This window comes from Rheinheimera muenzenbergensis (genome assembly GCF_036984005.1).
GTDB classification, from domain to species: domain Bacteria; phylum Pseudomonadota; class Gammaproteobacteria; order Enterobacterales; family Alteromonadaceae; genus Alishewanella; species Alishewanella muenzenbergensis.
Genome location: NZ_JALAAR010000007.1, coordinates 57,672 through 114,487, shown reverse-complemented (window position 1 = coordinate 114,487; position 56,816 = coordinate 57,672). Strand labels below are relative to the sequence as shown.

General features: G+C 50.8%; 59 protein-coding genes and 1 riboswitch (2 of these 60 cut by a window edge). Of the genes, 23 read left to right on the top strand and 36 right to left on the bottom strand.

Going from position 1 to position 56,816, the window contains the following annotated elements:
• The 3 genes from MN202_RS10025 to MN202_RS10015 form a co-directional block, all read right to left on the bottom strand.
• On the bottom strand, window positions 1–1,134 hold the 5' portion of the coding sequence (locus MN202_RS10025; RefSeq protein WP_335735980.1) for an insulinase family protein. 1,746 nt of this gene lie to the left of the window's left edge; 1,134 of the gene's 2,880 nt are visible here — the first part of the coding sequence; its start codon is at window positions 1,132–1,134; its stop codon lies off the left edge, out of view.
• 130 nt (window positions 1,135–1,264) lie between these two features.
• Window positions 1,265–2,158, bottom strand: a complete 894-nt coding sequence (locus MN202_RS10020) for a ZIP family metal transporter (RefSeq protein WP_335735979.1) — start codon at window positions 2,156–2,158, stop codon at window positions 1,265–1,267.
• Window positions 2,155–2,763 (bottom strand): superoxide dismutase, encoded by a 609-nt coding sequence (locus tag MN202_RS10015; protein ID WP_335735978.1) that lies wholly within the window; start codon window positions 2,761–2,763, stop codon window positions 2,155–2,157. Before MN202_RS10015 ends, MN202_RS10020 begins: the two co-directional genes overlap by 4 nt.
• A gap of 106 nt (window positions 2,764–2,869) precedes the next feature.
• Between MN202_RS10015 and MN202_RS10010 the strand changes: the two genes are divergently transcribed.
• Window positions 2,870–3,337: a hypothetical protein gene (locus tag MN202_RS10010; RefSeq protein WP_335735977.1), complete on the top strand. Its 468-nt coding sequence runs from the start codon at window positions 2,870–2,872 to the stop codon at window positions 3,335–3,337.
• Between the two features lie 201 nt (window positions 3,338–3,538).
• Here the strand turns inward: MN202_RS10010 and bfr (MN202_RS10005) are convergent, their stop codons facing one another.
• Window positions 3,539–4,006, bottom strand: coding sequence for a bacterioferritin (bfr, locus tag MN202_RS10005; protein WP_335735976.1), 468 nt, complete (start codon window positions 4,004–4,006; stop codon window positions 3,539–3,541).
• Window positions 4,007–4,480, bottom strand: coding sequence for a bacterioferritin (gene bfr, locus MN202_RS10000; RefSeq protein ID WP_335735975.1), 474 nt, complete (start codon window positions 4,478–4,480; stop codon window positions 4,007–4,009). It lies immediately after the preceding gene.
• 255 nt (window positions 4,481–4,735) lie between these two features.
• Between bfr (MN202_RS10000) and MN202_RS09995 the strand changes: the two genes are divergently transcribed.
• From MN202_RS09995 to MN202_RS09980, 4 genes are all read left to right on the top strand, one after another.
• Window positions 4,736–6,238 carry a S10 family peptidase gene (locus MN202_RS09995; protein WP_335735974.1) on the top strand — a complete coding sequence of 501 codons (1,503 nt, stop codon included), beginning with the start codon at window positions 4,736–4,738 and terminating at the stop codon, window positions 6,236–6,238.
• Window positions 6,239–6,337: 99 nt separating this feature from the next.
• Window positions 6,338–6,967, top strand: a complete 630-nt coding sequence (locus tag MN202_RS09990; protein ID WP_335735973.1) for a hypothetical protein — start codon at window positions 6,338–6,340, stop codon at window positions 6,965–6,967.
• Between the two features lie 181 nt (window positions 6,968–7,148).
• On the top strand, window positions 7,149–8,492 hold the full coding sequence (locus MN202_RS09985; protein ID WP_335735972.1) for a sphingomyelin phosphodiesterase: 1,344 nt from the start codon (window positions 7,149–7,151) through the stop codon (window positions 8,490–8,492).
• A gap of 51 nt (window positions 8,493–8,543) precedes the next feature.
• Window positions 8,544–9,548: a hypothetical protein gene (locus MN202_RS09980; RefSeq protein ID WP_335735971.1), complete on the top strand. Its 1,005-nt coding sequence runs from the start codon at window positions 8,544–8,546 to the stop codon at window positions 9,546–9,548.
• On the opposite strand, the gene MN202_RS09975 is transcribed toward MN202_RS09980, so the two are convergent.
• The 7 genes from MN202_RS09975 to MN202_RS09945 all read right to left on the bottom strand — a co-directional run bounded on the left by MN202_RS09975 (window position 9,545) and on the right by MN202_RS09945 (window position 17,499).
• Window positions 9,545–9,973 carry an ExbD/TolR family protein gene (locus tag MN202_RS09975; protein ID WP_335735970.1) on the bottom strand — a complete coding sequence of 143 codons (429 nt, stop codon included), beginning with the start codon at window positions 9,971–9,973 and terminating at the stop codon, window positions 9,545–9,547. The two genes, MN202_RS09980 and MN202_RS09975, sit on opposite strands and share 4 nt — an antisense overlap.
• The gene (locus tag MN202_RS09970; protein WP_335735969.1) at window positions 9,974–10,702 is read right to left on the bottom strand and encodes a MotA/TolQ/ExbB proton channel family protein; all 729 of its coding nucleotides are present in this window, start codon (window positions 10,700–10,702) and stop codon (window positions 9,974–9,976) included.
• On the bottom strand, window positions 10,699–11,400 hold the full coding sequence (locus MN202_RS09965; protein WP_335735968.1) for an energy transducer TonB: 702 nt from the start codon (window positions 11,398–11,400) through the stop codon (window positions 10,699–10,701). Before MN202_RS09965 ends, MN202_RS09970 begins: the two co-directional genes overlap by 4 nt.
• 68 nt (window positions 11,401–11,468) lie before the next feature.
• Window positions 11,469–13,775 carry a TonB-dependent hemoglobin/transferrin/lactoferrin family receptor gene (locus MN202_RS09960; RefSeq protein ID WP_335735967.1) on the bottom strand — a complete coding sequence of 769 codons (2,307 nt, stop codon included), beginning with the start codon at window positions 13,773–13,775 and terminating at the stop codon, window positions 11,469–11,471.
• Window positions 13,776–13,794: 19 nt separating this feature from the next.
• Window positions 13,795–14,406: an EF-hand domain-containing protein gene (locus MN202_RS09955; RefSeq protein ID WP_335735966.1), complete on the bottom strand. Its 612-nt coding sequence runs from the start codon at window positions 14,404–14,406 to the stop codon at window positions 13,795–13,797.
• A gap of 22 nt (window positions 14,407–14,428) precedes the next feature.
• A complete protein-coding gene (locus MN202_RS09950) occupies window positions 14,429–15,226 on the bottom strand; it encodes a DUF4198 domain-containing protein (RefSeq protein ID WP_335735965.1) in 798 nt (265 codons plus the stop codon).
• A 152-nt stretch (window positions 15,227–15,378) separates the two neighbouring features.
• Entirely contained in the window at window positions 15,379–17,499 is a 2,121-nt protein-coding gene (locus MN202_RS09945; protein ID WP_335735964.1) for a S9 family peptidase, read from the bottom strand.
• A gap of 210 nt (window positions 17,500–17,709) precedes the next feature.
• Here MN202_RS09945 and MN202_RS09940 point away from each other — a divergent pair, with 210 nt between their 5' ends.
• A complete protein-coding gene (locus MN202_RS09940; protein ID WP_335735963.1) occupies window positions 17,710–17,892 on the top strand; it encodes a MerR family transcriptional regulator in 183 nt (60 codons plus the stop codon).
• Here MN202_RS09940 and MN202_RS09935 read toward each other — a convergent pair.
• Genes MN202_RS09935 through MN202_RS09920 form a run of 4 tightly spaced genes read right to left on the bottom strand, consistent with a single transcriptional unit; the run spans window position 17,887 to window position 21,680 of the window.
• A complete protein-coding gene (locus MN202_RS09935; RefSeq protein WP_335735962.1) occupies window positions 17,887–18,756 on the bottom strand; it encodes a phosphotransferase in 870 nt (289 codons plus the stop codon). The genes MN202_RS09940 and MN202_RS09935 overlap by 6 nt on opposite strands.
• Entirely contained in the window at window positions 18,708–19,337 is a 630-nt protein-coding gene (gene pnuC, locus MN202_RS09930) for a nicotinamide riboside transporter PnuC (RefSeq protein ID WP_335735961.1), read from the bottom strand. Before pnuC ends, MN202_RS09935 begins: the two co-directional genes overlap by 49 nt.
• Window positions 19,334–19,582 carry a YkoF family thiamine/hydroxymethylpyrimidine-binding protein gene (locus MN202_RS09925; protein WP_335735960.1) on the bottom strand — a complete coding sequence of 83 codons (249 nt, stop codon included), beginning with the start codon at window positions 19,580–19,582 and terminating at the stop codon, window positions 19,334–19,336. The genes pnuC and MN202_RS09925 overlap by 4 nt, the downstream gene beginning before the upstream one ends.
• Window positions 19,583–19,592: 10 nt before the next feature.
• Window positions 19,593–21,680 (bottom strand): TonB-dependent receptor, encoded by a 2,088-nt coding sequence (locus MN202_RS09920; RefSeq protein ID WP_335735959.1) that lies wholly within the window; start codon window positions 21,678–21,680, stop codon window positions 19,593–19,595.
• Window positions 21,681–21,720: 40 nt separating this feature from the next.
• Window positions 21,721–21,817: riboswitch (TPP riboswitch) on the bottom strand.
• A gap of 112 nt (window positions 21,818–21,929) precedes the next feature.
• On the opposite strand from MN202_RS09920, the gene MN202_RS09915 reads away from it, so the two are divergent.
• Window positions 21,930–22,778, top strand: coding sequence for a hypothetical protein (locus MN202_RS09915; RefSeq protein WP_335735958.1), 849 nt, complete (start codon window positions 21,930–21,932; stop codon window positions 22,776–22,778).
• Here MN202_RS09915 and MN202_RS09910 read toward each other — a convergent pair.
• Window positions 22,775–24,421, bottom strand: coding sequence for a methyl-accepting chemotaxis protein (locus MN202_RS09910; protein WP_335735957.1), 1,647 nt, complete (start codon window positions 24,419–24,421; stop codon window positions 22,775–22,777). The two genes, MN202_RS09915 and MN202_RS09910, sit on opposite strands and share 4 nt — an antisense overlap.
• Window positions 24,422–24,587: 166 nt before the next feature.
• Between MN202_RS09910 and MN202_RS09905 the strand changes: the two genes are divergently transcribed.
• The 3 genes from MN202_RS09905 (at window position 24,588) to MN202_RS09895 (ending at window position 28,265) form a co-directional block, all read left to right on the top strand.
• The gene (locus tag MN202_RS09905; RefSeq protein ID WP_335735956.1) at window positions 24,588–25,451 is read left to right on the top strand and encodes a cation diffusion facilitator family transporter; all 864 of its coding nucleotides are present in this window, start codon (window positions 24,588–24,590) and stop codon (window positions 25,449–25,451) included.
• Window positions 25,452–25,519: 68 nt separating this feature from the next.
• On the top strand, window positions 25,520–27,406 hold the full coding sequence (locus tag MN202_RS09900; protein ID WP_335735955.1) for a putative bifunctional diguanylate cyclase/phosphodiesterase: 1,887 nt from the start codon (window positions 25,520–25,522) through the stop codon (window positions 27,404–27,406).
• 88 nt (window positions 27,407–27,494) lie between these two features.
• Window positions 27,495–28,265, top strand: coding sequence for a M15 family metallopeptidase (locus MN202_RS09895; RefSeq protein WP_335735954.1), 771 nt, complete (start codon window positions 27,495–27,497; stop codon window positions 28,263–28,265).
• Between the two features lie 16 nt (window positions 28,266–28,281).
• On the opposite strand, the gene MN202_RS09890 is transcribed toward MN202_RS09895, so the two are convergent.
• The 3 genes from MN202_RS09890 to mgtE all read right to left on the bottom strand — a co-directional run bounded on the left by MN202_RS09890 (window position 28,282) and on the right by mgtE (window position 33,002).
• A complete protein-coding gene (locus tag MN202_RS09890; protein WP_335735953.1) occupies window positions 28,282–30,318 on the bottom strand; it encodes a DUF3857 domain-containing transglutaminase family protein in 2,037 nt (678 codons plus the stop codon).
• Window positions 30,319–31,491, bottom strand: coding sequence for a hypothetical protein (locus MN202_RS09885; RefSeq protein ID WP_335735952.1), 1,173 nt, complete (start codon window positions 31,489–31,491; stop codon window positions 30,319–30,321).
• 167 nt (window positions 31,492–31,658) lie between these two features.
• Entirely contained in the window at window positions 31,659–33,002 is a 1,344-nt protein-coding gene (mgtE, locus tag MN202_RS09880) for a magnesium transporter (protein WP_335735951.1), read from the bottom strand.
• Window positions 33,003–33,302: 300 nt separating this feature from the next.
• Between mgtE and MN202_RS09875 the strand changes: the two genes are divergently transcribed.
• Window positions 33,303–34,916: a BamA/TamA family outer membrane protein gene (locus MN202_RS09875; RefSeq protein WP_335735950.1), complete on the top strand. Its 1,614-nt coding sequence runs from the start codon at window positions 33,303–33,305 to the stop codon at window positions 34,914–34,916.
• Here MN202_RS09875 and mutM read toward each other — a convergent pair whose 3' ends face one another.
• The 5 genes from mutM to radC all read right to left on the bottom strand — a co-directional run bounded on the left by mutM (window position 34,917) and on the right by radC (window position 37,558).
• Complete coding sequence (gene mutM, locus MN202_RS09870) at window positions 34,917–35,726, bottom strand: bifunctional DNA-formamidopyrimidine glycosylase/DNA-(apurinic or apyrimidinic site) lyase (protein WP_335735949.1); 810 nt, start codon at window positions 35,724–35,726, stop codon at window positions 34,917–34,919. It lies immediately after the preceding gene.
• Between the two features lie 2 nt (window positions 35,727–35,728).
• On the bottom strand, window positions 35,729–36,223 hold the full coding sequence (locus tag MN202_RS09865; protein ID WP_335735948.1) for a hypothetical protein: 495 nt from the start codon (window positions 36,221–36,223) through the stop codon (window positions 35,729–35,731).
• Between the two features lie 92 nt (window positions 36,224–36,315).
• Window positions 36,316–36,471, bottom strand: a complete 156-nt coding sequence (rpmG, locus tag MN202_RS09860; protein ID WP_008219722.1) for a 50S ribosomal protein L33 — start codon at window positions 36,469–36,471, stop codon at window positions 36,316–36,318.
• Window positions 36,472–36,482: 11 nt separating this feature from the next.
• A complete protein-coding gene (rpmB, locus tag MN202_RS09855; RefSeq protein WP_027672232.1) occupies window positions 36,483–36,719 on the bottom strand; it encodes a 50S ribosomal protein L28 in 237 nt (78 codons plus the stop codon).
• 164 nt (window positions 36,720–36,883) lie between these two features.
• Window positions 36,884–37,558, bottom strand: a complete 675-nt coding sequence (radC, locus tag MN202_RS09850) for a RadC family protein (protein ID WP_335735947.1) — start codon at window positions 37,556–37,558, stop codon at window positions 36,884–36,886.
• Between the two features lie 82 nt (window positions 37,559–37,640).
• Between radC and coaBC the strand changes: the two genes are divergently transcribed.
• From coaBC to slmA, 3 genes are all read left to right on the top strand, one after another.
• A complete protein-coding gene (gene coaBC / locus MN202_RS09845) occupies window positions 37,641–38,852 on the top strand; it encodes a bifunctional phosphopantothenoylcysteine decarboxylase/phosphopantothenate--cysteine ligase CoaBC (RefSeq protein WP_335735946.1) in 1,212 nt (403 codons plus the stop codon).
• Window positions 38,853–38,900: 48 nt separating this feature from the next.
• Window positions 38,901–39,359, top strand: coding sequence for a dUTP diphosphatase (gene dut, locus MN202_RS09840; protein WP_335735945.1), 459 nt, complete (start codon window positions 38,901–38,903; stop codon window positions 39,357–39,359).
• A gap of 177 nt (window positions 39,360–39,536) precedes the next feature.
• Window positions 39,537–40,127, top strand: a complete 591-nt coding sequence (gene slmA / locus MN202_RS09835; protein ID WP_335735944.1) for a nucleoid occlusion factor SlmA — start codon at window positions 39,537–39,539, stop codon at window positions 40,125–40,127.
• 217 nt (window positions 40,128–40,344) lie between these two features.
• On the opposite strand, the gene MN202_RS09830 is transcribed toward slmA, so the two are convergent.
• The 3 genes from MN202_RS09830 to rph are packed head-to-tail and all read right to left on the bottom strand — an operon-like array spanning window position 40,345 to window position 42,126.
• A complete protein-coding gene (locus tag MN202_RS09830; RefSeq protein WP_335735943.1) occupies window positions 40,345–40,716 on the bottom strand; it encodes a diacylglycerol kinase in 372 nt (123 codons plus the stop codon).
• A gap of 1 nt (window position 40,717) precedes the next feature.
• A complete protein-coding gene (pyrE, locus tag MN202_RS09825; protein WP_335735942.1) occupies window positions 40,718–41,362 on the bottom strand; it encodes an orotate phosphoribosyltransferase in 645 nt (214 codons plus the stop codon).
• Between the two features lie 50 nt (window positions 41,363–41,412).
• Window positions 41,413–42,126 (bottom strand): ribonuclease PH, encoded by a 714-nt coding sequence (rph, locus tag MN202_RS09820; protein WP_166836478.1) that lies wholly within the window; start codon window positions 42,124–42,126, stop codon window positions 41,413–41,415.
• Between the two features lie 125 nt (window positions 42,127–42,251).
• Here rph and MN202_RS09815 point away from each other — a divergent pair, with 125 nt between their 5' ends.
• Complete coding sequence (locus tag MN202_RS09815) at window positions 42,252–43,112, top strand: YicC/YloC family endoribonuclease (RefSeq protein WP_335735941.1); 861 nt, start codon at window positions 42,252–42,254, stop codon at window positions 43,110–43,112.
• A 161-nt stretch (window positions 43,113–43,273) separates the two neighbouring features.
• On the opposite strand, the gene MN202_RS09810 is transcribed toward MN202_RS09815, so the two are convergent.
• On the bottom strand, window positions 43,274–44,206 hold the full coding sequence (locus tag MN202_RS09810) for a nucleotidyl transferase AbiEii/AbiGii toxin family protein (RefSeq protein ID WP_335735940.1): 933 nt from the start codon (window positions 44,204–44,206) through the stop codon (window positions 43,274–43,276).
• A complete protein-coding gene (locus MN202_RS09805) occupies window positions 44,206–44,622 on the bottom strand; it encodes an S-adenosylhomocysteine hydrolase (protein ID WP_335735939.1) in 417 nt (138 codons plus the stop codon). Before MN202_RS09805 ends, MN202_RS09810 begins: the two co-directional genes overlap by 1 nt.
• 177 nt (window positions 44,623–44,799) lie before the next feature.
• On the opposite strand from MN202_RS09805, the gene MN202_RS09800 reads away from it, so the two are divergent.
• Window positions 44,800–44,976, top strand: coding sequence for an acetyltransferase (locus tag MN202_RS09800; protein ID WP_335735938.1), 177 nt, complete (start codon window positions 44,800–44,802; stop codon window positions 44,974–44,976).
• Between the two features lie 43 nt (window positions 44,977–45,019).
• Here the strand turns inward: MN202_RS09800 and MN202_RS09795 are convergent, their stop codons facing one another.
• The 3 genes from MN202_RS09795 to MN202_RS09785 are packed head-to-tail and all read right to left on the bottom strand — an operon-like array spanning window position 45,020 to window position 46,709.
• Complete coding sequence (locus MN202_RS09795; RefSeq protein ID WP_335735937.1) at window positions 45,020–45,196, bottom strand: hypothetical protein; 177 nt, start codon at window positions 45,194–45,196, stop codon at window positions 45,020–45,022.
• The gene (locus tag MN202_RS09790) at window positions 45,196–45,768 is read right to left on the bottom strand and encodes a hypothetical protein (RefSeq protein WP_335735936.1); all 573 of its coding nucleotides are present in this window, start codon (window positions 45,766–45,768) and stop codon (window positions 45,196–45,198) included. The genes MN202_RS09795 and MN202_RS09790 overlap by 1 nt, the downstream gene beginning before the upstream one ends.
• On the bottom strand, window positions 45,768–46,709 hold the full coding sequence (locus MN202_RS09785) for a hypothetical protein (RefSeq protein ID WP_335735935.1): 942 nt from the start codon (window positions 46,707–46,709) through the stop codon (window positions 45,768–45,770). The genes MN202_RS09790 and MN202_RS09785 overlap by 1 nt, the downstream gene beginning before the upstream one ends.
• Window positions 46,710–46,850: 141 nt before the next feature.
• Here MN202_RS09785 and MN202_RS09780 point away from each other — a divergent pair, with 141 nt between their 5' ends.
• Window positions 46,851–47,447, top strand: coding sequence for a class I SAM-dependent methyltransferase (locus tag MN202_RS09780; RefSeq protein WP_335735934.1), 597 nt, complete (start codon window positions 46,851–46,853; stop codon window positions 47,445–47,447).
• Window positions 47,448–47,449: 2 nt separating this feature from the next.
• Window positions 47,450–48,985, top strand: coding sequence for a S24 family peptidase (locus tag MN202_RS09775; protein ID WP_335735933.1), 1,536 nt, complete (start codon window positions 47,450–47,452; stop codon window positions 48,983–48,985).
• Between the two features lie 144 nt (window positions 48,986–49,129).
• On the opposite strand, the gene MN202_RS09770 is transcribed toward MN202_RS09775, so the two are convergent.
• Complete coding sequence (locus MN202_RS09770; RefSeq protein ID WP_335735932.1) at window positions 49,130–49,282, bottom strand: hypothetical protein; 153 nt, start codon at window positions 49,280–49,282, stop codon at window positions 49,130–49,132.
• A 266-nt stretch (window positions 49,283–49,548) separates the two neighbouring features.
• Between MN202_RS09770 and MN202_RS09765 the strand changes: the two genes are divergently transcribed.
• Together MN202_RS09765 and MN202_RS09760 are read left to right on the top strand one after the other, a co-directional pair.
• Window positions 49,549–49,863 carry a helix-turn-helix domain-containing protein gene (locus tag MN202_RS09765; protein ID WP_335735931.1) on the top strand — a complete coding sequence of 105 codons (315 nt, stop codon included), beginning with the start codon at window positions 49,549–49,551 and terminating at the stop codon, window positions 49,861–49,863.
• An 11-nt stretch (window positions 49,864–49,874) separates the two neighbouring features.
• The gene (locus MN202_RS09760; RefSeq protein WP_335735930.1) at window positions 49,875–51,113 is read left to right on the top strand and encodes a type II toxin-antitoxin system HipA family toxin; all 1,239 of its coding nucleotides are present in this window, start codon (window positions 49,875–49,877) and stop codon (window positions 51,111–51,113) included.
• An 80-nt stretch (window positions 51,114–51,193) separates the two neighbouring features.
• Here the strand turns inward: MN202_RS09760 and MN202_RS09755 are convergent, their stop codons facing one another.
• Window positions 51,194–51,541, bottom strand: a complete 348-nt coding sequence (locus MN202_RS09755; protein ID WP_335735929.1) for a hypothetical protein — start codon at window positions 51,539–51,541, stop codon at window positions 51,194–51,196.
• A 134-nt stretch (window positions 51,542–51,675) separates the two neighbouring features.
• Entirely contained in the window at window positions 51,676–52,098 is a 423-nt protein-coding gene (locus tag MN202_RS09750) for a BLUF domain-containing protein (protein WP_335735928.1), read from the bottom strand.
• Between the two features lie 205 nt (window positions 52,099–52,303).
• On the opposite strand from MN202_RS09750, the gene MN202_RS09745 reads away from it, so the two are divergent.
• The 3 genes from MN202_RS09745 to pdxR all read left to right on the top strand — a co-directional run.
• Complete coding sequence (locus tag MN202_RS09745) at window positions 52,304–54,499, top strand: serine hydrolase domain-containing protein (protein ID WP_335735927.1); 2,196 nt, start codon at window positions 52,304–52,306, stop codon at window positions 54,497–54,499.
• Window positions 54,500–54,626: 127 nt separating this feature from the next.
• Window positions 54,627–55,820 carry an MFS transporter gene (locus tag MN202_RS09740; protein WP_335735926.1) on the top strand — a complete coding sequence of 398 codons (1,194 nt, stop codon included), beginning with the start codon at window positions 54,627–54,629 and terminating at the stop codon, window positions 55,818–55,820.
• Window positions 55,821–55,900: 80 nt separating this feature from the next.
• Window positions 55,901–56,816 carry the 5' portion of a MocR-like pyridoxine biosynthesis transcription factor PdxR gene (pdxR, locus tag MN202_RS09735; protein WP_335735925.1) on the top strand. It continues 893 nt past the right edge of the window, so the window shows 916 of its 1,809 coding nt (coding positions 1–916); it begins with the start codon at window positions 55,901–55,903; its stop codon lies off the right edge, out of view.

Here is a 56,816-nt window from a genome sequence, read left to right as displayed (position 1 = left end):
CTGCATCACCGTGGCTACTATGCCTTCGCGGTTTTGCATGCCAGCGTCGGTCAGGTCAATATCAATGCTGAGCGAACCATAGTTACCGTATAAATCCGGCGAGGCGCTGGCATTTAATTTTGAGATCAAGCCCATAGCTTTTAACTGGTGGGCCGGTGTGCCGGGCATTTCTGATCCAAGCAAATAAGTAATAAATTCGTTTGGTTTAACAGCAAACTGCTCACTGTTGTTGCTGATAGTAAAATCCAGTTTTAGCTGTTTAACGTCATTGTTCGGTACGTAATGAATGCGCTTACCGGCCAACTGGCTAAAATCTACGTTGTCGGTAACGGCTGGCTTAGCAATGTTTTTATTTTCAATGCTGGCAAAATGTTTAACCGCCAGTTGCTCCATTTCGGCCAAAGGCAGGTTACTAAGCAGCACAGCCTTCATAATATTGGCCGAGTAGTATTTATTATAAAACGCCACGGTTTCACTGTGCAGCTGGCTGCCTGCTTTGTCACCTAAGGTTTCCAGGTTGCCAATTAAAAAGCGGTTGGCCGGGTGGCTGCCCATCATATTACGCGCTAGCTTGTACTGGCCAAAAAAGTCCATTTCACGGCGCATTGACCACTCGGCGTTTACCGCATTTTTTTCTTTGTCGGTGTATTCCGGGTATAACTTGGGCGCTTTAAAAAAGTCAGAAAAACGATCCAGACCTTCATCATAAGCGTCGTTGTTTACCTTAAACATATAGTTGGTGATATCCAACCAGGTATAGGCGTTTTGCGCACCGCCATGGGCTGTCATAAAAGCACTGTATTCGTTAGTGTCAGGATAGCGCTCGGTGCCCAAAAACAGCATATGCTCTAAATAATGCGCCATACCTTGCTGGCTCATTGGATCTTGCAATAAACCTACCCCGACACTTAGCGCTGCGGCAGATTTCTCTGCAGCAGGGTCTGACACCAGCATCACTTCCAGTTTGTTTGGCAGTACTATCGTTTTATAAGCACGGTTGTCATTCGGGCTGGCCAAGACCTGGCCCTGCAGTTGTTGTTGGCTTACTTGCGCATCAGCCGATACGCTACGCTCAGCGGCACAGCCGGTAAGTACCGCCAGCGCTACCGCGCTGATTACAAATATTTTTTTCATTGGTTCACCAAAGTTAGACGGGTTGTTACTTTATATATCAGCCAATGTAATAAAAACGGTGACAGCCCGCCAGCCCGGCGGCTAACTGGATTGTAATAAAATGTGTCGGCCACTCATTAACGCCGTGCTTTTAGCTTAGCGCCGTATCTAATAACAGCATCAGTACAAAGCCCAGCATTAGTCCGTTGGTGGCGGCCAGCTCATGACCCTGACGGTGTGACTCCGGGATCATTTCATGGCTGATAACAAACAACATCGCGCCGGCAGCCAACGCCAGCCCCCAGGGCAATAACAGGCTGGACTCACCCAGCACAGCCGCACCCACAATGGCCATCACCGGCTCAGTTAAACCAGACAGTATGGCTATGCTAACCGCCAGCGCGCGGCTGTAACCTACCGCCAGCAACGCCATGGCGACAACCAGCCCCTCAGGAATATCCTGCACCGAGATGCCGGTTGCCAAAGCCGTCGCGGTGCCGGCATCACCACCGGCAAAAGAAGCACCTATTGCCAGACCTTCCGGAATATTGTGCAGTGCTATGGCAAACACAAACAGCCAGCTGCGGCGTAAGGTTTGGCCACGTAACCGGTCTTCATCTTTTATAAAATGCTGGTGTGGTACCAGACGTTCCAGCAGCAACATAAAGGCCGCCCCCAGCAATATCGCCAGCGCTACACTGCCCGAACTGTGCCAGGCTGAAGCCCCACTGGCGGTTATTAGTGCCAGCGCCGGCACTATTAACGAAAACATACAGGCAGCCAGCATGACACCGGCGCCAAAACCCAGCATAACATCATGCAGTTTTTGCGATAAGCGCCGCATAAACAGTGCCGGCAGCGCACCAGCCGCCGTTGCGACAGCTGCTACCATGCCAGCATAAAAAGCATGCCGTATCAGGCTGTTTTGTTGCAGCATAAACAGCAGTTGCAACAAACCGTAAGCGGCTCCGGCTAACACCATCAACAGCCCCACCAGTTGACGGCCGCTTAAGGCTGGTAAGGTTAAAGATGCAGCGGGTTTCACGGTTGCTCCAGATAGAGTTGCGCCACATAGGGCCAGTTAATCAGGTTAAAAAACGCCGCGACGTATTCCGGCCGCTTGTTTTGATATTGCAGGTAATAAGCATGCTCCCATACATCCAATCCCAGAATAGGCGTAAAACCATCCATCAGCGGACTGTCCTGGTTCGCACTGCTGGTTACCAGCAAACTGCCATCAGCCCGTTTAACCAACCAGGCCCAGCCACTACCGAAGCGGCTTAATGCCGCAGCAATAAAGCGCTGCTTGAATTCAGCAAAGCTGCCAAAGCTTTGCGCTATTGCTGCTGCCAGCTCACCGCTGGGCTCACCACCGCCCTGTGGCGTCATGACTTGCCAAAACAAGCTGTGGTTAGCATGGCCACCGCCATGATTACGCACTGCCTGCTGCAGCGTTTCTGGTAACTGTGCAATCTGCTGTAACAAGCGTTTTAACGGCCAGTTGGCATAAACGCTATCAGCGACAGCGGCATTTAGGCCATTCACATAGGCTTGATGATGCCGGCTATGGTGAATTTCCATCGTTAACGCATCCAGATGTGGCTCCAGGGCAGCATAACTATAAGGCAAGGCAGGCAAACTAAATGGCATGACAGACTCCGGCAACGAATAAATCATTTATTGATAATCATTATCATTTGCATTAATTTAAAAAACAAGCCATATTTTGCGCAATATCGTTAAACAGGAGCCTGAGATGGACCCCATAACGCACTGGAAGCAGATTATTACCCAGGCCAATAAAGCCTTTGCCCATGATCACTTTGCGCTGGCAGCAGGGCTATATCAGCACGCTGCCGGCGTAATGACCGATGCCTGGCCGGATTACGTGGAAAACCAACAGCAATTGTCACAACAGCAGTGGCAGGATAGCGTAGTACAGCTGGTGCTGTGCTACTCGATTAGTGTGCAAAACCTGGCCGAAACCTATGCCAGGCAACAACGTTGGCGCCGCTGTCTTAGTGTACTGCGCCAGACATTAAGCCAGTTACAGCGTTTGTTGCAGCAACTGCCCGGTAGCCACCCGGCCAGCATAGCCGTACTGCGCGAAAGCTGTCACATCCGCCGCGAGTTTTGCCGTTTTAGTCAGCAGCATCAGGCCGCACACCAGCATAGCCTGAGCGTAGCGCCCTACCCCGCTGCAGCGCATGGCTGGTTACATTAAGCCGGGTAAAGGGGTAACTATGTTATCAATACAATGTAGTAGTTGGCAGGACTTCAGCCGGTTAAGCCGGTTGGTAAAACAGCAGGCAGCCTTAGATGCAAAATTACGTTATTGCCTGGCCCTGATTTAGCCAGTGGCAGCGGTACAGCGCTACGATGGGCAAACTGATGCTGCCCATCTTTTGCAGCAACAAAGCGGTTATTACATCTGCGATTGCAGGTAGTTTTGCAGACCCAGCAGTTTAATCAGATTCAGCTGTTGCTCCAGCCAGTGGGCGTGATCTACTTCAGTGTCATCGAGCAATTGCTGCAACATAGCGCGGGTTACATAGTCCTGCTGTTGCTCACACAAAGCCATGGTCTGTTTCAGCAGTTTTTGCACGCTGTATTCTACATTTAAATCATTTTGCAGCATGCTGGGTACATCGTGGCCAACGTGAATGGCATCGCGTTGGCTCATTTGCGGCACACCTTGCAAAAAGATAATGCGTTCTATCAGTTTTGAGGCATGGCCTTTTTCGTCATCAAATTCATGGTCAATACGTTCAAACAGCTTCTGCAAGCCCCAGTCGTGGTACATACGCGAATGAATAAAATACTGGTCCATCGCTGCCAGTTCATTGGCCAGCAACACGTTAAGCGCATCGATTACGGTTTTATTGCCTTGCATTTATTCGCCTCCCAGCTGCGCTTGCAGATAATTAGCCAGCCCCATAGCGCTGATTTGATGCTGTTGCGTTTCCAGCCAGTCTAAATGTTCTTCTTCGTATTCCAGTATTTCGGTCAGCATGTCGCGGCTGACATAATCCTGCTCGGCCTCACACAGCGCAATAGTTGCGCGCAGTAAAGGTAATTGTTCAATTTGAAAGTCCATATCGCATTGCAGCATTTCCGGCGTATCTTCACCGATGCGTAACTTGCCCAGCGCCTGTAAATTTGGCAGACCGTCCAGCATTAAAATACGCTCGATCAGTTCATCCGCCTGTTTCATATCTTTAATCGATTTTTTGTAACAGACATCATTCAGCGCCTTTAAGCCCCAGTTTTTGTAGATGCGGGCATGTAAAAAGTACTGATTAATCGAGGTTAATTCGGCGGTTAGCACCTCATTAAGTTTTGACAATACCTGCGGATTACCTTTCATTGTGCCAGCCTTTTATGCAACAGAAAATATGCCGACAAGTGTAGCCCAAAAAGCGAAGCAAGGCAAAATTATGTTTATTATCAATAACATACTATTAGAAATAATTCGTATTATTAACTTGTTTCGCTTCCCGTTTTCGCCAACGTATATGACGGCGTTTTTATGGTTACTGGCCGCATGTCTTTTGTATTTGCTAAGGTTTTACGGTAAACAGGTAAGCATAAACAATAACAGCACCGACAACCCGGGGGAGTAATGAAACTAACCACACCTTTAGCCCTGTTGCTATTTGTCTGTAGCACGCTAGTGCAGGCAACAGAGCGGCAGATTGACATTGATAATAAAGTGACGACTGAGCATAAAACCGAAGTAAACGGTAAGCGTTTTAGCTACAGTGCTACCAGCGGCACCCAGCCGGTGTGGGATGACGAAGGCAACCCGACGGCCACCTTGTTTTATACCTACTATCAACGAAGTGACATTAAAGATCGCAGTAAGCGGCCGTTGCTAATTTCCTTTAACGGCGGTCCGGGCTCGGCGTCAGTATGGATGCACGTGGCCTACACCGGCCCTAAAGTGCTGAATGTCGACGACGAAGGCTATCCGCTACAACCTTATGGCGTAAAAACCAACCCTTACTCGGTACTGGATGTCGCCGACATCGTGTTTGTTAATCCGGTCAATACCGGTTACTCGCGCGTTTTGCCGGGTAAAGATGGCAAAATGCCAAGCAAAGATCAGCAGCAGAAGCTGTTTTTTGGCGTCAATGCCGATGTGAAGTATCTGGCCGAGTGGGTTAATACCTTTGTCAGTCGCAATGAACGTTGGCAGTCGCCAAAGTTTTTAATCGGTGAAAGCTATGGCACCACCCGCGTATCGGGTTTGGCATTGGCACTGCAAAACCAGCAGTGGATGTACTTAAACGGTGTGGTACTGGTATCGCCAACTGACTTAGGCATAGATCGCGCCGGTCCGGTAAAAGCCGCTAACCGCCTGCCTTATTTTGCAGCTACCGCCTGGTACCATAAAAAACTCAGTAACGATCTGCAGCAAAAAGACTTATACGACATCCTGCCAGAGGTTGAGCAGTTCACGTTAAACCAGTATTTACCGGCGCTGGCCAAGGGTAATGCAATAAGTAACGAAGAGAAGCAGCGCGTAGCCCAGCAAGTGGCCCGCTACTCCGGTTTATCACTTCAGACGGTATTGCAGAACAACCTGGATATTCCTACCAATTATTATTGGAAAGAACTGTTGCGCGACCGCGGTCAAACTGTCGGCCGCTTAGACTCACGCTATTTAGGCATAGATAAGCGTGACGCTGGTGACACGCCGGATTACAACGCTGAACTCACCTCCTGGCTACACTCGTTTACACCGGCGATTAACTACTACCTGCGTAACGAGCTGAACTATAAAACCGACGTCAAATACAATATGTTTGGTCCGGTGCACCCGTGGGATAGAAGTGACGACAACACCGGCGAAAACCTGCGCCAAGCCATGGCACAAAACCCTTATTTAAAAGTGTTAACCCAGTCAGGCTACTATGATGGCGCCACCAACTACTTCGATGGCAAGTACAATATGTGGCAGCTGGACCCAAGCGGCAAAATGAAACACCGCTTAAGCTTCAAGGGGTACCGCAGCGGCCATATGATGTACCTGCGCGCTGAAGATTTGCAGAAATCTAACGACGATTTGCGCCAGTTTATCTTAGATGCCATCCCGGCAGAGGGTGTCGCGGCTAAGTATTGAGATTAGGTTATTCGATAAAGATCCCCGGCCAGACCGGGGATTTTTAATTAAGTATCCGCATTAGCTATACTGTACTGGTCTTAATAAAGAGAGCTACGTTTGAAAATCTCTACTTTGTTGTTCAGTTTGGTACTTTTCAACGCCATGGCCGGCCAACCGGTGCGTATTGGTATGCCGCTGGGCGACTCTGAGCTACGGGATAAGCTGCAGCAACATGTCAGCCAGGCTTATAGTGCATTAGGTTTTACTCCCGAGTTTATTGGCCTGCCGTCTGAGCGGCGCTTACGGCTGTTAATAGATGGCGAGATAGATGCCGATTTATTTCGCATCTGCCAGTTAGACGAAGCCAATGACGAGCTACTGGTGGTGCCGGTAGTGCTGGATAGATTGCAGCTAAATGCTTACAGCCTGAACAGTGGCAAACTGATGAACTGGCAACAACGCAACGATTTACTGATAAGCCATATCCGCGGTTTTAAAATGGCCGAACAACAAGAGTTTGCTGGTGTAAGAGTACTGGTAAACAGTGACGCCCAGGCTTTTGGTTTAATGCTGCAAGGCCGGGTAGACCTGGTACTGGAAGACAGCCGCACAGCGGAAAAATTTCTGGCTGCGCAGCAGGACATGCAAAGCATTATCTGGCAAAGCGTGGCCGACTTTACTATGTGCCATGTGATCAATCGTAGCCTGCAGCCGCATTTACCAGCCCTGACACTGCGACTGCAGTAAATTACCTATTGGCGGTGTGCCCGTGATATAGCCGGGCTGGCGAACACCTTAAGCTGGCTCCCTCAAAATAAAATTCATCAAAAATTCACCATTTGGCTACATTGAATAAATTTAACTACTCTATGGTTAGTTGCAAGGCGCTTTAGCCGAACGTCTTAACACCACAACCAGAGAGAACCCTATGCGTTTATTATCTTACTTCCGGCCGCAGCGCTGGCTAAAATTCATCCTGTGTTACAGCCTGTGCTTGTCTGGTATCGCTTACGCCGATAGCTATGTTTTTATTACTAACTCTACCGCCGAATCGTTGCAGATAAATGTGACACAAAGTGGCAGCAGCCAGTTAACCGAAGGCAGCCAGTGGCGGCAGGAAGCCACAGTCATTGCCCCGTACGCCACAGCAAGAGTGCTGGCATTTAACCGCAATGTTGGGGTTAAAAACGGCAAAACCTATCAATTTGATACGTATATTACCGCCGGTAGTTCCAGTGTTATTGCCCGTCAGCAAATGACAGGTAACTGGGTTGGCAGCAGTATCAAACATAGTATTACTACCACCAGCAACCAGGCGCCCTGGTTTACCGATCGCAACATACATCGCTATCAGGCGCCGTATCAGAACCTGCTCAGCACTCAGGCTGTGGCTGCGCACTATACCGGCGGTTATGACGACTTTCATTACACCATTAGTAATCTGCCACCACAGGAACCATTGGCCGATGCCGACAGCCTGAAAGTACTAACGTACAACATTTATGCCCTGCCATTGGTTGCCAGTGACATAGGTACGCGCCTGACCGAGCTGCCAGCGGCGCTAAAAGGTTATGACGTGCTGTTTTTACAAGAAGCCTTTTCATCTGACAGCCCGGCGCTGTTACGTGCTTTGGCGGCCGAATACCCTTATCAGACCGAAATCCTGCGCGCACCGTTGTCGGGCATTAATGTGTATAACGGCGGTGTAGTTATTGCCAGCCGCTACCCGCTTGGCGAGATAAATTATCTGGTGTACCCGGACTGTACCGGCACCGATTGCTTTGCCGACAAAGGCTTTATCTACGCCGAAGTGATTAAACACGGCAAAGGCTATCATTTGGTAAACACCCACGCCGCCTCTTTTGATAGCGACGCCGCCAGGCAGATGCGTCAGGCGCAGTTTAAGCTGATGCAACAGCATATTGCGGCCAAACCAATACCGCTGACAGATGCGGTCATCTATGGCGGCGATTTTAATGTGAATAAGCTGCGCTTTGCCGACGACTATAGCCAGATGCAAGCTAACCTGGCAGCTGTCGTACCGGCTATCAGCGGTTACAGCGCCTCAACCTTTGACCCGCGGGTTAACCACTACGCCGCCAGCTACGACACCGTAGAGTATCTGGATTACCTGGTGTACAGCACTGCGCACAAACAACCGCGGTACTCGGTTAACGATGTACGGGTATTTCGCAGTACCAGCGATGCATTGTGGCGCAAGTGGGATCTGTCCGATCATTTTGCCGTGCTGGCTGAGTTCCGCTTTGACTAAGCGTTAAACCAGGCACTCGCTCAAATCAGGATTGGCAACCAGGACCAGACGATGAAAAAACGCTTTGCGCTCGTTACCATAACTCTGCTTAGTGCAGCACTGCTGTGGCAATACGCTTTTGCCCCGCCACAGCTTAGTGCAGCTGTGGTGCCGTCTTCAATACCAGCTGCAACGGTAATCAGCGCCACGGATACAGTGGCGACACGCCAAAACCCTTCGCTACAGCGGGCAACCAGGCCGACTGACGAACGTGTTACTGGCAGGCAACAGCGTCAGCAAGCGGAAATCGAGGCGGCGTTGCAACAAATGCACAAGCAAATTAAGGGACAAAATCTGCAGCAGTGGCTACACCAATTTTGGGCTAATTGCCAAAAAGCCGGGCCGCAGCAATGTTTGCAAACACTGGATCTGTATCAACAGCAACTGAGTACAGCAGAGGCGGCCTGGCTACAACAGTTGCTGGCGCAATATCATGACTATCAGCAGTTGCTTGCTGAGCTGGTGCTGGATAACAATTTGGATAAACCAACACAGTACAATGAAGTAAGAAAATTACGACAGCGGTTATTTGCAGAAGACTACAGCAAGTTGTTTGGCCAGGAGCAGCAGTTTGCCGAACAGCAATTTGCCTTTGGCCAGTTATTGGCGCAGCGTGAGCAGTTAGATGCTGCACAACGGCTGGATGCGTTGTTTGCTCAGCAACAACAGCTGGCACCGCAACTGCAGCCATTGTTAAGCGCCGATCTGTTGTATCAGCAAGCGCTGGATATGCTGGCTGACTTACCCGACAGCGAACGTCAGGCTTTTATACCGAGGCTACAGCAACGCTATTTCGGCGCAGACGCTGAGCAAGTAGCACAGCACGAAGCCCGCCAGGCCGGGCAACAACAACAGCGTGAGCTCTACCTGCAACAGCGTGCGCTGTTGCAACAACAATACGCCAACCTGAAGCAGCAATTACTGGCCGAAAACGCCAGCGCCAGCCAGCTACAGCAGTGGCAACAAGAATACGCCGCTGCGCTGGCGCAGCTCAGGCAGCTACACTTTGGCTCTTAGTGCTGCGATGCGACAACGCTTGCGGGTTCAGTCACAAACCCCAGCTGGCCAATGCCTAATTGCTGCGCCAGCGCCATAACCGTTAGCACATGCTGATACTGCACCGCTTTATCAGCCATTAGTTGCAGCGATGCTTGCTGTGGCTGCGCCGCAACTTGCCGCAGCCGTTGCTGCAGTTGTGCCGCAGTAACCAGCTCGCTGTCCCACAGTACAGTGCCATCGCGCAGCACGCTGATGGCAATGCTGTCCGGTTGCGCTGTCGCGGGTTCTGCACTGGCTTGTGGCAGCTCAACCAGTACGGATTGCGTGAGTACCGGCATGGTGATCATAAAAATGATCAACAGCACCAGCATCACATCCACCAGCGGGGTCATGTTAATTTCACTGATGATGTCATCCGCCGGCGATTCTGCACTAATGCTCATTTAAGCCGTCTCCTGCTTACTGGCCAGGGTACTGACACCGGCTTTTGGCGCCGCACCGGTAAGAAAATACGCGTGCAACTGATGGGCAAAGCGATTAAGCCGGGTAATAACCACTTTATTGGCGCGCTGCAACGCGTTGTAGCCCAGTACCGCGGGTATTGCTACGGCCAGGCCTACTGCGGTCATGATCAGCGCTTCGCCTACCGGGCCGGCAACTTTATCAATACCCGCCTGGCCCGATACGCTTATGCTAACCAAAGCATGATAAATACCCCACACAGTACCAAATAAGCCGATAAAGGGGGCGGTTGACCCCACCGATGCCAACACCGGCAACCCCCGTTGCAGTTGCTGCACATTATCGTCTATGGCATTGCGTAAACAGGCACTCAGCCAGTCGTTTAAGCTTAGCTGACCATGCAAGTCGGCTTTATGTAACCGGTGATGATCCACTGCGGCCTGGCCTTGTTCGGCCAGGGCGCGATAAGGGCTGTTGCTGCTATTGGGTTGCAGCAACTGCAGGCCTTCAGCAAAGCTTTGCGCATGCCAGAAGTCACGCGATGCTTTGCTGGCCGGGCGCAGACGCCAAAGCTGCAGGCTACGCCAGATAATGACACTCCAGCTGGCTGCCGACATCAGCAGCAACAACAGCGCCACGGTTTTAATCACCCAATCACTTTGCGACCACAGTGCCGCCATGCCATAGGGGTTGTCTGTTAATGCTGTCATGGTTTCACTCCTTCGGTTAAGGAAAACTCCAGCCGCTGCCGGTAACGGTAATCTATCGCCTTGCCAGCACGCAGCGCCGGTTGATAACGCCAGTGCTTTACTGCTAACAATGCGGCTTTATCTAACCGGGCATAACCACTGCTTTGTTGCACCCTGACATCTGTTACCTTGCCGCTGGCCAGCACCGTCAGCTCCAGCACAACCGTGCCCTGCTCGCGCAGTTTGCGGGATAACTGCGGATAGTGCGGTGGCGCATTAAAGTGAGCGCTGGCATTTACCAGCGGCGCAGATACCGGCACGGCGCTGGCCGCCGCATTGTCTGTTGCCGCACCAGTGGGGGCAGTTTCAGCTTTAGTTTCAGCTTTAGTTTCAGTAGCCACCGCCACCTGGCGACTGATGGCGGCGGACGGTTGCACTTGCCTGGCTACAGGCTCAGCGGCCTTTGCCGGCGCTGTCGCTTTAACGCTTTGCGGTTTAATCTGCTGTGGCTGTGGCCGCACTTTTTCTGTCTCCTGTACTGGCGGCGTTGGTTTGACCGCCGCTTGTGCTGTCGCCCCCGCCGCTTTCGAAGCGGCCTGCGCCAGCATAACGCCGGTTAATTGCGGCGGCTTAATGGCAGTGGGATTACTGTGGTTCATGCTCAGATACCACAATAACGGCAGTAAATGGGCGCTTAACACTGCTGTTAGCGTCAGCAAAAAGCCCCCTGCTTTAACAGCAGGGGGAAGGCTGTGCGCCAGCGGTTGCATAGCGGCGGGAGAAAACACTAGAAAATGTAACTAATGGCCAGTTTGGCATAACGGCCAGGTTCACTGTAACGCTGCAAACCTTCGCCACCCGGCAACACGCCACCACGCACGCCGCTACCGACCCAGTCAGTGACAAAGCGCACCCGCTGCCACTGGTAATACTCCTGGTCAAACAGGTTGTAAACGCCGGCACTTAAGCGCCACTGCGGGCTGATATCGTAGTTAGCCATTAAGTCGACCACAGTGTAACTGTCGGTCAGATAAGGGTATGTTGCGGCATCAGTACCATCGGCGCTGTAGGCATCTTTGGCTTTTTTTGCCGCGCTGTAGCTAATATTGGTCATCAACTGCCACTTATCGGCTTCGTAGCGCAGGCCCAATACAGCAGAGGCCGGATTAACACTTCGCAGTGGCTCACCGTCCTGGGTTTCGCCGTCATTGTAAGACAGCGCCAGGCGTGAACTCACGGCCGCGCTAATGCGCCAACCGGCCTCCAGCTCGATGCCTTTAACATCGGCTTCGCCGGTGTTGGCCATAGTGGTATATGGGTTGCCCTGAGATTCAGTACAAACGCCACGGAAGCAACTTTCGTATACCGTGTCCGGGTTTTGCAGCAGCACCACCGTATCTATCATATCGCTGTATTGATCGGTGAATACCGACACCCCCACCAGCAAGCTATCACTTTGGTAACGGTAACCGGCTTCCAGATTCAGGCTGCGTTCGGCTTTTAGATCCGGGTTAGCGATACTACCCAGTAAGCCCTGTACTACTTCAGCCGTTGCTTTTTCAGTACGGCTAACCAGTGACGTTGGCGCGTACATTTCAGCCACTGTTGGCGCGCGAAATCCGCGTCCGGCTTGCAGCCACAGCTGCTGCGTACCGTCCAGCTGATAGGTCATATTGCTTTGCCAGGTAAAGGCGGAAAAATCGACATCGGCAATGCTTTGCGTGTTGTCGCTAAACTGAGCATCAAATTCTGGCTGGTACTTAAGGACGTCAAAACGGCCCCCCAGGCTTAAGGTCCAGCGTGGTGTCAGCTTAATCACGTCGCGGGCATACAGGCTTAACGCCGTGACGTCGGTTTCTGGTACCTGGTCCGGATCAACTACCGGCGGGCTGGCCAGCTCGTCAGTTTGGCCGACATAACGCCGGTCAATGGCTGAAAACTCAACACTACGCCGCTCAGCTGCAACACCATACAGCCATTGTTGCTGCACGCTGTCGCCCAGCAGCTCTTTATCAAGCGCCACGGCCAGCTTTAACTGCTGCTGTTTAAAATCCCGGTCTTCACTGCGCAGACAAGGCGATACGCCACCGTTGGTTGCGCCGCTGCAGCCGGTGGTTAGCATGGTGGTGACGCCATTAGTGTAATTTGACTGATAGTCCAAAGTGGCATTAACACTGTCGGCAAAGCCGCGCGCTGCCAGCCATTCATATTGCAGGCCCAGGCGCTTACGCGCGATATCATCATCACCGCGACGCGATAAATACACGCTGTCCAGCCTGGACTTGTTATCCAGCTCGCTGTTTTGGCTAAAGTATTCGCCAACCCAACCCAGCCGCTGGCTGTCAGATAGCTGATATTGCAACTTAGCCAGCACATTGTTGCTGCCATAATCCAGCGGATCGGCCAGGGTGCGACCAGCACCACTGATATCGGCACCGGAGCGCGCTGTTTTGGTTTCACTGCCGTCACGGCGGGTCAGTACCAGTAATGACTCCAGCTTACCGCTGCGGTTGGCTACTGTGCTACTGAACAGGGTTTCATCATTTAAACCGCTCAAGCCGGCTTTCAAAGCCAGATAGCTGTCATTGCCCTGTGCCGCCAGATAATCAGCCGGATCTTTAGTGACAAACAGCACAGCACCGGCTAAAGCACCACTACCTGCCGCAATGGCATCAGCGCCTTTGATAATTTCTACCTGCTTTAACGCGTCCATATCAACGCCACCGCGAGCCGAGCGGAAAAACTCATAGGCAACAAAGCTTGGTGGGTCCAGCGTTTCACCCAGTGATAAGCCGTCTACGGTAATGGCCACCCGGTCGCCGTCCAGACCGCGGATATTAAAACCATTGCTGCCAAAGCGGCCCATATCGGTAGTGGTAACGCCCGGTACAAAGCGCACCACATCGGCAATATTCTGCACCTGTTGCTGCTGCAAGTCAGTGGCGCTAAGCTGCTGGCTTTGCTTGCTGTTAGCCTGACTCAGTGGTGCCTGCGCCGTTACCGAAACGGTATCCAGCTCGGGGGTGGCCGTGTCTGCCAGCAGGGGTAAAGCAATAGCATGGCTGATGGCCAACGCCAGTAAGGTGTACTGCATAACGTTCTCCTGGCGGGCCTTAGTTGCTAGCGCTAGTGTTATTAACCGTGCGGGCGATTTGCTGATCTAAGCGGCCGGCAAACTCACTGACATACTCGTCGTAGCTAAGCGCGCCATCACGATTGCTATCGACAGCGGCAAACTGGCTGGACCGGCCCTGCTCATATTCAGCACGGCTGATCTGGCGATCATTATTGCTGTCGTACATTGCCAGCATGCCCTGTACCGAATGGGTGGTTGGCATTTTCAGCAATCGCTCAGGGCGTGGCGCAGTACCGGCCTGCGCTTGCTGTTGCTGCCGGGTTTGCTCGGTACGGGTATCTTCACCGCGTGGTGCTGGCTTTGGGTCGGCAGCCGATAATACACCGTCTTTGTTGGTGTCCATCCGCTCAAAAGCACGGTCGCCGGAGCGGTTAAACTCAGCCCGGCTGATATAGCCATTTTCATCTTTATCGAGGGCATTAAAGCGCACATGGGTCTGGCGTAAATGGCCGGCGCGCTCGCCTGCCAGTTGTTGCTGCTGTGCTGCACTCAGTGCGCTGGCAGTTGGTGCAGCTTTAGTACTGCAACCAGCCAGATAGGCGCTGCTGATGGCCAGAAACACGCTGATTGCAAGTTTGGGTTTATTCATCATGTTCTCCTTTATTGCGTATTTATTCCGTCACTTCCAGCACAACGCTGTAGGTGTAGCTATAGGTAGGTACTCTGGCCGTGTCCGGCGCAGCGGTGCGGTAGCGGCTTACCAGAAAATAGGTGCCGGCTTGCTGCGGTTGAAAACTGATCACGCCATCGTTGTCACTGCGTAGGCTGGCCGTTACTTTTTCATCGTCAGCACCTTTAACTACCTGGTACAACTTCACTTCCTGGCTGGCCAGTGGTACGCCGTTAAACAGCAGACGGGCGCGCACTGTGCTGTCGCTGTACAGATCGTTAGGATGGGTTAAGAATGCCAGCTCCAGCGCCTCATTTGTGGCGCTGACAGCAGCCTGATCCGGCGCGCCTTTGCTGACATAGGTTTCTGCCCGGGTTACGGCCTGAAAATGGGCGATAGATTTTGCCCCTGCAGGTAGTACAAAGTTTTCATCCCGGCTGCTTTTGCGCTCGCCGTTGTGCTCATAGGTATGAAACACTGCGCCATAGCGCAGGCCGGTACTAAAGCGATAAGTGCCGTCTGCCTCAATTTTGTGTTCGGCGGTGGCACGGGTCTGGCCATAGTGCACCGCCAGCAAGGGTGCCGTGTTGCCCTCTGGGGTACGCACGGTAAAACGGCTGTTATCAAATACCGCTTCGGGGACAAAAAACCTGTCGGCAAAAGCTGCATCCAGGCTTACCCAACCGCCACGTACCGGCTCAAAACTGGCCGGCGTTAAATAGGGTACATGGGCCAAAACACTGAAATGAGTTGCCAGTAGCGCAGTAGCAAGTACGGTCGATTTAACAGAAACAGACATTGCAGCTCCTAATGATAATAATTCTTATTAACAAGCGAGCGGCACTTTAATTGAAACCTCAATCAGATGCAAATGATAATTGATCTTATTTGCATTGTAAGCAATAAAAAACCGGGCAAGGTGCCCGGCTTTGTTAGGTGGGGAGTGTAAACTTACTGCTTAATACCCAGTAAATTTAGAATAAACGCATATTCTTCAGCTATTTGCGCCTGGCGGGCAAAACGGCCTGATTTACCGCCGTGGCCGGCTTCCATCGTGGTTTTAAACAGCAACGGATGGCTATCGGTTTTATGCGTACGCAGCTTGGCTACCCACTTCGCCGGTTCAAAATACTGCACCTGCGAGTCATGCAGGCCGGTGGTAACCAACATGGCCGGGTAAGCCTGCTTAGCTACCTGATCATAAGGTGAGTACGACAGCATATAGTCGTAATAGGCCTTTTGCTTCGGGTTACCCCACTCGTCAAACTCGTTGGTGGTAAGCGGTATGCTTTCATCCAGCATAGTGGTAACAACATCAACAAAGGGTACGTGTGCTACCAGACCACGGTATTTCTCAGGAGCCATATTAGCCACCGCGCCCATCAGCAAGCCACCGGCACTGCCGCCCATACCAAATACCTTGTCTTTGGCGACATACTTATTAGCAACCAGATAGTCGGTGACATCAATGTAATCAGTAAAGGTATTGATTTTATTTAGTAATTTGCCATCTTCATACCAGTGCCGGCCCATTTCCTGGCCGCCGCGGATATGGGCAATGGCGTAAACAAAGCCACGGTCGACCAGCGATAACACCGTGTCACGAAAACGCGGATCAGACGAGCTGCCATAAGAGCCATAGGCGTACTGATACAGTGGCGCGCTGCCGTCACGCTTAAAGTCTTTTTTATACAGCAACGACACCGGTACCTTTACACCATCGCGTGCGGTAGCCCATACCCGATCAGTCACATAGTTGTTTTTATCAAAACCACCCGGTACTTCAGTTTGCTTTAGCAGTGTTTTTTCACCGGTTTGCATATTCAGTTCAAACACGCTGGCCGGTGTGGTAAGCGAGGTATAGGTGTAGCGCAGTAAATTGGTGTTTTGCTGCGGATTGACTTCAAAGCCGGCGACATAGGCCGCTTCATCTGAGGCGACGTAAAACGCTTTATCCGGCGCGTTCCACGGCATCACTTTAATGCGGCGTAAACCGTCACTACGTTCATTAATGGCCAGGTAATTTTCAAAGGCTTCAAAGCCTTGGATAAACACCTTGTCGTCATGCGTAATTAACGGCTGCCAGTTATTACGATCACCAATGTTATCGGCAGCCACTGTCATAATACGATAGTTCGGCGCCTGCCAATCCGTTTGGATGATCCAACGGCCATTGACATGATCGGCACTGTATTTTACATCGCGTTCGCGCGCTGCCAGGCTGGTAAATTTGCTGCCAGGTTTGCTGGCATCCATCACCTGCATTTCGCTCGATACTGTGCTACTGGAGTAGATGATGACATAGTTGTCGTCGGTGCTGTTGCCTACGCCCATATAAAAACTATTGTCTTTTTCTTCATACACCAGCTTAGCTGCCGCCGGTTCCTGCCCCAGTTTATGCTGCAGTACCTGAGTACTTAGCAGGGTTACCGGATCATTTTTAACGACATACAACGTTTTGCTGTCTTTGGCCCAGGCGATGCTGGACGATAAACCCGTCAACACATCGGGCAAATCCTGACCGGTGCGTAAATCGCGTACTTTTAGCACATACTGCCGCCGGCCGCTGTCATCTTCCATATAGGCAATAAAGTTTTGATCCGGACTTACCTGCCAGTTCGACACCGCGTAATAGCTTTTGCCTTTTGCCAGCTCGTTAACATCCAGCATAACCTGCTCAGTACCGTCTTTTACCGCCTTACGCAGATAAATCGGATACTCTTTGCCGGTTTCATAACGACGGTAATAGCTGTAATCGCCCTTGGTGTAAGGCACTGAGCTGTCGTCCTGCTTAATGCGGCCAATGATCTCACTGGTCAGCTTTTCGGTTAATGGCTGATAGGCTTTGGCATACTGCTCGACATAAGCATTTTCCCGCTGCAGATAATCCAGCACCGTTGGCGAGGTGCGGCTGTCATCACGCAACCAATAGTAAGGATCCTGCCGATCGCCGTTCGGTGACGTTACGGTATAAGGTTGCTGCACAGCAACCGGGGGTTGCTGGCTAGCGGCACTCACAACATGCGCAGCGCATAAAGCGGCAAATAACACGGAATAAACAGCCGGTTTCATTGATATCTCTCCTGAGCAGACACTAAAAGCAGACAATAAAACGCAAACGTTAACACGCAATAGCCAGCAACACTATTCAACACAAATTGAAAAAGTGTAACGGTTTATGTAACAAGCTGGTTAAAGCGGGCCAACTGGCGGTACGGCTATTCACAAAATGCACAAAATGCGCTATTACTGTTTGGCTAACTACATACAAGGAAAACGAAAATGGCGTTAATGACCGTCGATCAGGTAGCTGAATTTCTTGGCGTTCAGGCAATACGGGTAGAACGGCTGGCACGGGAAAACCTGCTGGTACCCGCCGAAAAAGACAGTGATGGTAAACCAATGTTTAATGAAGAAGACGTAAAGCGGTATAAAACCCTGGCAGAGCGGCTGGGCGGGCTATAACGGCTGTTGCAACTGTTGCAGTTGTAATTGCCACTGCGCAGCCTGGGCCTGACAGCCCGGCTGTGCCAGATACCATAACCAGCAAAAGCCAGCATACAATACTTTCGCCGCTGGCAGTTTTGCTGTCAAATGCTGCAGTAAATCCGGCTGCTGCCGCAGCTGGGCATACTGTTGTAACAGGGCACTTTGCTGCGCTGTATCCAGCTTAAAATGCAAGCATAACGCGGCCAAATCCAGGCTGCTGTCGGCGCGTTGGCTATATTCAAAATCGAGCAGCCACAACTTGTTTTCCGCCCAGAGTAAATTGCCCTGATGCAAATCCATATGGCACAGCACCTCATCAACGGGCAATGCACTTAGCCTGGCTGCGGCCTGGCATACAACAGCAAACAGCGGCTTCGTTAGCTCAGCCTGCTTTGCTACAGCCTGCTGCAATTGCTGCAAATAGCTGCTGTAATCCAGTAGCGGTGTTTGTACCTGCAGTAAATGAAAGGGCACCAACAGTTGTAACAGCGGGGCGATGCCAAGTTGCGGGTAACTATAAGCGATAGCGTCGGGAATATAGTCGCTAAGCATAATCTGATAATGGTTATTCAGGCACAGCGGCGCCGGTGCTAAACCCTGTGCAGCGGCCGCATGCTGACAACGCAGCTCTTGCTGGCGGCACACAGTGGAATGCGCCGGATAACAGCGCAGTACATAATCTCCCTGCGCGGTTTTAACATGATAACTCTGATTGCTGTCGCCATGCGACAGGGCGCGCACTGCGACTGGAGGCTGGCTGACAAAAAACTCCAGCCGCTGACACAGCCGTGTTACACGCTCAATCTCACTGCCGGTTGCTGCTGATAATGACTGCGCCAAATAAAGTATCCTGCAATAGCTATAACGGTATACAGCATAAACAAGCCGGTAAGAAAATACAGATGTTTTTCGGCATACACGTAAATAGACACCGCATCTATTACCACCCAGTACAACCAGTTAGATACCAGTTTACGCGCTACCAGCCAGGTAGCGACAACGCTGAACACCGTCGTCTGGGCGTCAAGATAAGCAAAATCAGCTGCAGTATAGCTGGCCATAAAATGGCCCAACAGCACGCCGGCCAGCGCGGTAACCGCAACGAGCAGTGCATGACGTTGCCAGGGCCACTCGTATACCGGGCCGCGCGCATCAGGCGCACTCTGGCGTAGCTGCTGCCAGCGCCACCAGCCATACAGCGCCATACCGGCATAATACAGCTGCAATAACGCATCAGACAGCAGCGCCGATTGCCACATTATATGGGTAAACAACACGGTGCTTAACAGCGCTGCCGGCCAGCACCACAGGCTTTGTTTAAGGGCTAACACCACATAAGCCAGCGCCAGTAAGGTGGCTATCAGCTCCAGGCTGTGCATCAGTTGCCACTGCGCTATTGCCTGGCTCAGCAGCTCGTTCATGGTCGCAAGTCACCCTGAATAAACTTACAGACAAACACCACCTTGCCATAACGCTGAAACGACCACTTGATACAGGCTTGCAACGCCTGCATCACGCTGTCATAGTCGCCAAACAGTTGGGTGCTCATAGTGTTAGTCAGCACTGTAATGTCCGGGTATTGGTTTAGCTGGTCAATAAAGCCTTTAATCGGCGTGATGTAATCATCAGCCAGCGGATACTTACTTATTTCTACCGAAAGTTGCATAGCTTGCCTCTCAGAACTGATAACTGGCGCTAATGCCTACGCGGCGCGGCTCAGCAAATTGTTGATAAACATGGGGCTCATAGCCATCACGCGGATCGTTACCAAAGTAAAAGCCACGCACGCCAATATCCTGATCCAGGGCATTGCGTGTCCACAATGCCAACTCCCAGTTACTCAGTTGATAGTTTAAGCGTGCCCCCAGCAACTCATAACGCTGGGATCTGGCATTGTGGCCATCAGAAAAATAAAACTCATCTTTGCCCTGCAGGCTAAGGTTAAACGTCAGGCTGTCGCTGATATACCAGTCTGCGGCCACACTGTATTGAAAACGTGGCGCCTGGGCCTGCTCGCGGCCACTGAAATTGTCGCCATCCAGCGTAATGTAGCGCCCCAGTTTGGTTTTCAGCCAACTGGCAGATAAAAACAGCGCCAGCTGTGGATGCAGCTGCAGACGGTTTTCCATCTCAATACCATAGTTACGACCGCTACCGGCGTTATCAATAAAACCAGCAAATTGCGGGCCGCTATCCGGGTTTAACCAGCCTTTTACCTGCATATCATCGCGCCACATATAAAATGCCACTACCCTGGCCGTCAGGCTGTTATCGATTGCGCTGCCTTTCACACCAAACTCGGCGTTGTACAGGGTTTCCGGCTTAAAGCTGGCCTTGCTGCTTAATTCAGCTAAGTTGCCATCAGCCGCTTTGGCCAGCGCGTCACCGTTTACCCCACCGGCTTTATAACCGCGGGATGCCAGCAAATACACCAAGGCCTGGGCGTTAACCTGATAATTCAGGCTAACATTGGCGCCCCACATAGTGTCGTGGTTTTTAATGCTGTTGCCGCTGCTGTCGCGGTATTCATCATCATAACGTTCCAGCCGCAGGCCAGATACCAGGCTCCAGCCGTCCTGCAGTGGCGTAGTCAGCTCACCATACAAGGCAGCATTAACCCGGTTTAAGCTGCTGGCAAAGCTATCGGCCTGCCATAAATCCCAATTCCAGAACTGGCGGGTTAAATCAAAGCCTTTGTTTGCTGCATACAACCCCAACACCCAGTCACTGTTACCCAGCTTACCCTCTGGCGTAGAGGTAAAGCGGTAATCCAGTGTCAGTTGATCGCGCTCGCGCAAATAACGATCTGTCGTTGAATACTCATCCGGATGAATACCAACATAACTCCAGTCTTCGTCAAAACCGTAATCACTGTCTGCCGCCAGCCAGCTTAGCTGAGCCGATAAATTCGCAAAGGCTAAACCGCTGTAATCGGCTTGCAGGGCTACCGCTTTGCTTTGAATATCATCCTGGCCTGGTTGGTCGGATAAAGTGGTGCGGTTACGATCCAGCGAGAAGGCGTCATAGCCATTTTTTTGTTCAACAAAATGGCTGATCAGTTGCAGCGCCAGCTCAGCCGATGGCTGATACTGCAGTTTAAAGCGACCGGTAAATTCGTCGATATTATTGGTATCGTCACGGTTTAAGTAGGTATTTTTAATAAAACCGTCCGAGCGTTGATGCTCCAGCGCCAGGCTGTAACCCAGCTGGTCGTTGATACCATCGCTAAACTGGCCAGCCAGCTGATAACTGTCGTAGTTAGCCAGCGAGCCACTTAGTCTGGCTTCAGGTGTGTTGGTTGGGCCTTTGGTTGTCAGGTTTAACATGCCAGCCAGCGCATTGGCGCCAAAGCGGTTGGCTTGTGGGCCACGAAATACTTCAAGCTGGGCTAAATCGGCAATACCACTGATGCCCAGGCCTGAGTAGTCAATGCCGTCAATTAAAATGCCGACCGACGGGTTAATGGTGTCGACAAATTCGCTGCGCTCACCAATACCACGGATTTGCAGATAACGGCCACGCGACGCGCCGGCACTGAAGTTCACACCCGCCAGTTGTTGCAACACATCGTCCAGGTGCTGCGCCGAGGTGCGTTTGGCATCCTGCACACTGACAATGGCAACACTGCCTGCCACTTGCTGCACCGACTGCTGGCGAAAATCGCCCTGCACGCTGATGCGCTCAACAAAAGCCTCTGCTTCGTTGGCCTGAATAGAAAAACTGCTGCACACAGCCAAAGTAAGTAACGACGGGAAAAAGCGCATTGTTGTATGAATCTCCAGTAACAACAGAGATCACACCAGCTTGAGGAGTTAGCACCATCCCTCCGCCGGTATAATCCGGATCAGGTTATAAGGGTTCGCCTTGCGGCATCTCAGCTACTGCACCCCTTGGTTGCGCGGCAAGTGTAAAGCCTTTTATTTGCGCATGCAATGTGCAAAGGACGGCTAAACTCCTATAGTTGTAACGGCGTCATGTCGTATCCGCCTAACAGGGGCTGACAAGGACAGATTATGAAAAGCTATATAGAACGCGTTATTGCAGAAATTCCGCTGTTTTTTAACCACTTCAGCCAATGTTTATTCCGTCCCAAACGCTTTATTCAGCAGCAATTGGCGCTTGCTGAACACCCCGATGAGGTTAGCAAAGGCGTCGAATTTTTAATCCTGTCGTTTCTTATTGCACTGTTTATCAGCCAGTTACTGCCTGAAGCGGTTAATCCAGTAACCTTACCCGCTGACGACGCCGCTTTTACCCGGTTGGCCAGCAGTGCGCTGTTTGATTTATTTCTGCTGTTTTTTGCCGCTGCTATCAGCTTTGGCTGCCTGCGGTTGATGGGCGTAGCCAGTAGCTTTTTTGCCTATTTCCGCCTGTTTGCCTTTTTTTGCGGGGCCAGCCTGGTATTGCTGGTATTTGCCAATGCACTAACCAATATTGGCATGATAGATCCTGTGGTTGCCAAAAGCTGGATCCAACTGGAGCAAAGTGCACAGGCACTGAAGTCGGGATTAGAACAGTCATTGTGTCACACCGATGCCAACGGTGAGCTGATAGCCAACCCCGCCCTGGCCGAGCAAATGCAGCAAAAACTGACACAGACACAAACCCTGTATTTGCAGGCAACAGAGCGACCGCTGTTTATAACAGGTAACGTGCTGCAAGCCATAATGTACTTATTTCTGCTACTGTGGTTGCTTGTCGCCTGGTTTGCCTATGGTAAGCAGCAGCAACTTAGCAGCGGCAAAATCGTCTGTTCTGCGCTGCTAAGCCTGGGGCTAATTTATTTTGCCAACCTGCTGCTAAGCCTGATGCAAACCGGCAGCCAGATGATGGCGATATACCGGGCCTGCGCAGCGGTTTAAGCTGATTTAGCTGCCACGTTAAATACGCGCCAGTCGTCGCTTAATTGCATGGCCAACTGGTTTAACTGTTCACTGGCGTTGGCCGCACGGGCGGCACCATCGCTAAGTTGCACCACGTCATCATTTAGCAGATGAATATTCTGTGCTATGTCGGCAGAAACCCGTTGCTGCTGCTCTGTCGCGGTACAAATGCTTAAATTAGTCGCAGCAATGCTTTCTACCGCCGCTGCCAGCTCGGTAAAACGGCTGCCGGCAGTCTGTGCCAGTTGCACATTAGTATCGGCATCTTTGTGCGCTTGCTGCATCACCGTTACCGCACTGACCGCTTGTTGCTGCAACTGGCTGATCATCTTGCTAATTGACTCTGTTGCCTGCTTGGTATTGGCCGACAGCGTACGCACCTCATCTGCCACTACTGAAAATCCGCGCCCGGCTTCGCCTGCTCTGGCCGCTTCGATAGCCGCATTTAACGCCAGTAAATTGGTTTGTTCTGAAATTTTACCGATCACATCCAGCACACCGGAAATCTGACCGGACTCCTGCTGTAGCTGGCGCACTACCTGCGCACTATGCTGAAGTTGTTGCGCCAGGGCGCTAATGCCTGCCGCACTGTCAGCTGCCACATCACGACCGGCAGCACACAGGGTTTCTGCTTGCTGCGCTGCTGCAGCGGCATCTTTGGCATGTGCTGCCACGTCCTGCACACTGGCTCTCATCTGCCCGACTGCAGTTGCCAGCTGGTTAGCCTGATCCGCCTGACGTACCACGCTGTGGCTGACATCATCACTGCTTTGAAATACCGAAGCCGCCTGCTCAGTAAGTAATGCCGAACTGTTGCCCAACGTCACAACTAACTGCTGAAAATGGCCGATCATTTGATTTAGCGCCCGCGCCGCTTCAGCCACTTCATCAGAACCGCTGTCGTTGGCTCTGAGGGTTAAATCTGAGCTTTGCTGCACCTGTTTGAGCATATCACGCAGTGCCCACAGTGGCCGGCACACCGAACGCTGCACCGCCCAGATTAGGCCACTGATTAACAGCAACAGCAGCATACCACCAATACTATATGCATTAACCAGTTGCGTGGTAAAACGCTCTGCCGAGTCTCTTACAGTGGCGCCAGCCGCAATTTGCTGCTGAATAAAGGCTTCGGTTAAGCTGGTAAAAGCGGTAATACGTAGCTCTATTTCGTTGTTAACTGTCGACTCGTTTAAGATGCGCACTAACAGCGCGTCACTACCGGCATAACTTATCCACTCCTGGTAGTGTTTTATCGCCTTGTCAAAACTTTGGTCCAGCTCAGCATAAAACTCAGCGCTGTCTTGCGCCGGCCGGCTTTGCACAAAACCTTGCCAGTGCTGCTGCGCCCGGATCAGATGTTGCTTAACCACTTGTTCAGTGGCCTCTGCCGATGCCCAGCCGGTACGGTACTTACGAATGTCCTGTAATGCCGTTTGCTGCAAAGTTTGTTGCACTGCCATCACATCAGATAAGATGGCAAGATGATCATCATACAGCCGGTTAAATAACTTATCTTTTTGCTGCGCTGACCAAAACGCCGCCAACAGCACCAGCACTAACATCAGTAGCGGCAACACGCCCAACAACAACACCCGACCAGAGATTTTCAGCTTTGACAGCATAACAGGCTTGCACTCTCAGTGATTGATGGCGGCAGTCTAGCGGCATTTAATGACAAAATTGTGACAACCAACCACTGCGCCGCCGCGCCATCTGCAGCCGGTACAGATGACTTTAACCTGCCGCTACTCTACACTGCTACAAGCCGCCGGCAGCTAAGGAATAGCCATGTTTAATTTGCGACCACATCAGCTGCTGTTGTTATCGTTAGCGGCGGCGTTTACCACCATGGCACTGAAAACCCTGGCCTGGTATCTAACCGGCTCGGTTGGCTTTTTATCTGATGCGATAGAATCTGTCGTTAATGTCGCCGGCGCAGGCTTTGCGTTATGGATGATTAGCCTGGCGCATCGTCCGGCAGATGACGGCCACCCTTTTGGCCATAGTAAAGCGGAATATTTATCCGCCGCCTTTGAAGGCGGCATGGTTGTGCTGGCTGCGCTGGCAATATTTGTGGCTGCTACCGAGCGTTTAATCTTTCCCCAGCCGTTGGAGGCACTAGGTATCGGTACGGTGCTAACCGTGCTGGCCAGCCTGATTAACCTCGCCGTGGCGCAATTACTGTTACGCGGCGGCCGGCGCGACAACTCGCCGGCACTGGAAGCGGACGGCAAACACTTAATGACAGACGTCTGGACCACGGTTGGTGTTGTGGCAGGTGTTGGCCTGGCCTCTTACAGTGGGTACAGCTGGTTAGACTCGGTGGTAGCCATTGCCGTTGCCCTGCATATACTGCATGAAGGCGGCAATATTCTGTATCGCTCGATCAATGGTTTACTTGATAAGTCACTACCAGATAACAAAATAAAGGCTATCAGTCAGCATCTGGCTGCCATTGCCGGGCCCGACGTAACCTTTAACCGCCTGCGCACCCGCGCAGCTGCGTCGCTGCAGTTTGCCCAGGTAGATATGCTGGTGCCAGCGCATTGGAGCGTAGCACAGGCGCATAAATTAGCCGACGATGCGGAGCTGGCTGTGCAGGCACTTGGCGTTGAATTGATAGTACATATCGAGCCTAAATTTACGCCCTGACTGGAGATTTACCTGAACAGCGCTACAGTTAATACATCCCTTCTAGGACAATAAGAGCAGCAAGCAGTATGCTGATTAAGTATTCATCCGCCCCTGACAGCACTGATTATCAACAAAAGTTTTTTCACTTCCGCTTGCGCCGCCTGCTGCAGATCACCGGTTTTACATTATTTGGCCTCTTTATGGCAATGGTCGTCGCCAGTGGCACTACCAAACTGCTGATTTTTGCCGGCTGTATCGCTTTAGCCATTGCTCTGCTGTGCGCCCTAAAGCAACGGTTGTTGCTATCGGCCTATATTTTGCTATGGTCGATGGCAATAATGTTATCTGCCCTGGCTTTTAATTCCGGCGGCTTGCGCGATCTGGCTCTACTGGGCTTTCCAGGCTTACTGGTTTACGCCGCCTTACTCGGCAGTGTTGGTTTATTTTACTCTTTGCTGATTTTCGTGTTGTCGTTTTGCACTCTGCTGACCTGGCTAACGCTATCAGGCTACCTGCAGCCATTTCTCCCTACGTTAACCTGGCAACATCTGGTGTTTGTTGCTGTTATTCTGCTGGTAACCGGTTTTAGTGTTTATCTTATGGTACGTGATATGCGACTGTTGATGCAGTCGCTACAGCAGGAAAATATTAAGGTACGAGCCAGCCGTAAAGAAATAGAACGGCTGGCACATCATGATCCGCTCACCGAGCTACCTAATCGTATTCTTGGAGAACAACTCTATACTCAAATGCTGACTTACTGCCGGCAACATCAGCGACAATTAGCGGTGCTGTTTTTAGATCTGGATAACTTTAAGCCGGTCAATGACTCACTTGGCCATTCCGCCGGTGATTTGTTGCTGCGTGAACTGGCACAACGACTGAGCGCCCTGTTAAACGAACAGCAGCAAGTCATTCGGTTTGGTGGTGATGAGTTTTTACTGCTGGTGCCCTGTGATGCCGATCGTACTCCGGTCAGTTCACTGGCGCAAAACATCATCACCTCAGCCACACAACCTTTTAATATTATGCAAACCAATGTAGTGGTGTCTGGCTCTATCGGCATAGCCGTAGTACCGACCGATGGCACAGAATTCAATGTACTGTGCCGCAAAGCCGATCTGGCGATGTATAAAGCCAAAGGTGATGGCCGTAATACCTTTCGTTATTACGACGACAAGCTGGATCAGGACAATATTGATAAGTTTAATTTGCTACAACGCTTACGTCAGGCCATCCGGCAACAGGAGTTTAGCCTGTACTATCAGCCCAAAGTGGCGCTGCAAAGCGGCCATATACACTCCGTAGAGGCACTGCTGCGCTGGCCACAAAGCGATGGCAGTATGATAAGTCCGGCCGATTTTATTCCGCTGGCTGAACAATGCGGCCTGATTGCTGAATTGGGTAACTGGGTACTACAGGAAGCCTGCCTGGCTTGCTCCCGGCTCAGGGCTCAGGGCTTTAGCACCTTGCGCGTCGCGGTAAATTTATCTTATGTACAATTTAAAAACGACAATTTAGAACTCCTGGTGCAGCAGGCGCTACTGGCTGCCCGCCTGCCTGCGTCTGCACTGGAGCTGGAACTGACCGAATCCTTGCTGATAAGCGACACCGACTTAATCCAGCAGCAGCTAAATAGCCTGAGTAAACTCGGAGTAACCTTTGCCATTGACGACTTTGGTACCGGCTATTCTAACCTGGGTTACCTGCGCAGCTTCAACGCCACCACCCTGAAAATAGACCGCTCCTTTATCAGCTCACTTTGTCTGTCTGAGCGTGATGAACCCCTGGTGCAAGCCATTATCAATATGGCGGCCAGCCTGGGGCTGAAAACGGTAGCCGAAGGTATAGAAGATGAAGCCACACTGCAAAAACTGATTGCGCTGGGTTGTAACGACGGCCAGGGCTATTACTGGTCGCCTGCGGTACCCGAGCCGGCGCTGCCGGCCCTGTTAAACCGGCCGCCACAATAACGCAGCACGGTTGCCAGCGCCGTCTATACTTGATGCCAGTGCCGGCCCGATAGCGGCTGGGTTAGTTGACAGCACAGGAGCATCAAAGATGGCCAGAGACACGGAAATGGAACACCTGCATCCGCTATTCCGGCAAAAAGTTGAGTTGTTATTACAGGACCTGGCCAAAGCTAAACTACCGTTCAGAATGTTTGAAGGCTTTCGCTCACCGCAGCGCCAGCACGACCTGTACTGTCAGGGCCGCACTAAACCCGGTGCCAAAGTAACCAATGCCGATGCCTGGAGCTCGCTACATCAATACGGTGTGGCCGCCGATTTTGTTCTCTATATTGACGGCAAATGGAGCTGGGACGATAAAGGAGAACGCAAAGCCTGGTGGAAAAAACTGCACCAGTTGGCACTGCAACATCAGTTAGAGCCGCTAAGCTGGGAACTACCCCATCTGCAGTTACAGCAGATGCAATTAGCCCAGTTGCGCGCCGGTAAGTACCCTGCAGACGGTGATGCGGACTGGGCAGAGAATTTACAACACGCCATTGCAACTTGGCGTGGCACGCCAGGCGCCCCGCCTATGCCACTGGCTGCCAGCGGCCGTCCGCCCTTACCGGCTAATGCGCCTGAACCCCAAAGCCCAGCCACCACCCCAAACAGCACGGCCAGACTCGCCACAGTGACTGCACGCGATGGCCTGCGCCTGCGCGCCGGCCCGGGAACCCAATTTGATATCAAAACCACGCTGCGCAGTGGCCAGCAGGTTTATGTGCTGGCCAGTAGCGGCGACTGGAGCCAAATTGATATTGAAGGAGACGGCCTGGCCGACGGTTATTGTCATAGCGGCTATCTGGCGGTTAATAGCTGATAACTGGCCGCGCCGGTTAGCCGCTGCGTTTTAGCAATTGTTTCAGCCGATCCCGCAGTTGCTGGCCGTCGGTGTCGCCGGGTTCGTCTTTGTCTATTTCTACCGAGTAGTACAGCGCTTCCCGGACTTTTTTCAGCGCCTTAATATAATCCAGCGCTTGGGCAGCCGGTACATGGTCGGCTTTACTGCCATACTGGTGCGTAATCGTGATACTGGTGTCACTGGTATCGATATAGCGTTGATAAGAAAAGGCCGGATTATCAATATCCAGTTTTAACTCGCTCAGTTGCCAGTTAATTGGACTGGCTAACTGATAATGTACCCGGTGTAGCGCCTGGGCATTTGGCTCAACATACAGCGGCATTTTGCGTCGGGTGTTCTCCGGCAGTTGCAGAAAACGCTCCAGATAATCGCCAAACAATATCAGTTCTTGCTGTGCAGCCTGCGTATCCCAAAAACTCTCAATGGTAAAGTTAGCTTCTACCTGCAAATGGTTGCTGGCTTTGTCATCGGTAATTTTCGGCTCGTCCACTAAATCGGCCCCCGGATATTGCTGCTGATAGATCCGGGTCAGGTGAGCGGCATACTCTTTAGTGCCGTGCTGAGCTAACATATTGCGAAACGACTCCGCTTCATATTGCTGGAAGCTCAGTTGCACAGTTAAACTTACCGGCTCGCCGACAGCACCTAACTGATAACTTTCATTGCTTTCTAACCTGGCATCCACGGCTGAGGGCATCGGCACGGCTGTAAGCTGAGTCTCGCCCGGCTTCACCAGCAAGGCTTGCTGAAAATATTGCTGGCCTTTTTGCTGCAAGCTACCGTACTGCTGGCTACGGGTACCGTCGAACCAATAGTCTTTGCCATCAAGTGACAACCAGGTAATAACATGATCAAAGGCTATCGGCCCCGGCAAGCGGTCAACAATGCTACCCCGTGACGCGTTCGATACCAAAGCAGGATAAGCCGTTATACCGGCCTCGGCCAATAGCGCTATCATCAGGGTGGTTTTGTCTTTACAGTCGCCGTATTTGCGGGCAAATACCGTGTTGGGCGGGTAAGGTTGATGGCTGTTTAACCCAATTTCGATACCGAAATAACGGATATCGTTTTGCACATAGCGCACCACCTGAGCAATATACTCTTCTTTGCTGCTGGCGTGTTGCTGCCAGGTTTGCACCAGTTGCTGCAATTCATCAACCAGCGGCTCGTCAAACTGGTATAGCGGCAGCGCCCAGGACACAACATCCTGCCAGCGGCCAAACTCATTAAATTCAATAAACTCAAAGGGGTTATACCAGGGCGGATACTTATCTTCCACCTTGACCGCCGCCACCTGCTTTTGCTGCAGGCTATATTCGCTATGCTGGGCAAAACGGCGCTGTACCGGCTTAATCTGGCTGTTGTTACTGTAAAAGGCCAGATTATGTTGCTCCGTTAACAAACGCATATTCAGCTGTTGCACCGGTACAGACCAGTTCAGCGGGAAATAAGCTGAACGCTTGCCGGCATATATGGGGTTAGCACCGTTAAGCGAGTATTGAATATCAACAATATCACCGGGTTGCATATCACTAAGCAGCACCATGGCCGTGACATACCCATTGTAAATTTGCTGCTCCTGCTCTTGCTCGCGCTGCACCAGCCTGATGTCGGCTATACCCAGCTGCTCTTTAGCCTGTCCGTCGCGGGTAAGCAGAATACTGTGAAAGATTAATTGCTGATATTCCGGCGCAAAACTTACCTTGTACTGTGCAGTCTGCTCAACGCCGGCAATGGTATTGGCCTGCATAGCGATATGGGTATAGCCCTGGTATTCGCCATTCAGCCAGTTTACTTGTTCATCCAGCAACAAGTAGCTTACCGGCTCTGACTCCGTTGTTGTCAGTGGCTGATACTTTTGCTGTTCAACCCAGCTGGGTACCGGCAGCTGCTGATAGCTGAATCCCGCTTGCGACGTAGCCGTAGCCGTAGCCGTAGCCGTAGCCGTAGCCGTAGCCGTAGCCAGCGTTGAAAATGAAATAAGAAGTATCAAACTTGCTAAAATTCGCATTTAATTTTTCCTGATAAACTGCTGTTGCAGATCTGTCCAATGTCTATGCCAGCCCTGCCCCTGCAACCGCTCCGCTTCAGTGTGCTCTGCCTGCAAGCGCGACGCCACTGCATAAAGCGCATCCAGCGCTGCAATATCCAGAGTTTGCGAAAACCAGCGTGTCAGCAAGGCGTCAGGCGTAGCTTGCCGGCTAATCATCTCCAGCAACAGCTCCTGCCTCAGTTGCTGCTCTGACTCTGCGGCGTGTTCAAACAATACCTGGCGGGCCTCAGCAATGCTGCTGTCACTACTATCGTGCAACAGTACCATTAAACTCAGCGCCGCACTGGCTGATGGCTCACCACTTTCATGCGCCGCTATCAGCTCCGGTAATAAAGCTTCCAGGCCGGCTTTATCTTGTTGCTGTAAATACAATTCGGCCAATGCCGATGTCGCCAGATAACTTCGCTCAACCAAGGCCTGTAACAGGTTCCTGGCTTGCTTTGGTTGCTGGCTTTTTAGCAACTGCCGGGCCTGAAATAGCCGGGCAAAATCATACTGATTGCGGGCAAACATATCTAACGCCGCTGCAGTATATTGCGACGCCGTTATAGCATTGCTATTGTTGATATCGAGCACTTTTTTTATCCAGGCAAAATTATCGACATACCGATGCTCATAAGCCTGAGTTTCCGTATCACGCAGATAGAGGCGAAACAACAGCTGCGGGTAGTGCGATATCAATTCAAACTCAACGACCTGGTAACCGGCCAGTTCAAATAAAGTAAGGGCTTCACCGAGTTCACGCAGTTGCATCGGTTGTTGCGCTGTAAAGCCGGCACCTGACGCCAGCAACATATCACTTAACACCACTATTGCTGCCCAGTCTTGCTCTGCCTGCTCAGGTTGACTTGCAGCTGTGCACTGATAACGCAAATAGCGTACAGCGATACTGCTGGCATTTCTGGCCAATGCTTGATTTGCCAGCGCCAAATGCTCTGCCGAGCAGCTTTGATCTTCAGACCAGTTTTCCAGCTTATGTAGCGCTATCGCATGCTGCTGCAATATCGCGGCAGTCAGGTTGGCAGCGTAATCCTGATACGCCTGACGTAATTCAGTGGCCAGGCTGTCAGGCCGGGCTGCCGCTGCGGCACTTAGAGCGAGCAGCAGGTAACAACAACGAATCAACCGCACTTATCAACTTCCCTGATAACTATCAAACACCGCTTACACCTGGCTAAGCAGGCTAACGGCTGAGGTTGCACCAATTATTGCAACTTTAACCGGCTTAATACCTTTTGGCTACCTTGGTGTAAATATCTTGTGCTGCGATTAACGATTAACGCCCGCTGCGCGCGCCATTACAAGCCCAGATACCAGGTGGCGATAGAGAAATACAACACCACGCCGGCGACATCAGCTATCGAGGTGATAAGCGGGCCGCTGGCAGTAGCAGGGTCCAGCTTAAAACGGCTGAGTAAAAACGGCAGCGATAAGCCAATCAGGCTACCGGCCATAACCACCAGCATCATAGTCACTGCCACCACCACCGCAATAGCATAACCGCCGCGCCACCAGCCTAAACCGACTACCGCCGCCGCCATCGTCAAGCCGAGTAAACCGGCGATTAAACATTCCTTACCCAGCAAGTAGCCCCAATCCCGCAGCTTAATGTCGCCGGTAGCCAAAGCACGTACCATCAGCGTACCAGACTGGGCACCGGCATTACCGCTGCTGCCTATTAGCAGGGGTAAGAAAAACAGCAGCGCAATATGGCTGGAAATAGTGCCTTCAAAATAAGCAATGCCGGCACCGGAGAAGATATTACCAAACACCAGAATAACCAGCCACAGCACGCGTTTACGATAAAGTAAGCCGATGCTGGCATCTTTAACGCTGGTTTCCAGCTTGCCGATGGTGGCCGTTTTGTGAAAATCTTCAGTCGCTTCGGCGGCGGCCACGTCCATCGCATCATCGTATGTCACTATACCTACCATCTGATGCTCAGCATTGACAATGGGCAGCGCCAGTAAGTCATATTTAGCAATCAGTGCAGCGACATCTTCCTGTGGCATATCAACACTGGCATAGATAGGATCATGGTTTACCAGTTCATCAATTGGCATCTGCAGCGGTGCCAGGATCAGATCACGCAACGACACCACGCCAATCAACTGTCTTGCAGCATCGACGACATAGGCTGAATAGATGGTTTCTTTATCCGGCGCTTCGCGGCGTAATGAATCCAGCGCCTGAGCTACTGTCAGCTCGGCCGCCAAAATGGCGTAGTCCGACGTCATAATAGCACCGGCGGTGCCCTCTTTGTGCGAGGTCAGCCGCAACAAATCTTCGCGCTCGGCCTGCGCCAGCGCCGGCAGCAAGGTTTCGCGCTGCTCATCATCCAGGCGGTTAAATAAATCGGCCCGCTCGTCCGACGACATCTGGCGGATTATTGGTGCCAGCTTGCGCCGGCTGATCCTAATCGATAAGTTAACCTGTTCTTCTGCCGGTAAATAACCAAACACCTCAGCCTGCTCGGCGCGCGGCAATACGGTTAACAGAGTCCATAAATCCTGTGGCGCAAACTCCACCAGGGCAGCGGCTAAATCGGCCGGGTGAACATCATCAATTTGCTCACGCAGCAGTTGAACGGTATCCGACTCCAGCGCAGTGCGCAGCGTGGTAATCAGCGCAGGTAGTTCCATAACAACCTCTTACTAAAAACAGGCTTAGTAAGGGCGAACAACCTTGCTAAGCGAAATAATGGTATACACCAACGAAAGGCAGGCAACACCTGCTACTGGGCACGTCCATAACGTTGCTAAATCTCCTGGGTTAATTAACCTGTTGCACTATAAGCAAAAGATGGCACTATTTTATAAAGCATAGCAAGATAACTCAACAGAATATCCATGCCACAAAATTACAACGGGAGGCGATATCGTTAATGTTTCCTTCAGCACAGTGAACTACACTCGATCCTGTAGAAGTCATTGGAGCAATCTATGAAACCGATTTTCAGCCTAGCCATGCTGCTGTATACCTGCCAGGTATACGCAGACTGCCAGCCCGTTGCTGAAAATCAATTTCTTACCGGCGATGATGGCATAACTATTCGCAGTATTACCTTTAGCGCCAACAATGTCTTTGATTTAACCGACAAAGCATCGTTTTGGTTACATGAGTTTGCCAACTACACCCACACCGTAACGCAAGACGCTGTGCTGGCAGATGATTTACTGTTTAAAACCGGTGAGCCACTGCGGCTTGAAGTCCTGGCCGAAACAGAGCGTCTGTTGCGCAGCAGACGATATATCCGCGAAGCAGAAGTACGTATTACGCAGTATTGCGCCAATGACAACAGCGTAATCGTTAATGTCAGCACCTGGGACAACTGGTCGTTATTGCCAACTCTGGATTTTTCCAGTGAGGGGGGCCGCAGCAAAAGCGCCGTCGGCTTTGAGGAAGACAACCTGCTGGGCAGCGGTAACAGACTTAATCTGGAATACAAACACGACAGTGAGCGCACCGGTATTGGCTTTGTATTTTATTCACCAAACATGTTTGGCAGCTTCTGGAACAGTACCGTTGCCTACAGTAAAAACAGCGATGGCAACAATTATCAGCTCAGCATAAACCGGCCGTTTTACCGCTTGTCGTCTCCCTGGGCCCTGGGGTTTGAGCTGGACCGCACCGCAGAAGACATCTTTGAATACGATGCCGGTGACGAATACAACAGTTTTCAGCGCCAGCGCAACCATGCCAAAGCCGAGTTTGGCTACCGTTTGCATCCTGACAGCCATAACATACACCGGCTTAAATTAGCGGTTGAACTTGAAAACGTTAAGTTTTACAGCACTGACAGTACCTTTTTTGGCATGCCGCCGGATCGCAATTTAGCCAGGCTCTGGCTGGAATACGAAGCCATTCAGGCAGATTACAAAAAGTTGTTTAATATCAACTCGTTCAACCGTACCGAAGACTTTAATTTTGGCTGGCAGCTTAATGCCAGGCTCGGCAAATACAGCAAAGGCTTAGGGGCCGACGAAGACGCCCTATTCTGGCAACTCAGTAGCGCAAAAAACTGGCAGCTGGCAGCAGACTTGTATCTGCTGGCCGACATCAGCTGGCTGCAGCGCCAGTTTAAGCAAACACAATATTTGCTTAGCTCGCACTGGCAACTGATCAAACAGTTGGATGAATACCAGAGTGTTATAGGCAAACTTACTTTGGATAAGGGCCACAAGCTGTTTCGCGACGAGCCGATATACATTGGCGGTGACGATCAATTGCGTGCCTACCCCAGTTATTTCCGCAGTGGCGAAGCCAGGGCATTAGTCACGGCAGAGTACCGTCGTTATACCGACTGGTCACTGTGGCAACTGCTGGATGTGGCCTTTGCCGGTTATATCGATGCCGGTAAGGTTTGGCAAAATGCCGAACAAGATGCCAATACTGACGCCGGCAATACCTTAGTTGGTGTCGGTGCCGGTGTCAGGTTACTGTCTAACCATTCCAGCCGCGGCACTATGATCCATATTGATCTGACCAAAGCCATTACAGATAACGATAACGTTAGCGGTGTCGAGCTAAGAGTCACCGCAACCAGAAGCTTCTAGTTACCGCTGACAATGGCTACAGTAGACGGTACTGCGCTGTCCCAAACGGATTTCGGTTAGCGTTTCATTGCAGCTTAAACAAGGCTGGCCGCCACGGCCATACACCAGCAACTGCTGGGCAAAATACCCTGGCTTACCATCGGCCTGGCTAAAGTCTTTTAACGTAGTGCCGCCTTGTTTAATCGCTGCAGCCAGGGTGTCTTTAATCACCGGCAACAGCTTGGCTAACTGGGCCGCCGTTACCGCTTTGGCCGGTTTAGACGGCAAAATGCCGGCTTTAAACAAGGCTTCGTTGGCGTATATATTGCCCACGCCCACAACCACATGGTTATCCATCAAAACAAGCTTGGCCGCACTAGCACGCTTGGCAAATGCTGCCGTTAGGTGCGCCAGATTAAAATTGTCGCTTAGTGGCTCCGGCCCCAGGCTGGCCAGCAACGGATGCAGTTCGCCCTTTTGCTGCCATAGTACAGCGCCAAAGCGACGGGTGTCGTTTAAGCGCAGCAGCATGGCGTTATTCAGCACAAAATCGATATGATCATGTTTGGTCGCCGGTGTATCAACCGGCAGCACCTTTAAATGGCCCGACATGCCCAGATGCAGAATAATATCGCCCTGTGGCAGTTGAATTAACAGATACTTGGCGCGGCGGGTGACCGATAAAATCGGCTGGTTCAGCTGGGCCAGTACCTCGTCCGGCACCCACCAGCGCAACTGACGCTGCCGGGCCACCACTTTAACTAACTGCTGGTTTTGCAAATACGGGCTGATACCCTGGCGCGACACTTCAACTTCTGGTAATTCCGGCACTGCTACTTCGTCCTCTCGATTAAAAACAACTGCGCTGCCTGTGCTGCGGTTAACTGGTAAAACTGCGGTTGCCCGGCCCGCTGCAGTAAATAGCGCCCGTCATCACCGCTGCTATCGTTGTCCGGATACAGCAACCAGATCAGCGGCGCATTTTGCCCGACCAGCTGCACGCTGGCCTGCGCTACCGGCACCCGGCTTTTATCTGCAGCCACGTCAACCGCGGTAAGTAAACTGTGCTGCCAGGCTAGCGCCAGCTGCGCCGCATCTACCGTTTGTGTACCTTGCGGTTGCAATTGCCACTGCGGCCCGGCTTTAATTAGCCGTTGGTTGGCAAACGCCACCATCAGCAACTCGCTGTCGGCCGGCAGCAAACGCTGTTCGGCGTCAGTTGCATTAAAGTGTGCCAAACGTTGCGGAATGCCATATAACGCAAACATCAAAATCAGCACTGCAAAAATCAGCACGTTGTTCCAGTTACGGCGGGACAGTTTTATCATCTAAATACCTGTCAGCTAAGGTGACACGGCATAGTAACGTAGGCGGGGCTTAAAAAGCAAAAACCCGGCGTTGGCCGGGTTTCTGTGTTCGATTACTTGATTTTCGCTTCTTTGAAAATCACGTGCTTGCGCACTTTAGGATCGAACTTTTTGATTTCCATCTTTTCTGGCATGGTGCGCTTGTTCTTCGTAGTTGTATAGAAGAAACCAGTGCCTGCAGAAGAGACTAAACGGATTTTATCGCGCATTTTTTATTTCCTTACACCTTGTGACCGTTAGCACGCACGTCGGCTAAAACCGCATCGATACCTTTCTTATCGATGATGCGCATACCACGGGTAGAAGTACGTAATGTAACAAAACGGTTTTCACTTTCAACCCAAAAACGGTGCGTTTGCAGGTTAGGCAGGAAACGGCGCTTAGTAGCATTGTTGGCGTGTGAACGACGGTTACCCACCATCGGACCTTTACCAGTTACTTGGCACACTCTAGACATGTCAATAGTTCTCCAAAATTTCATCAGCTCGAGCTGTCATCACCCTTCCGGCCAAGAAGGTTGCCCCAAAACAAGAGGGCGCAATTTATACACGAATAAGCCGCCTTATTCAAGCGAAATCTTTCGCCCGCGCGCAAAGATCCGCCGTGGATCTATGCAGATCTTCACAGCCAGCCACGCTCTGCAAAGGAGATCACGTCAGCATCGCCCACGATAAAATGGTCCAACACCTTGATATCTACCAACATTAGCGCCTGAATTAAACGTTCAGTAATCGCTTTGTCCGCCCGGCTGGGCTCGGCCACACCGGATGGATGATTGTGCGCCAGAATAACAGCGGCGGCATTATGCGCTAAAGCCTGCTGAACTACAATACGCGGATACACCGGACTGGCATCTATAGTGCCGGCAAACAGCGGCTCAGCTTTAATCAGCCGGTGCTGGCTGTCTAAATACAGTAATAAAAACACTTCACGCTGCTCGCCACTAATCGCATGCTGCAAATAGCGCTTTACCGTGCCGGGGTCGTTAAACACAGTATCGCGTTGTATTTGCTGCTGTAAATAACGTTTACTCAGCTCCAGCACCGCCTGCAATTGCACAAATTTGGCCTCTCCCAGGCCTTTAGCGGCACAAAAATCAGTTTGGCTGGCACCCAATAAACGCCGTAACGAGCCAAACTGACTTAACAACTGCCGCGCCAGCGTTACCGCATCAGTACCGGCGATACCGGTGCGCAAAAAAATCGCCAGTAACTCGGCATCTGACAGCGCCATTGCGCCTCGGTCGAGCAGTTTTTCCCGTGGCCGCTCTGCAGCGGGCCAGTGTCGAATACTCATGCAATCACTCCCTGAATTGATGCTGAATTTGTGTTTCCATGCTATCTTAGCGCCAGTTTTTTCCACTTCCGGTGGCTCTGTTATGCAGCAAACGCTTGCCAACAAACGTATTTTACTCGGTATCAGCGGTGGCATTGCCGCCTATAAAAGTGCCGATTTAGTTCGCCGCCTCAAAGAGCGTGGCGCACAGGTGCGGGTTATTTTAACCGACGCGGCGCAGCACTTTATTACCCCGCTAACGTTACAGGCACTGTCTGGCAACCCGGTTAGCACCAGCTTGCTCGACCCGGCCGCCGAAGCCGCCATGGGCCATATCGAACTGGCAAAATGGGCCGACATGGTACTTATTGCCCCGGCCAGCGCCGATATTATCGCCCGCATCGCACACGGTTTAGCTAACGACTTACTCACTACCTGCATTTTGGCCACCGCTGCCCCGGTGGCGGTAGCACCGGCAATGAACCAGCAGATGTATAAAAACATAGCCACCCAACAGAATTTAGCCAGGTTAAGTTCATATAATTTTTACATTTACGGCCCGGGTGTAGGTGATCAGGCCTGTGGCGACACCGGCTCAGGCCGTATGTTGGAGCCGCTCGAGCTGGTTAGCGCGTTAGAAAAACATTTTTTAGCTGAACAGCAACTTAATAACATTAAAATTACAATAACTGCCGGCCCAACCCGCGAAGCCATTGATCCGGTGCGCTACATCTCTAATCACAGCTCGGGCAAAATGGGCTTTGCCCTGGCCGCAGCTGCAGCGGCGATGGGTGCCGACGTCACACTGATCAGCGGCCCGGTACAATTAGCTACTCCTGCCGGGGTAAAACGTATAGACGTTACCACTGCGCAGCAAATGCATGACGCCGCTATAGCGCAGGCAGTGCAGAGCGATATCTTTATTGGTTGTGCTGCGGTAGCCGATTACCGCGTGGCAAACATCGCTGATGAGAAGATGAAAAAGCAAGGCGACAGTGCGCTTGAATTAAAACTGGTGCAAAACCCGGATATTATTGCCAGTGTTGCCGCGTTAAGCACTAAGCGGCCTTTTACTGTCGGCTTTGCGGCAGAAACTCACAACGTACTGCAGTACGCCAAAGATAAACTGGCGCGCAAAAAGCTGGATTTAATTTGTGCTAATGACGTATCCAAGGCTGAGCACGGCTTTAACAGCGACAACAATGCTGTCACCTTGCTATGGCACTCTGGTGAGCTGGTGTTACCGGCACAAGCTAAAGCCAGCCTGGCTACAGCAATATTGCAACATATCCACAGCCAGTACTGCGCCAACTAATTAGCGTTAAAATACTATTTGTAATTAAAATAAAGAGTTAAGCCGTAAATGAAAAAAGCTATCGATTTAAAAATTCTCGACCCGCGTATTGGCACTGACTTCCCGCTGCCGGCCTATGCCACACCGGGATCTGCCGGGTTAGACCTGCGCGCTTGCTTAGATAGCACGCTAAACCTGGCGCCAGGCGAGACGGTGTTAATTCCAACCGGCTTATCGATCTTTATTGGCGACGCTAATTTGTGCGCCACCATCCTGCCCCGCTCTGGCCTGGGCCATAAGCACGGCATAGTACTGGGTAACCTGGTCGGTTTAATCGACTCAGATTACCAGGGCCCGTTAATGGTATCGATGTGGAACCGCGGCAAAGACAGCTTTACCATTGAACCGGGTGATCGTATCGCCCAGCTGGTATTTATGCCGGTAGTGCAGGCTGAATTTACTATTGTTGACAGCTTCGAGCAAACAGCGCGCGGCGAAGGCGGTTTTGGCCATTCAGGCAAAGCATAATTAGTATAAAGCACCGTTTTACCTAGCGCCGAAGGCCGGTGTACTTATGCAGCAGCGGCATGGATGCCGCGGAGCCTGAGAGGGCACAGGGATGTGATCCTTGAAGGCGGCGAAATAAGTATTTCCGGCTGCAGGCGCCTGCACCAGACTCTAAGTTACTTTTTTACAGGACACGCAATGCCGGCACCACGCAGTACAAACCGCAAAGAAGATATTCTGCAAGCCTTAGCCGCCATGCTGCAAAGCAACAACGGCCAGCGCATTACCACGGCCGCACTGGCAGAAAAAGTCGGTGTATCTGAGGCCGCGCTGTACCGGCATTTCCCCAGCAAAGCGCGGATGTTTGAAGGCTTAATCGAGTTTATTGAAGACACGCTGTTATCGCGCATTAACGTAATACTGGACGAGCATAAAGACACTGCCAGCCGCACCGAGCTTATTTTACAGCTGATACTGGTGTTTGCCGAGCGCAACCCGGGTATTTGCCGCATATTAACCGGTGATGCACTGCAGGGCGAGCAGGAACGCTTGCAAGAGCGGGTAGCGCAATTATTTGAAAAGCTGGAGACCCAGTTAAAGCAATGCCTGCGTGAGCGCAAGCTGCGTGAAGGTAAAGGCTTTAATATCGACGAAGGCGAACTGGCCAACCTGCTGCTGGCCACGGTAGAGGGTAAACTCAGTCAGTTTGTCCGCTCCGGTTTCACCCGTTTGCCAACCCAGCACTGGGCTAATCAATGGGCATTACTGCAACAGACTCTGTTTGGTTAAATTCCGCATCGGAGCACAGAGCAGCGTGGCTGCTGTGCTTTCGTAGCAGCGGCCAGTCAGGTGATAACGTCAGAGATTAGGCAATGCTTTCTTCGCCGGCTTCAAGGATCACATCCCTGTGCCCTCTCAGCCTGCGCGGCATCCATGCCGCTGCTACGAAAGCACACCTAATCCCTTCCTTAATTAACATTGCAAGAATTGGTTGGTCAGCAAAAAGCTAAACAAAGCGCTCGTACAGTGCCGCGCCCCATACCAGCGCCACGATCACTAAGCTGACAAACACCGCTGCCGAGCCCATATCTTTGGCGCGGCCCGACAATTCATGCCGCTCCAGACCAACCCGGTCAGTCAGTGATTCAATAGCCGAATTTAACAGCTCTACCACCAGTACCAGGCACCATACGCCAACCAACAGCGCAAACTGGCTAACAGAATTCGCCAGCCAGGCCGCTAACGGCACCGAGATAACGGCTAAAGTGGTTTCCTGGCGAAAGGCCGATTCATGCTTCCAACTGGCAGCAAAACCCTGCATTGAGCATTTTGCTGCTTTAATAATGCGGCCTAAACCAACGCCGTTTGGTTTTAACATCTTAGTTCACACCATACTGCGCCCGGTAGGCTTTCACGGCTTCCAGATGCTGCGCCATCTCCGGCTTATCGGCTAAATAGCTGATTAAATCCGGCAAGCTGATAATAGAAATGACCCTAGTATTAAAATCACGCTCAACTTCCTGAATCGCCGACAGCTCACCCTGGCCGCGCTCTTGCCTGTCCAGCGCAATTAACACGCCGGTAAGCTCAGCGCCCTGCGCCTGAATCAGCTGCATCGATTCACGAATCGCCGTGCCGGCGGTAATCACATCATCCACCAGCATAATACGGCCCTTAAGCGGCGAGCCCACTAAATTGCCGCCCTCGCCGTGGGTTTTCGCCTCTTTGCGGTTAAAGCAGTACGGCACATCACGGTTATAATGGTCCGCCAAGGCTACCGCCGTGGTGGTGGCAATAGGAATACCCTTGTACGCCGGGCCAAACAGCACATCAAACTCAAGGCCACTGTCTTGCAGCGCCGCAGCATAAAAGCGGCCCAGCTTGGCTAAATCGCCGCCGGTATTAAACAAACCGGCATTAAAAAAGTATGGGCTGGTGCGGCCGGATTTCAGCGTAAAACTGCCAAACTTCAATACCTGGCGCGACAGCGCAAACTCAATAAAATCAATCTGAAATTGTTTCATAGCCTGATCTTTACCTTCAAAGATTTTTACCTGTAAACCTTAAATCAGCCTTAAGCCAATACGCGCTTTTGCTCGTCGATAATTTCACGGATGGCATGCTTGCCTAAATCCATCATCTGCTGCATTTCTTCAAAGCTAAACGGCGCTTCTTCAGCGGTACCCTGAATTTCAATCACTTTGCCGGTTTCGGTCATCACGATATTCATATCGGTTTCGGCGTTTGAGTCTTCGGCGTAGTCTAAATCAGCCACCGCTGTGCCTTTATAAATACCCACCGATACCGCAGCCACCATAAAATTCAGCGGGTTGGTTTTAATCATGCCTTTAGCGCGCATATGGTTAAGTGCATCTACCAGGGCCACACAAGCACCGGTAATAGACGCCGTGCGGGTGCCGCCATCGGCCTGAATGACGTCACAGTCAATGGTAATGGTATTTTCACCCAGCAGTTTTAAATCTACTGCCGTGCGCAGTGCGCGGCCAATCAGACGCTGAATTTCCATAGTGCGGCCACCTTGCTTACCGCGTGCTGCTTCGCGGTCGTTACGGGTATGGGTCGCGCGTGGCAACATGCCGTACTCGGCGGTAACCCAGCCTTTGCCCTGGCCTTTCATAAAGCGCGGCACACCTTCAATTACGCTGGCGGTACAAATTACCTTGGTATTACCAAATTCAACCAATACTGAACCTTCAGCATGAGCGGTAAATTGACGGGTAAAAGTAAGGGGACGGATCTGGCTGGCGGTTCTGCCACTTGGACGCATAGCTGCACTCCTGAAATTAACAATGGCGGTTATTATAGGGTGTATCTAGTTTGAGGGCGAGCAATTCGCCAAAATCCGTTTTCCTGCGGTATACTCGGTGTTTATTTGTCGCCAGAGAGCCATTTATGATCCACAGCATGACCGCCTTCGCCCGTCACGAAACCAAAGCCAGCTGGGGCACCGCCCAGTGGGAAATCCGTTCGGTAAACCAACGTTACCTGGAGTCCTACTTTCGCCTGCCCGAGCAGTTTCGTGGCTTAGAAAGCCTGCTGCGCGACAAACTGCGTAATAGCCTGCAACGCGGCAAAATTGAAGTAAACCTGCGCTACCACGCCAACCAGGCCGCTGGCGAGTTAACGTTAAACGACGTATTTGCCGAGCAATTGCTGCAAAAAGCCCAGCAGTTACTGCAAAAAGCGCCGCAAGCGCAGTTAAATATTGCCGACATCCTGCGCTGGCCAGGCGTTATGGAAACGCCAACTGAAGATTTAGATAGTCTGCAAGCTGAACTGCTGGCCGGTTTCGACGCCGCCCTGCAAGACTTCCTCGCCGGTCGCGGCCGCGAAGGCGAAGCCATCGAGCAAATGATCCAACAGCGTTTAAGCGCAATTAGCGAACAGGTCGCCTTTGTGCGCGGCCACTTGCCACAAGCGATGCAATGGCAGCGCGATCGTATTGTAAACCGCTTAAACGAAATTAAAGCCGATATAGAGCAAGGCCGGTTAGAGCAGGAAATGGCATTTTTAGCCTCTAAATCTGACGTCGCCGAAGAGCTCGACCGCCTCGATGCTCACATCAAAGAAACCCGCCACACGCTGAAAAAAGGCGGCGCCTGCGGCCGTCGCCTCGACTTTATGATGCAGGAGTTTAACCGCGAAGCGAATACGCTGTCGTCAAAAGCCATCAGCACTGAGATCACCAACGCCGCGGTAGAGCTGAAAGTGTTAATTGAGCAGATGCGCGAGCAAATTCAAAACATTGAATAAAATCAATATTTTAAACATAAAAACCAACTTCTTGGTCTGTTGGTTCGGTAGGTGAATTGCCTCTAAGTATTCATTTTCACAGTGAGTATTTTGAGGTAACTCGTCGCAGCAAAGTCTTTTCAAACTTCCGATTTAATTCACCTCCAGGCTTGATACAGCAATCAACCAATATGCTGCTTTGTCAGCAACTGAACAGTTTTGAGGGCATCAGACCAAGCAACTGGCTCAGGGTGATAAACCAAGGGTCCGATAAATCGACTATAACGTTCAGCGTATTTGGGGTCTTTTAACTGTGCCAAGCCAAATAACAGTTCATTATCAGGGTCAGCTCTAAACTCAGGATGTTGCTCGCCAAACTGAGCCACATCGGTCGCTATCACCACGTCGATTAATTGTTTGAATTCTGCCTTATTCTCTAGCTCAGCCTCAATCTGATAGAGATCGTAAGCGTGGCGGATCAACTGATCGTCATCCTGCCGCTCTGAAAAACGGGTAGCTAATGCAGTTCGGCGTAGCAGCGAAACAAGTTTCTCAGCGGCGGTTGATTCAAGAGATACACAAGCAAACTGTTCAATCTCTGGCGCCTGCTTTGTTACCTCAGCATAAAGCGAACTAACTGAGTGGTGCGACGCCGGCTGTAACAGCTCTGATTCTGTCAGTTCTAATTGAATATGTGTACGCAGTGAGTCACTGGAAGGGTATGCATTTGGGTAATTGAGCAGCAACTGGAAAAAACGACGTTCATTTCGGATAACTGCATCCTGGCTCTGAGTAAAAAGCCCGCTACTGAGTAATTGGTTCGTAATATTGAGGTGGATACGCTTTCTAAGTGCTCTTTGCGCAGAATTACTTAACTGCTTTGTGGCATCGTCAGGCACCAATTTTAAATCAATGTCCTCAGACATTCGGTGCGTATGTTTATATACCTTAGCGAGACAGGTACCACCGGCGAATACCAGTCGATATCCCTCTATTTCAGTGGTACTGAGCAAGCGTAGCAGTTGTAATAGGAAGTAATCTTTTTCGACGATAGCCGGGTCCGTGATATTAAGAACATCTGCAACCTCAGCAAAGATGACTGGTTCGGGCAGCATTATGAGCGCTGCTCGACCTGAAGTTGCATATTGCGCAGAGATATTTTGCGGTTAAAGCGGCTTTTTACGATAACTTTGGCATTCACAGGAACCTGAGTGGTTTCACCTTTGTTGTAGCGCACCAGTTCATCGGATGGTTGCCAGGCTACCCCTAATCGCTCCAGTGCTTGTTCAGATACCGCCTTAAAACCACCATTAGATGCCAGCATAGGTTTACCCGTGATGCTGCTTATCCGGGCTTTAGCATATAAGCCATAACCAATTTTCAGTAGCTTACCCTCAGCCACTAACTCTCGAAGTGCCCGTCCTACCTGATCATAGCCACCCAATTGCTCAAAATCAGCGCGCAGAAAAACATCCTGCTTAGTACGACTAATTTGCTGCTCAACCTGTTGCTTTAAACTTAACTTTGGCACAAGGCACCTCCGGTATAACATTGCCTAAGCTTAGCAAAAATACGACAAACTCCCAAGCAAAAATACGACACTTTGCTCAGCACTTCGTAAACGAAGCCCTTTGCAGATAGTAAACACTGCAATTTGTAGGATAAAATCAATTCGCTAAGCAGCCAAAGAATCAGCTAGAGCTTTAAGATGAAAGAAAACCTACTTGCAAAATATGGTGTTACCGAACCTGTTCAACGGCCAAAGATCCAGCCCGTTAAGCAGCTCGACTTAGATACACCTGAAGGTAAGCTAATCGTTTTGAGCGAAACAAAACGAATGATGCAGATACATAAAAACACCTTTAAACGTTTAGCATGCCTGTAGTAGCAATAGATGTTTTCTGTTATTTGAGCAACAACACAAGCAACTAAAAAACGGTGGGAACGTCTTCCCAACTGCGCGGGCCGGCGATTAAACCACTGCCAACATCAGCCAGCTCTTCGGGAATTTCCGTCGTAATTAATTCATCAGACCATTTTTGCGCTTTGGCTAGTAGCCAGGCTTCAAACTCTGGCATGCCGCGTTCTGGTCTGTTCTCCGTCATCACTGATACCGTTGCTTACGCTGAGCAATTAATAATTCAATCTGCGCAGTTACCTGTTCAACAGAAGGCTTAGCACCTATGGCTTGCTGCTCATCAAACCACTCCAGTACTTCAACGTTAACCAAATAGGATAATTCATGGCAGTATTGCGGTTGGCGCACCCACACTTGCGAAGCAAAAGGCGAAGGGTTCTCAAGCTTGCTGCAATGCGTAAAACCATTTTCTGATACATAGCCTGGCAACCAGAACCCCAACACAATACGCACCGCAAAAGCCACGGCCAATAACACCAGCGACATTTTTACCCACAGCGCAAAATGCCGCTCAGGCAAATTACCGAAATGCCGGCGTAACATAACGTAAATTGACAGCAATAAAATGGGTGTGGCAATTAAACCAGGTATGACCATCATGGAGACTCTGAGGTAAAACGCTTGCGCATCCAAACTGCTGAGCCGCTGTAAAAACTCAGCAGCAAAAAAAGCGTAGCCAGCAGTCATCGCCAACATCACTATCGACAAAAAAATTGCCAGCGCTTTTTTACGCTCAAAGTGCTCAGTTTGTTGCGGCATTATTCTAAGCTCCACTTCGGAACCGCAAATAACTTATGTAAAAACGCTAGCGTATCTTCGCTCCACTGAGTTTTTAACTCTTTAGATTTCATTTCTGCTCTGAGTATATCACTTTCAATTTGAGCTTGAGCTTCTGATAGCATCTGAGAAATATGGCGGCCAAGTTGTATATGCTCATCAATGAACAGAAACAGAGTTGTTGTGAGTACGCCAACGGCCAGTACGATTAAAAGTGGCCCAATGATCAAAGTTGCAGAGCCTCCTGCAATCAAGGACAAAAAAGCCAGAGCTATCGCCGAGGCGGCTCCAGCATAAATAACATCTGCCGCTACACCGCCCACAAAGTCATGCCAGGTTTTCTGATCGTTTAGCAGCTGATCAACAGCATGAAAGCTCACTGATAAAACCAATGTAAGTACGAAGCCTGTTCGAATCGATTTAACCGCATCTGCCTTACCGATGCCCATTGACACAACTTTGGGGTGGCTAGCCAAATAACGGCTGCCGGTCAGGTGCCGCCGCAGTGCCGCATAACCTTTAATCACAACATAAGTACGACCGTGATAATTTTTAATCTGGTATTTCGTCAGTACATTGCCGCTTTTACTCAAATCTCTTGCCAGTACAGCTAACGCTGCGCTATCTAATAAACTTGGCGCAAATGAAAGAAGACTTTTCAACCCACCGCCTCTGCGTTGCCACAGTGCTTTTACGCCAGTATTCTCTTGGCTAAGCGTTTCAAGCCAAGACAAAATCTGCTGTTCCGTTAAGCCTTGTTGCAGTTTTATATTTACCGCCAACTCAAAAAATTCGGTTTCATTCATCACAAACATAGAGTGTGAATTGGCCGCAAGCGCCTTAGCCAGCGCTTCTCTTTGCCGATTTTGCTGCGCTTGTTGGCGGATTTGACTGGTACGTTGGATATCGTAAAGAGTTTTCATTATTCGGCCTCATCCATGAAAAGCAAAAATATAACACATTTTACATTTTAAGAACAATTATCAAGCAGTAATTACTAAGCTTTTAAATCAGCGGTAACAGAGGTAGTATCAAAGCGTTAATCGAGAAATGTCAGCAGAAAAATGTCATCTGAAACAATAGATTATTACAACCGGTATGCAGTGGAATATGCCCGGGAAACAACCAATTTAGATATGGCTGCTCTGTACGCCGCGTTTTTACCTATGGTTGCACCAGGTGGCTATATTCTTGACGCCGGTTGTGGCAGCGGCCGTGACGCAGCTTATTTTAAACAGCTTGGCTTTGCTGTAAGCGCTTTTGATGCCAGCAAAGAGTTAGCGCGCATTGCCAGCCAGCGCCTGATGCAAACAGTCAACGTGCGAAACTTTGAGCAGTTAAACGAGCACGAGCAATATGACGGCATTTGGTGTTGCGCCAGCCTGCTACATGTTTCAAGTGACACCTTGCCTTCAGTATTTTGTCGCTTACAACGGGCGTTAAAGCCCGGTGCAGTGCTTTACGCCTCTTTTAAATACGGCGATAGCGAACGGGAAGTAAATGGCCGGCGTTTTACTGACTTAAATGAGGTACAACTTGCCGATGTACTTACCAATACCGCCGGCCTAACCCTTATTAAAACCTGGCTGACGCAGGACCAACGCAAAGAACGTAGCCATGAAACCTGGTTAAATGCACTTATTTCAAAGGATACTGAATAGCCATGGCCGGCATGCAGCAACAACTGGATTTTATTGCTTATATTCAGCGCATGCTGAATGAAGGTGAATTTGTCGCTACCTATAAGTTTGCCTTGCTGCATGCGATTGCCGACGTCTGTGTCGAACAGCCACTGCAGCAACCGGATAGCGAACTTGTGATCATGTTAGATGATTTGGTGGACAAATTTATCCTGCTGTACTGGCACCATGCCATGCCTTTTGCCGCGAGTTCCAACGGTGATGCAGCACTGCTTAAGCAAAATGCAGGTAAGCAATCCAAAGTTATTAGCGTGCTGTACGAGTGTCAGCAAAATGATATTCGTAATATCCGCCAATTAAAGCAAAGCCTATACTGGCCAGCGATTTACCGAGCTACGCTGGCCACATTAAAGGACGGCCCGCTATGGCGCTTGCAGATCTTGTCTAAGCAAGCAGAGTGTTTTCTGTACCCGCATACCAATAACGGTAAATTTATTAAGCTGAACTCTGGCATCGCTTATTCATTCCGGCGCTTTTATGACTTGGTGGTGTACCTGGCAAAAAATGCCTGGCTGCAAAAAATTCAGAGCATTAAAGACAACCAACAACTGATAGGCCCACAAAGCCAGTTGCAGCAGTTTTTGTTTGGTGTGGATCGTAATGCGTTGAATAAAGCCCGACCTGTGTTGATTGAGATCCAGCGTGGTCAGTGCTTTTACTGCAATAAACCGCTGAACGACCAACGTAATGCCGATGTTGATCACTTTATTCCGTTTGCGCGTTACTCAACCGACCTCGGTCATAATTTTGTCGCAGCGCACAGCGCTTGTAACAATAGCAAACGTGACCATCTGGCAGCGCCGCGACATCGGGACAACTGGCAAGAACAAAATCTGGTAATGCACTCAGCTGTACTAAGTTCTGAGCTAGCAGCTTACTTTTACTGCGATGCAGAAAAATCACGCGCAGTAAGTGACTGGGCATACGGTGTTGCACAGGCGAATGGCGCTAAATTATGGCTGAGCAAAGATGAGTTTGTGTATGCTGACGAATCAACAACTGCAGTAGCAGCTAAACCACTGATACTGCCGGTTAGCAAAGTTGCCGCCAATGATCAGGCCGTTACAGAGTCGGCCGCTGACAGCCTGATGCTACCTTACTTTCCTGAGATCAAAATTGCCTGCGGGCATTTTAAAACCGGAGATGCCGGTAATGCAGAACACCTTGTCGCCCCAATTGGCTTTGGCACGCTTAACCCGCACAAGCATTTCTTAGCCCGCGCCAGCGGCAACTCCATGAACGGTGGCAAAAATCCTATTCAAGACGGACAACTACTTTTGTTGGAGCTGATTAGCCCAACCAGTGCTGGCTCATTGCAAAATTGCACTGTTGCCATAGAGCGTCAGGATGAAAGCGGTGACAACCAATATCTACTACGTGATGTAAAGAAAGTTGCTGACGGGCAATACATGCTGATCGCCAAAAACCCGAATTATCCACCACTGGCAGCCGATGAAACTATGCGAACTTTTGCCAGATTAAAAGGTATTGTTCAATAAACTACATCAACTTATTTGGTAGTTTCCCGTCGCAATACAAAGTAGGCAGTTTTTAAATAGCAAAATTGAAGCGCGCCCGCAGGCGCAGCAGATTATGGTGGCGAATTTGGATGAAGTTAAACAACATGCGTTTTAAGTAAGTAGTTAACTGGCATTCTTATAAGCTAACAACGAAACACTGCCATCGCTTAACCATTCAACGCCCAGGTTACCGTCTTCAATCAGCAAGCGGCCTTGCCGGTTTGGCCTGATACGCTGGCGCTTGCGTTGTTCAAGCAGGATAACATCATTATCCATAGCTTTCGCCGTAGGCTCTGTTTCAGTTTAGTCAGATTGGCGGCCAGTAACAGCTATGCGACTCGCCCTACTTCGAGTTTTTAGTAATTTGATGACTTACGGCTTAAAACCAATAAAATGAAACTATATTTTCACAAAACAACTAGAAAGGAAATTTCAGTTTCAACATCATTCCGTTGTGAATTCTAATTTGCCACTTTACTTAACGCTAAAAATGAAACTATAATTTCACTAAATTTATATTAAAGAAAATATAGTTTCACCCCATGGATACTATCGAATCAAAAACAAAACGCACTGCTGTCGTGTTCCCCAAGCACAAAAAGGTGTTAAGCATCTTGGGTGAAAACTTAACGCTAGCGATGAAGCGACGCGGCATTACCCAAGAAATGATGCATAGCAGAACAGGGCTGTCTAAACCGACGCTACGAAAAATCTTTAAGGGTGATCCTTCCGTTTCGCTTGGGCACTATGTCAACGTATTAGCGTCCCTCGGCTTACTGGATGACCTGGCTAAAGTCGCCTTTGATGACGAGCTGGGAAGAAAGCTGCAAGACATTCAATTACTGAATAAAAAATAAGAGCAGCAATTATGGAAATCTATGTTTATGCAGATTGGACTGAGTCAACTGATCCTTTATTGGTCGGTACTTTACGCTCGTCTAAAATTAGAGGAAAAGAGCATTTCAGCTTTAGTTATGATGAGAAATGGCTAACCTCCGACTATGTCCGGCAAATTGATCCCTCTTTAAAGCTATTCGTTGGCGAACAGCATGCGCTGGGCGATAAAAATTTCAAAACATTTCTCGACTCATGCCCTGATCGTTGGGGACGGTTGCTAATGCAACGTAGAGAAGCGGTGATTGCCAGGCGAGAGAAGCGACGAGCCAAAAGCCTGAACGAGACAGATTACTTACTGGGTGTGCATGATTCATTTCGTATGGGCGCACTGCGCTTTCGCACATCGCCAACGGGCCCATTTCTAGACAATAGCCATGAGCTATGTGCGCCTGCAATAACCCGCCTGCCCGAGCTACAACAAGCCGCCAATAAATTAGAGGAAACTCCTGATTTAGATAATCCAGAATATCTAAAATGGCTTAATATGCTGATCTCACCGGGTTCATCATTAGGTGGCGCCAGACCAAAAGCTTCAATTAGAAATCACGATAACAGTTTGTGGTTAGCCAAGTTCCCTAGTCGTCACGATGACTACGATATTGGCTTATGGGAGTTTCTTGTTTACCAAATGGCCACTGAATCAGGCATCGAAATGGCAGAATCCAAAGTTGAAGCCATAGGTAAGCATCATATTTTTTTAACGAAAAGGTTTGACCGCACTACATCTGGGAAACGACTTCACTTCAGCTCTGCAATGACTCAGCTTGAGTACTTTGATGGTCAGGATAATGGCGCAAGTTACTTAGAGCTGGCTGAATTTCTGCTACAGCACGGCTCTAATACTCAGCAAGACCTTGAACAACTTTGGACAAGAATGCTGTTTAACATCATGGTGTCGAATTGTGATGATCATCTGAGAAATCACGGATTCATTCTAGAGCCCACTGGATGGCGGCTATCTCCCGCCTACGATATCAACCCTATGTTATACGCCACTGGCTTACACCTTAATATTGACGATGTGAGCAATGCGCTCTCTATAGATTTGGCATTTGAAGTTGCAGAGTATTTTCACGTTAACGCGAGTAAAGCAAAAGCTATCCAGCAAAGATTGTTGAGGGCCGTCTCAAAGTGGGAAAGCCTTGCCCAACAAGCTGGTGTCAGCAAAGAAGAAAGAGAGCTATTGCGCGACTGCTTTTTACTCGATTAGAACCTGTAGTGATCAACTCATTTTTGACCACTTCCTTGCAGCCAGGCCAATATCGCGCCCAATTGAGATTGGGGCAACCTTCAACTCGCATTCTTGTAAGACAACAACGACACACTGCCATCGCTTAACCATTCAAGGTGCAACTGGCCGGCACTGAGTAGCAGGCGCCCTTCGCGGTTTGGCCGGATACGCTGGCGCTTGCGCTGTTCTACCAGGTTATCTAGCAGTTCTAAAATGGCGCCTCTTACGCCTGACTGTTTTAGCATTTGGTTATCGGCTTCGGCCAGGTGCCAGGCGGTAGCGGTTAGCATCGGCGAGTCGGCTTCGGCGACAAAGCTAATGCTGCCGCTAAGTTGTTGTAATAGCGGGAAGTTGTGACGCAGGGCTTCCAGGCACTGCTGTTCAAGCAGGATGACATCTTTATCCATAGCTTTCTCCTTAGGCTCTGCTTCAGTGTAGCCAGATTAACGGCTGGCAACAGCTCTGAACAGTGAGAATATTTTTGATATGTACGTTAAGCATACGGATGGCAGATTAGCTTAGCGGAAAACTTTAGCCGCTTTTACTGCAGCGCCAGTTTAAACCACTCCAGCTGCGTTTCGGTTACCTTGCTGGCCCGCCCTATCATATTTAGCACTGCTATAAGATCCTGATTTTCTTCGTTATCCAGCAGCTTTTTAACCCCCAAGCTCCAGCGGGCAAAGTCACGTTGCTGTATCGGCTTTCGCATTAGCAGGCGCACATTAGTGTGGCGTGAGTCACGGCCAATACTGGCGTAAAGTGCATCGACTACCGCCGCTTCGCCTTCCAGGTACTGCAGAAAATAACGCTCAGTAAACAGTAGTGCGCCGGTAATATTGCGCCGGTGATTATTAGGTTCGGCCCGTAACTTTATTTTGGTAATGGCGGCGTCATCAGTGCCGGCACAGCGTTCACTGATGTAGACCAGCTGGATTTCATCTTTCTCAATGGCAGTTGTTGTCACAGCACTTTTCCTCAAACCTGAGTGCCATTGTTATAACCGCCACTTTGCTGCAAAGCAATGCGGTAATAGCTATTGTCGGCCGGATTGACGCTTATTTGCCTGCTGACGTTAATCTGGCTCTTTGTTTTCTGCCAAACTGGTTCTTTTGGCTAAGCGGGTGCTATGCGATGTTACCTCTGGTTATTTTTTAATCAGGATTGATACAATGAAAAAGCTGCGCAATACCCTGAACGCTGCCCTGCTGCTACTCTGCCAGCTGGCGGTTGCCGACACCTTATTCAGCGAAGATTTTCAGACAGGCCAATACAGTAGCTGGAGCCTTAGTGGCAATGGCTACGACGCCGCCAATTTATATAGCGGCAATTACTCGCTACGGCTGGATGGCTTGCGCCAGGCCAGCATTGCGCTAAATACCAGCGGCTATACCGATGTTAGCCTGGACGTTGATCTGGCGGCGTTATATCTGGTTAATGGTGACTACTGTTATGCCGATTACTCCACTAATGGTGGCAGCAGTTGGCAAAACTTACTTACCGTGGCCAACGGCCAGGACGACGGTTTGTTTCGTTCGGCCAGTATGGCGAACGGGCTGGATAATCAGGCTAATCTGATGCTGCGCTTTCGTGCTTATAGCCTGTACGGCAACTATTGCTATGCCGACAACATCCTGCTGAGTGGCACCGTCGCAGAGCCGGTTGAAAACTGTGATTACGATTGCCTGCCCGGCACCGGCGCCGTTACGCGCAGCGCACTGACTTACAGCCAGCTTAGCGGCACGGCCGCTGTTGGCCTGCAAAACTACAGCCACTATGCAGTGCCCGCTAATGCGGCTAACCCGCTGAACCAGTTTAGCGGCACCTTAACGCTGAGTATTGTTAACGGCACTCTGACCGAACAAGGCACGGCGCTGGCCGGCAGTTACACTAACCCAAACCGTTTACCGGATTTTAGCTTTCAGTTTATCCAGCATGGCACACACCTGATCCCGCTGCAGCGCCAGCTTATTACTACCAGCCATCCGTCCTGGGAATATTTGTTACTGCCCGGCCGGGTATGGCAGGAAAACGGCGACAATGGTTACAGCCGCGTGGCGCTGCCATTTGCCTTGCAGGAAGTAAACGCCAACTGCACCCACAATGGTGTGACGACGTTTTTATTTAAAGACGATGGCAGTGTATCAAAACTGGCCTACCAGATAGCGCAGGAAACCTGTCAGTATTTTAAATTTAACCTGCACGGCAAAGTAAACGCCAGTTACCAAAGTGCCGTTATCAGTAACGCCGCAGCGATTAAAACAGCGTTTGAACAAGAGCTGGCCGCACGGCTGCCGGTAAAACCGCTGAGTGCTTTGGCCAGCGACTACCCGCAAGCGGGTGTTGTCATTGCCAATATCGGCTCCGACCAAAGCAGCAGCCATTTATCGGCCTATGGCGTGTACTACAACGGCGTGCACTATGCCGGCAACTGTAGCAGCCGTCAGGGCGACTATCCGTTTTGTCAGCAGATGGTGTTGCCGTCTTACTCTACGGCAAAATCGGTGGTTGCCGGCTTTGGCTTAATGCGACTGGAGCAGAAGTACAGCGGTACCCAGCGCAATCTGGCGATCAGCAGCTATGTCAGTGAATGCGCGGCCAGCCGCTGGGCCGACGTCAGCTTTGGCCAGACACTGGATATGGCCACCGGCAACTACAACTCTGCCGGCGCGTCGGTCGACGAGGGCGCCCAGGCTACTATTGATAACTTCTTCCTGGTCGGCAGCCACCAGTTAAAAATGCAGCATGCCTGTGGCTATCCTCGTAAAGCGACGCCTGGCAGCCAGTTTGTTTATCACAGCTCTGACAGCTACATCTTAAGCCGCGCTATGCAGCAGTATTATCGCACTCTGGCCGGCAGCACGGCCGATTACTACACCGACTTACTGGTAAACGAGTTGTGGCAACCGCTGCAACTTAGCCCGCTAACTTACAACAGCAAGCGCACCTATGATGCGGTGGCACAGCCCTGGGCCGGCTATGGCCTGAGCTTTATCAGCGATGACTTAATTAAACTGGGCCGCTTTGCGTACGAGCAACAAGGCAAGATCAACGGCCAGCAGCTGCTGGATGCCACTATGCTGCAGGATGCAATGCAACTTGGCAGTAATGGCGGCCTGCCTACTGAGCCAGGGAATGGCACGGCCAGCAGCCGCTATCGCTATGGCTTCTGGGGGTATGATTTAAGTGATTCCACTCAGGTAAATTGTAGCAACCCGAGCTGGGTACCGTATATGTCTGGCTTTGGCGGCATAGGTGTGGTGATGCTGCCCAACCAGATGGTGTATTACTATGTCAGCGACAACAGCGAGTACGGCTTTACCAAAACGGTAAAAGAGCTGGCCAAAATCAGCCCGGTATGTAGCTAGGCAGCCAAAGCAGCGGCTGGCGGACGGCAGCGCAACTGGCTCTGTCCGCTGGCGAAAACTGGCTCTGTTAACAGCAGTAAAAGCTGATAGGCTAAACGAACAAGTAGAATAAAAAGGCTAAGCCACTATGACGCAGCAACACACACTTAACGCAGCCGACACTCAGCGCTACCGGCTGTTTGCGGTAGCCGCCGACAGTACGCTGGCGCGCTTGATGCTGGCATTTTTAGCCACCGCCGGCTTGTTTTACGTCAATATTATGCCGGCGCTGGTATCCGGTTTAATAGAAGGCCGCGGTTTCAGTGCCCGCGACGCCGGGCTGATAGGTTCCTGCAATGTGTACGGTGCTGCCGTTGGCGCTTTTATTGCCATCTTTCTGGTGAAAAAACTGCCGTGGAAAACCGCCGCGGCCGCTTTACTGCTACTGCTTATTAGCCTCGATTTAGTCTCAATGCTACTGACCAACCCGCTGCCGATGATGTTACTGCGCGCTGTGCACGGCTTAACCGGCGGCCTGCTGGTAGGTATTGCCTTTGCGGTTATGGCGCGCTGCGGCCAGGTGCATAAAGCCTTTGGTATGTTGCTGCTGGTGCAGTTTGGCCTCGGCGGTTTGGGGGTAATGCTGTTACCACCACTGGTGCCGCTGTTTGGTTCCTGGGTGTTGTTTATGGCGCTGATCGCTTTTAGCCTGACTGCTTTGCTGATGCTGGCTTTTTTACCGGCTTATCCGCTATTGCCGCTTGCCACTCAGCACGGCGCCGCACCAGTGCAGTACCGGCCGTTGCTGGCCGCTATTTTGGCCATTTTTTTATTTCAGGCTGCCAATATGGCACTGTACGCCTACATTATTGAACTGGGCGAACAGGCCGGTTTAACCTTAAGCATCATTTCACCGGCGCTGGGGGTATCGGCCTGGCTCGGGCTGCTAGGCTCGGTGCTGGTGATCTGGCTGTCTACCCGTTTTGGCCGGGCGCTGCCGGTATTTATTAGTATTATGATCACCGCGGCAGCAACTTATGCCCTGCACTACAGCGCCAGCGCGGCTATTTTTTGGCTGGCAAATTTGGCGGTGGGCGTAACCTGGGCCTTTAGCATTGCCTATCTGCTGGGCATTTGTGCCGAGTTTGATCAGGCCGGACAGATGGCGGCACTGGGCGGCTTTGCCTCAAAAATGGGCCTGGCCAGCGGGCCCTTGTTTGCCGCTTTGGTAATAGACGGTGGCAGCTACAGCGCCCTGATTAATATCGCCGTGGTGCTGTTAATGCTGGCAGCAGTGGTAGCGCTGTATCCGTGCCGGACACTGGACAATGCCAACGCTTAGGTTGTTAACAACCGCTGTTGCACTCTGGCTGCAGCGGCTTTATGCTGCTTTAACCTGCAGTACAATAATAAGAACCTAATATGCAGCATCTGTTTGTACTTGATGCCAGCGGCAGTACCAATTTACAACAACAACTGATGCAAAAGCTGATCAGTGCCATTATCAGCGGCTATTTTGCTGCTGGCAGTAAAATGCCGTCATCGCGCAAACTGGCCGAACAACTGGGCATTGCCCGCAACACTGTCGTGCATGCTTATCAGCAATTAATCGACGAAGGTTATTTGCTTAGCCGCGAGCGCAGCGGCATTTATGTCAGTGAGCAACTGTTTGAGCAGCCCAGCGCTGCAACCAATGACAACACAGCAGATGCCAACCAGTATCCGTGGGACAAGCTGCTGACCGGGCAGCGGCTGGAAAGCAGCCCGCCGCCCTACCCGCATAACTGGCAGCAGTATCCGTATCCGTTTATTGATGGCCAGTTCGACCCTTCCCTGTTTCCGGTTAACCAGTGGCGCGAGTGTTCTAAGCTCAGCCTGAATGTCGGCGAGATTAAAAGCTGGGCCAGCGACAGCGGCCAGCATGATGACCAGCTGCTGACGGAGGAAATCCGCACTAAGGTGCTGCCACGGCGTGGTATTTTTGCCAAAGCAGATGAGATTTTAATCACCCTGGGCTCGCAACAGGGCCTGTATTTACTCAGTAAATTACTGCTGAATAACCACAGCTTACTGGCCATGGAAGAACCCGGTTATCAGGGCATGCGCCAGCTGGCCCAGCTGGCCTATGCGCCGCTGCATTATGTTGACGTTGAAGAAGATGGCATAGCGGTAGATAACATTCCGCCGCAGGCTGATGTGGTGTATGTCACGCCCAGCCACCAGATGCCCACTGCCGTGACCATGTCACTGCAAAAACGCGCCGCCCTGATTGAGCGTGCCGAGCGCGATAATTTCCTTATTATTGAAGACGACTACGAGTGCGAAACGAATTTTATCA

Coding starts and splice junctions, on each gene's coding strand:
- MN202_RS10015 (WP_335735978.1), bottom strand. CDS start 2,763: ATGCCATTTAGTTTGCCTGCCTTGCCTTATAGTTATGCTGCCCTGGAG.
- MN202_RS10010 (WP_335735977.1), top strand. CDS start 2,870: ATGGACCCCATAACGCACTGGAAGCAGATTATTACCCAGGCCAATAAA.
- bfr (WP_335735976.1), bottom strand. CDS start 4,006: ATGCAAGGCAATAAAACCGTAATCGATGCGCTTAACGTGTTGCTGGCC.
- bfr (WP_335735975.1), bottom strand. CDS start 4,480: ATGAAAGGTAATCCGCAGGTATTGTCAAAACTTAATGAGGTGCTAACC.
- MN202_RS09995 (WP_335735974.1), top strand. CDS start 4,736: ATGAAACTAACCACACCTTTAGCCCTGTTGCTATTTGTCTGTAGCACG.
- MN202_RS09985 (WP_335735972.1), top strand. CDS start 7,149: ATGCGTTTATTATCTTACTTCCGGCCGCAGCGCTGGCTAAAATTCATC.
- MN202_RS09980 (WP_335735971.1), top strand. CDS start 8,544: ATGAAAAAACGCTTTGCGCTCGTTACCATAACTCTGCTTAGTGCAGCA.
- MN202_RS09975 (WP_335735970.1), bottom strand. CDS start 9,973: ATGAGCATTAGTGCAGAATCGCCGGCGGATGACATCATCAGTGAAATT.
- MN202_RS09970 (WP_335735969.1), bottom strand. CDS start 10,702: ATGACAGCATTAACAGACAACCCCTATGGCATGGCGGCACTGTGGTCG.
- MN202_RS09960 (WP_335735967.1), bottom strand. CDS start 13,775: ATGCAGTACACCTTACTGGCGTTGGCCATCAGCCATGCTATTGCTTTA.
- MN202_RS09955 (WP_335735966.1), bottom strand. CDS start 14,406: ATGAATAAACCCAAACTTGCAATCAGCGTGTTTCTGGCCATCAGCAGC.
- MN202_RS09950 (WP_335735965.1), bottom strand. CDS start 15,226: ATGTCTGTTTCTGTTAAATCGACCGTACTTGCTACTGCGCTACTGGCA.
- MN202_RS09945 (WP_335735964.1), bottom strand. CDS start 17,499: ATGAAACCGGCTGTTTATTCCGTGTTATTTGCCGCTTTATGCGCTGCG.
- MN202_RS09940 (WP_335735963.1), top strand. CDS start 17,710: ATGGCGTTAATGACCGTCGATCAGGTAGCTGAATTTCTTGGCGTTCAG.
- pnuC (WP_335735961.1), bottom strand. CDS start 19,337: ATGAACGAGCTGCTGAGCCAGGCAATAGCGCAGTGGCAACTGATGCAC.
- MN202_RS09925 (WP_335735960.1), bottom strand. CDS start 19,582: ATGCAACTTTCGGTAGAAATAAGTAAGTATCCGCTGGCTGATGATTAC.
- MN202_RS09920 (WP_335735959.1), bottom strand. CDS start 21,680: ATGCGCTTTTTCCCGTCGTTACTTACTTTGGCTGTGTGCAGCAGTTTT.
- MN202_RS09915 (WP_335735958.1), top strand. CDS start 21,930: ATGAAAAGCTATATAGAACGCGTTATTGCAGAAATTCCGCTGTTTTTT.
- MN202_RS09910 (WP_335735957.1), bottom strand. CDS start 24,421: ATGCTGTCAAAGCTGAAAATCTCTGGTCGGGTGTTGTTGTTGGGCGTG.
- MN202_RS09905 (WP_335735956.1), top strand. CDS start 24,588: ATGTTTAATTTGCGACCACATCAGCTGCTGTTGTTATCGTTAGCGGCG.
- MN202_RS09900 (WP_335735955.1), top strand. CDS start 25,520: ATGCTGATTAAGTATTCATCCGCCCCTGACAGCACTGATTATCAACAA.
- MN202_RS09895 (WP_335735954.1), top strand. CDS start 27,495: ATGGCCAGAGACACGGAAATGGAACACCTGCATCCGCTATTCCGGCAA.
- MN202_RS09890 (WP_335735953.1), bottom strand. CDS start 30,318: ATGCGAATTTTAGCAAGTTTGATACTTCTTATTTCATTTTCAACGCTG.
- mgtE (WP_335735951.1), bottom strand. CDS start 33,002: ATGGAACTACCTGCGCTGATTACCACGCTGCGCACTGCGCTGGAGTCG.
- MN202_RS09875 (WP_335735950.1), top strand. CDS start 33,303: ATGAAACCGATTTTCAGCCTAGCCATGCTGCTGTATACCTGCCAGGTA.
- MN202_RS09865 (WP_335735948.1), bottom strand. CDS start 36,223: ATGATAAAACTGTCCCGCCGTAACTGGAACAACGTGCTGATTTTTGCA.
- rpmG (WP_008219722.1), bottom strand. CDS start 36,471: ATGCGCGATAAAATCCGTTTAGTCTCTTCTGCAGGCACTGGTTTCTTC.
- rpmB (WP_027672232.1), bottom strand. CDS start 36,719: ATGTCTAGAGTGTGCCAAGTAACTGGTAAAGGTCCGATGGTGGGTAAC.
- radC (WP_335735947.1), bottom strand. CDS start 37,558: ATGAGTATTCGACACTGGCCCGCTGCAGAGCGGCCACGGGAAAAACTG.
- coaBC (WP_335735946.1), top strand. CDS start 37,641: ATGCAGCAAACGCTTGCCAACAAACGTATTTTACTCGGTATCAGCGGT.
- dut (WP_335735945.1), top strand. CDS start 38,901: ATGAAAAAAGCTATCGATTTAAAAATTCTCGACCCGCGTATTGGCACT.
- slmA (WP_335735944.1), top strand. CDS start 39,537: ATGCCGGCACCACGCAGTACAAACCGCAAAGAAGATATTCTGCAAGCC.
- MN202_RS09830 (WP_335735943.1), bottom strand. CDS start 40,716: ATGTTAAAACCAAACGGCGTTGGTTTAGGCCGCATTATTAAAGCAGCA.
- pyrE (WP_335735942.1), bottom strand. CDS start 41,362: ATGAAACAATTTCAGATTGATTTTATTGAGTTTGCGCTGTCGCGCCAG.
- rph (WP_166836478.1), bottom strand. CDS start 42,126: ATGCGTCCAAGTGGCAGAACCGCCAGCCAGATCCGTCCCCTTACTTTT.
- MN202_RS09815 (WP_335735941.1), top strand. CDS start 42,252: ATGATCCACAGCATGACCGCCTTCGCCCGTCACGAAACCAAAGCCAGC.
- MN202_RS09810 (WP_335735940.1), bottom strand. CDS start 44,206: ATGCTGCCCGAACCAGTCATCTTTGCTGAGGTTGCAGATGTTCTTAAT.
- MN202_RS09800 (WP_335735938.1), top strand. CDS start 44,800: ATGAAAGAAAACCTACTTGCAAAATATGGTGTTACCGAACCTGTTCAA.
- MN202_RS09795 (WP_335735937.1), bottom strand. CDS start 45,196: ATGACGGAGAACAGACCAGAACGCGGCATGCCAGAGTTTGAAGCCTGG.
- MN202_RS09790 (WP_335735936.1), bottom strand. CDS start 45,768: ATGCCGCAACAAACTGAGCACTTTGAGCGTAAAAAAGCGCTGGCAATT.
- MN202_RS09785 (WP_335735935.1), bottom strand. CDS start 46,709: ATGAAAACTCTTTACGATATCCAACGTACCAGTCAAATCCGCCAACAA.
- MN202_RS09780 (WP_335735934.1), top strand. CDS start 46,851: ATGTCATCTGAAACAATAGATTATTACAACCGGTATGCAGTGGAATAT.
- MN202_RS09775 (WP_335735933.1), top strand. CDS start 47,450: ATGGCCGGCATGCAGCAACAACTGGATTTTATTGCTTATATTCAGCGC.
- MN202_RS09770 (WP_335735932.1), bottom strand. CDS start 49,282: ATGGATAATGATGTTATCCTGCTTGAACAACGCAAGCGCCAGCGTATC.
- MN202_RS09765 (WP_335735931.1), top strand. CDS start 49,549: ATGGATACTATCGAATCAAAAACAAAACGCACTGCTGTCGTGTTCCCC.
- MN202_RS09760 (WP_335735930.1), top strand. CDS start 49,875: ATGGAAATCTATGTTTATGCAGATTGGACTGAGTCAACTGATCCTTTA.
- MN202_RS09755 (WP_335735929.1), bottom strand. CDS start 51,541: ATGGATAAAGATGTCATCCTGCTTGAACAGCAGTGCCTGGAAGCCCTG.
- MN202_RS09745 (WP_335735927.1), top strand. CDS start 52,304: ATGAAAAAGCTGCGCAATACCCTGAACGCTGCCCTGCTGCTACTCTGC.
- MN202_RS09740 (WP_335735926.1), top strand. CDS start 54,627: ATGACGCAGCAACACACACTTAACGCAGCCGACACTCAGCGCTACCGG.